Origin of the sequence: Streptomyces exfoliatus, assembly GCF_000725545.1 — a bacterium.
Lineage (GTDB): Bacteria > Actinomycetota > Actinomycetes > Streptomycetales > Streptomycetaceae > Streptomyces > Streptomyces exfoliatus.
Genome location: NZ_JNZP01000020.1, coordinates 56710 through 111578, shown reverse-complemented (window position 1 = coordinate 111578; position 54869 = coordinate 56710). Strand labels below are relative to the sequence as shown.

Annotated in this window: 54 protein-coding genes, 1 tRNA gene, 3 pseudogenes and 1 riboswitch (2 of these 59 only partly in view); of the genes and pseudogenes, 36 read left to right on the top strand and 22 right to left on the bottom strand. The window is 72.2% G+C overall.

Annotated elements, in window-relative coordinates; genetic code table 11:
* Positions 1 to 276: the 3' end of a Yip1 family protein gene (locus IO20_RS0124320; RefSeq protein ID WP_030553194.1), read on the top strand. It extends 600 nt beyond the left edge of the window; 276 of the gene's 876 nt are visible here — the last part of the coding sequence; its start codon lies beyond the left edge, outside the window; it ends in the stop codon at positions 274 to 276.
* A 102-nt stretch (positions 277 to 378) separates the two neighbouring features.
* Here IO20_RS0124320 and IO20_RS0124315 read toward each other — a convergent pair whose 3' ends face one another.
* From IO20_RS0124315 to IO20_RS37715, 3 genes are all read right to left on the bottom strand, one after another.
* The gene (locus tag IO20_RS0124315; RefSeq protein ID WP_030553196.1) at positions 379 to 1104 is read right to left on the bottom strand and encodes a LuxR C-terminal-related transcriptional regulator; all 726 of its coding nucleotides are present in this window, start codon (positions 1102 to 1104) and stop codon (positions 379 to 381) included.
* The gene (locus IO20_RS0124310; protein ID WP_211270413.1) at positions 1101 to 2420 is read right to left on the bottom strand and encodes a sensor histidine kinase; all 1320 of its coding nucleotides are present in this window, start codon (positions 2418 to 2420) and stop codon (positions 1101 to 1103) included. The genes IO20_RS0124315 and IO20_RS0124310 overlap by 4 nt, the downstream gene beginning before the upstream one ends.
* Positions 2421 to 2540: 120 nt before the next feature.
* Positions 2541 to 3674 carry a M23 family metallopeptidase gene (locus IO20_RS37715; RefSeq protein WP_051874621.1) on the bottom strand — a complete coding sequence of 378 codons (1134 nt, stop codon included), beginning with the start codon at positions 3672 to 3674 and terminating at the stop codon, positions 2541 to 2543.
* A 309-nt stretch (positions 3675 to 3983) separates the two neighbouring features.
* Between IO20_RS37715 and IO20_RS0124300 the strand changes: the two genes are divergently transcribed.
* On the top strand, positions 3984 to 4400 hold the full coding sequence (locus tag IO20_RS0124300; protein ID WP_030553202.1) for a hypothetical protein: 417 nt from the start codon (positions 3984 to 3986) through the stop codon (positions 4398 to 4400).
* Positions 4401 to 4441: 41 nt separating this feature from the next.
* On the opposite strand, the gene IO20_RS0124295 is transcribed toward IO20_RS0124300, so the two are convergent.
* On the bottom strand, positions 4442 to 4939 hold the full coding sequence (locus IO20_RS0124295; RefSeq protein ID WP_024755952.1) for a phosphoribosyltransferase: 498 nt from the start codon (positions 4937 to 4939) through the stop codon (positions 4442 to 4444).
* Between the two features lie 13 nt (positions 4940 to 4952).
* Positions 4953 to 5528 carry a dCTP deaminase gene (gene dcd / locus IO20_RS0124290; protein WP_030209939.1) on the bottom strand — a complete coding sequence of 192 codons (576 nt, stop codon included), beginning with the start codon at positions 5526 to 5528 and terminating at the stop codon, positions 4953 to 4955.
* A gap of 405 nt (positions 5529 to 5933) precedes the next feature.
* Here dcd and IO20_RS0124280 point away from each other — a divergent pair.
* The 5 genes and pseudogenes from IO20_RS0124280 to IO20_RS36850 all read left to right on the top strand — a co-directional run bounded on the left by IO20_RS0124280 (position 5934) and on the right by IO20_RS36850 (position 8209).
* Positions 5934 to 6007 (top strand) — tRNA-Gly (locus IO20_RS0124280).
* A gap of 120 nt (positions 6008 to 6127) precedes the next feature.
* Complete coding sequence (locus IO20_RS0124275; protein ID WP_030553204.1) at positions 6128 to 6349, top strand: hypothetical protein; 222 nt, start codon at positions 6128 to 6130, stop codon at positions 6347 to 6349.
* A gap of 384 nt (positions 6350 to 6733) precedes the next feature.
* Complete coding sequence (locus IO20_RS42040; protein WP_281181674.1) at positions 6734 to 6859, top strand: hypothetical protein; 126 nt, start codon at positions 6734 to 6736, stop codon at positions 6857 to 6859.
* 433 nt (positions 6860 to 7292) lie between these two features.
* Positions 7293 to 7619 (top strand): hypothetical protein, encoded by a 327-nt coding sequence (locus IO20_RS0124260; RefSeq protein ID WP_030553206.1) that lies wholly within the window; start codon positions 7293 to 7295, stop codon positions 7617 to 7619.
* Positions 7616 to 8209: pseudogene (locus tag IO20_RS36850) on the top strand (nucleotidyl transferase AbiEii/AbiGii toxin family protein). Before IO20_RS0124260 ends, IO20_RS36850 begins: the two are co-directional and overlap by 4 nt.
* 124 nt (positions 8210 to 8333) lie before the next feature.
* Here the strand turns inward: IO20_RS36850 and IO20_RS0124250 are convergent.
* Together IO20_RS0124250 and IO20_RS40380 are read right to left on the bottom strand one after the other, a co-directional pair.
* On the bottom strand, positions 8334 to 9836 hold the full coding sequence (locus tag IO20_RS0124250) for a UDP-N-acetylmuramoyl-L-alanyl-D-glutamate--2,6-diaminopimelate ligase (RefSeq protein WP_030553208.1): 1503 nt from the start codon (positions 9834 to 9836) through the stop codon (positions 8334 to 8336).
* 119 nt (positions 9837 to 9955) lie between these two features.
* On the bottom strand, positions 9956 to 10108 hold the full coding sequence (locus tag IO20_RS40380) for a hypothetical protein (RefSeq protein ID WP_157850800.1): 153 nt from the start codon (positions 10106 to 10108) through the stop codon (positions 9956 to 9958).
* A 369-nt stretch (positions 10109 to 10477) separates the two neighbouring features.
* Here IO20_RS40380 and IO20_RS0124240 point away from each other — a divergent pair, with 369 nt between their 5' ends.
* The 4 genes from IO20_RS0124240 to IO20_RS41020 are packed head-to-tail and all read left to right on the top strand — an operon-like array spanning position 10478 to position 16844.
* Complete coding sequence (locus IO20_RS0124240; protein WP_030553209.1) at positions 10478 to 10912, top strand: hypothetical protein; 435 nt, start codon at positions 10478 to 10480, stop codon at positions 10910 to 10912.
* On the top strand, positions 10912 to 11556 hold the full coding sequence (locus IO20_RS0124235; RefSeq protein ID WP_030553211.1) for a hypothetical protein: 645 nt from the start codon (positions 10912 to 10914) through the stop codon (positions 11554 to 11556). Before IO20_RS0124240 ends, IO20_RS0124235 begins: the two co-directional genes overlap by 1 nt.
* Before the next feature lie 3 nt (positions 11557 to 11559).
* Positions 11560 to 16320 (top strand): putative T7SS-secreted protein, encoded by a 4761-nt coding sequence (locus IO20_RS42035; protein ID WP_030553212.1) that lies wholly within the window; start codon positions 11560 to 11562, stop codon positions 16318 to 16320.
* Between the two features lie 2 nt (positions 16321 to 16322).
* Entirely contained in the window at positions 16323 to 16844 is a 522-nt protein-coding gene (locus tag IO20_RS41020; RefSeq protein WP_245685019.1) for a hypothetical protein, read from the top strand.
* A gap of 112 nt (positions 16845 to 16956) precedes the next feature.
* On the opposite strand, the gene IO20_RS0124220 is transcribed toward IO20_RS41020, so the two are convergent.
* Positions 16957 to 17148 (bottom strand): hypothetical protein, encoded by a 192-nt coding sequence (locus IO20_RS0124220; RefSeq protein WP_031127641.1) that lies wholly within the window; start codon positions 17146 to 17148, stop codon positions 16957 to 16959.
* A 362-nt stretch (positions 17149 to 17510) separates the two neighbouring features.
* The gene (locus tag IO20_RS0124215; RefSeq protein ID WP_030553215.1) at positions 17511 to 18164 is read right to left on the bottom strand and encodes a DUF4386 domain-containing protein; all 654 of its coding nucleotides are present in this window, start codon (positions 18162 to 18164) and stop codon (positions 17511 to 17513) included.
* A 116-nt stretch (positions 18165 to 18280) separates the two neighbouring features.
* On the opposite strand from IO20_RS0124215, the gene IO20_RS0124210 reads away from it, so the two are divergent.
* From IO20_RS0124210 to IO20_RS41015, 3 genes and pseudogenes are all read left to right on the top strand, one after another.
* The gene (locus IO20_RS0124210; protein ID WP_030553216.1) at positions 18281 to 18964 is read left to right on the top strand and encodes a TetR/AcrR family transcriptional regulator C-terminal domain-containing protein; all 684 of its coding nucleotides are present in this window, start codon (positions 18281 to 18283) and stop codon (positions 18962 to 18964) included.
* A gap of 601 nt (positions 18965 to 19565) precedes the next feature.
* Positions 19566 to 20333: pseudogene (locus tag IO20_RS38800) on the top strand (heparin lyase I family protein); the annotation flags it as partial.
* A complete protein-coding gene (locus IO20_RS41015; RefSeq protein WP_211270418.1) occupies positions 20316 to 20795 on the top strand; it encodes a discoidin domain-containing protein in 480 nt (159 codons plus the stop codon). The pseudogene IO20_RS38800 and the gene IO20_RS41015, both read left to right, overlap by 18 nt.
* Before the next feature lie 58 nt (positions 20796 to 20853).
* Here the strand turns inward: IO20_RS41015 and IO20_RS0124200 are convergent, their stop codons facing one another.
* Positions 20854 to 21648 (bottom strand): GNAT family N-acetyltransferase, encoded by a 795-nt coding sequence (locus IO20_RS0124200; RefSeq protein ID WP_031127640.1) that lies wholly within the window; start codon positions 21646 to 21648, stop codon positions 20854 to 20856.
* 300 nt (positions 21649 to 21948) lie between these two features.
* Here IO20_RS0124200 and IO20_RS0124195 point away from each other — a divergent pair, with 300 nt between their 5' ends.
* From IO20_RS0124195 to IO20_RS0124185, 3 genes are all read left to right on the top strand, one after another.
* Complete coding sequence (locus tag IO20_RS0124195) at positions 21949 to 23538, top strand: sigma-70 family RNA polymerase sigma factor (RefSeq protein WP_106978638.1); 1590 nt, start codon at positions 21949 to 21951, stop codon at positions 23536 to 23538.
* A 288-nt stretch (positions 23539 to 23826) separates the two neighbouring features.
* Positions 23827 to 26217: a non-reducing end alpha-L-arabinofuranosidase family hydrolase gene (locus tag IO20_RS0124190; RefSeq protein WP_030553220.1), complete on the top strand. Its 2391-nt coding sequence runs from the start codon at positions 23827 to 23829 to the stop codon at positions 26215 to 26217.
* A gap of 84 nt (positions 26218 to 26301) precedes the next feature.
* Positions 26302 to 28926, top strand: coding sequence for an RICIN domain-containing protein (locus IO20_RS0124185; RefSeq protein ID WP_030553221.1), 2625 nt, complete (start codon positions 26302 to 26304; stop codon positions 28924 to 28926).
* A 62-nt stretch (positions 28927 to 28988) separates the two neighbouring features.
* On the opposite strand, the gene IO20_RS0124180 is transcribed toward IO20_RS0124185, so the two are convergent.
* Complete coding sequence (locus tag IO20_RS0124180) at positions 28989 to 29330, bottom strand: hypothetical protein (protein WP_030553223.1); 342 nt, start codon at positions 29328 to 29330, stop codon at positions 28989 to 28991.
* Positions 29331 to 29703: 373 nt separating this feature from the next.
* Here IO20_RS0124180 and IO20_RS0124175 point away from each other — a divergent pair, with 373 nt between their 5' ends.
* Positions 29704 to 30702: a sigma-70 family RNA polymerase sigma factor gene (locus IO20_RS0124175; protein ID WP_037636163.1), complete on the top strand. Its 999-nt coding sequence runs from the start codon at positions 29704 to 29706 to the stop codon at positions 30700 to 30702.
* Here IO20_RS0124175 and IO20_RS0124170 read toward each other — a convergent pair whose 3' ends face one another.
* The 3 genes from IO20_RS0124170 to IO20_RS36835 all read right to left on the bottom strand — a co-directional run bounded on the left by IO20_RS0124170 (position 30703) and on the right by IO20_RS36835 (position 32405).
* Positions 30703 to 31374: a DUF998 domain-containing protein gene (locus tag IO20_RS0124170; protein WP_030553227.1), complete on the bottom strand. Its 672-nt coding sequence runs from the start codon at positions 31372 to 31374 to the stop codon at positions 30703 to 30705.
* Positions 31375 to 31485: 111 nt separating this feature from the next.
* Positions 31486 to 31914: an alkyl sulfatase C-terminal domain-containing protein gene (locus tag IO20_RS0124165; RefSeq protein ID WP_030553229.1), complete on the bottom strand. Its 429-nt coding sequence runs from the start codon at positions 31912 to 31914 to the stop codon at positions 31486 to 31488.
* A gap of 116 nt (positions 31915 to 32030) precedes the next feature.
* A complete protein-coding gene (locus IO20_RS36835) occupies positions 32031 to 32405 on the bottom strand; it encodes a DUF6223 family protein (protein ID WP_037636162.1) in 375 nt (124 codons plus the stop codon).
* Positions 32406 to 32601: 196 nt separating this feature from the next.
* On the opposite strand from IO20_RS36835, the gene IO20_RS0124155 reads away from it, so the two are divergent.
* Together IO20_RS0124155 and IO20_RS0124150 are read left to right on the top strand one after the other, a co-directional pair.
* Complete coding sequence (locus IO20_RS0124155) at positions 32602 to 33843, top strand: sensor histidine kinase (protein WP_078946121.1); 1242 nt, start codon at positions 32602 to 32604, stop codon at positions 33841 to 33843.
* On the top strand, positions 33840 to 34505 hold the full coding sequence (locus tag IO20_RS0124150; RefSeq protein WP_030553235.1) for a response regulator: 666 nt from the start codon (positions 33840 to 33842) through the stop codon (positions 34503 to 34505). Before IO20_RS0124155 ends, IO20_RS0124150 begins: the two co-directional genes overlap by 4 nt.
* 8 nt (positions 34506 to 34513) lie before the next feature.
* On the opposite strand, the gene IO20_RS0124145 is transcribed toward IO20_RS0124150, so the two are convergent.
* Positions 34514 to 34843, bottom strand: a complete 330-nt coding sequence (locus IO20_RS0124145; RefSeq protein ID WP_051874626.1) for a hypothetical protein — start codon at positions 34841 to 34843, stop codon at positions 34514 to 34516.
* 254 nt (positions 34844 to 35097) lie between these two features.
* Between IO20_RS0124145 and IO20_RS0124140 the strand changes: the two genes are divergently transcribed.
* The 9 genes and pseudogenes from IO20_RS0124140 to IO20_RS0124105 all read left to right on the top strand — a co-directional run bounded on the left by IO20_RS0124140 (position 35098) and on the right by IO20_RS0124105 (position 39979).
* Complete coding sequence (locus IO20_RS0124140; protein WP_030553239.1) at positions 35098 to 36087, top strand: sigma-70 family RNA polymerase sigma factor; 990 nt, start codon at positions 35098 to 35100, stop codon at positions 36085 to 36087.
* Between the two features lie 50 nt (positions 36088 to 36137).
* Positions 36138 to 36458, top strand: a complete 321-nt coding sequence (locus IO20_RS0124135) for a hypothetical protein (RefSeq protein ID WP_157850799.1) — start codon at positions 36138 to 36140, stop codon at positions 36456 to 36458.
* Positions 36448 to 36711, top strand: a pseudogene (locus IO20_RS38795) (amidinotransferase); the annotation flags it as partial. The gene IO20_RS0124135 and the pseudogene IO20_RS38795, both read left to right, overlap by 11 nt.
* A 36-nt stretch (positions 36712 to 36747) precedes the next feature.
* On the top strand, positions 36748 to 37119 hold the full coding sequence (locus IO20_RS0124130; protein ID WP_030553243.1) for a DUF952 domain-containing protein: 372 nt from the start codon (positions 36748 to 36750) through the stop codon (positions 37117 to 37119).
* A 245-nt stretch (positions 37120 to 37364) separates the two neighbouring features.
* Positions 37365 to 37781, top strand: coding sequence for a VOC family protein (locus IO20_RS0124125; protein ID WP_030553245.1), 417 nt, complete (start codon positions 37365 to 37367; stop codon positions 37779 to 37781).
* Positions 37782 to 37935: 154 nt separating this feature from the next.
* A complete protein-coding gene (locus IO20_RS0124120) occupies positions 37936 to 38382 on the top strand; it encodes a helix-turn-helix transcriptional regulator (RefSeq protein WP_030553246.1) in 447 nt (148 codons plus the stop codon).
* A 5-nt stretch (positions 38383 to 38387) separates the two neighbouring features.
* On the top strand, positions 38388 to 39014 hold the full coding sequence (locus IO20_RS0124115; RefSeq protein ID WP_030553248.1) for a VOC family protein: 627 nt from the start codon (positions 38388 to 38390) through the stop codon (positions 39012 to 39014).
* Between the two features lie 352 nt (positions 39015 to 39366).
* Positions 39367 to 39570 (top strand): cold-shock protein, encoded by a 204-nt coding sequence (locus IO20_RS0124110; protein ID WP_030210008.1) that lies wholly within the window; start codon positions 39367 to 39369, stop codon positions 39568 to 39570.
* A gap of 145 nt (positions 39571 to 39715) precedes the next feature.
* Complete coding sequence (locus tag IO20_RS0124105) at positions 39716 to 39979, top strand: SCO5918 family protein (protein WP_030210011.1); 264 nt, start codon at positions 39716 to 39718, stop codon at positions 39977 to 39979.
* Positions 39980 to 40050: 71 nt separating this feature from the next.
* Here the strand turns inward: IO20_RS0124105 and IO20_RS0124100 are convergent, their stop codons facing one another.
* Positions 40051 to 40407 carry a hypothetical protein gene (locus tag IO20_RS0124100; RefSeq protein ID WP_030553251.1) on the bottom strand — a complete coding sequence of 119 codons (357 nt, stop codon included), beginning with the start codon at positions 40405 to 40407 and terminating at the stop codon, positions 40051 to 40053.
* A 57-nt stretch (positions 40408 to 40464) separates the two neighbouring features.
* The gene (locus IO20_RS0124095; protein WP_030553253.1) at positions 40465 to 41067 is read right to left on the bottom strand and encodes an MBL fold metallo-hydrolase; all 603 of its coding nucleotides are present in this window, start codon (positions 41065 to 41067) and stop codon (positions 40465 to 40467) included.
* A 115-nt stretch (positions 41068 to 41182) separates the two neighbouring features.
* Between IO20_RS0124095 and IO20_RS0124090 the strand changes: the two genes are divergently transcribed.
* Together IO20_RS0124090 and IO20_RS0124085 are read left to right on the top strand one after the other, a co-directional pair.
* A complete protein-coding gene (locus tag IO20_RS0124090; RefSeq protein WP_030553254.1) occupies positions 41183 to 42148 on the top strand; it encodes a GlxA family transcriptional regulator in 966 nt (321 codons plus the stop codon).
* Positions 42149 to 42201: 53 nt separating this feature from the next.
* Positions 42202 to 43161, top strand: a complete 960-nt coding sequence (locus IO20_RS0124085; protein WP_030553257.1) for a D-2-hydroxyacid dehydrogenase family protein — start codon at positions 42202 to 42204, stop codon at positions 43159 to 43161.
* A gap of 67 nt (positions 43162 to 43228) precedes the next feature.
* Here the strand turns inward: IO20_RS0124085 and IO20_RS0124080 are convergent, their stop codons facing one another.
* From IO20_RS0124080 to IO20_RS0124065, 4 genes are all read right to left on the bottom strand, one after another.
* A complete protein-coding gene (locus tag IO20_RS0124080) occupies positions 43229 to 43585 on the bottom strand; it encodes a GntR family transcriptional regulator (protein WP_030210029.1) in 357 nt (118 codons plus the stop codon).
* Between the two features lie 2 nt (positions 43586 to 43587).
* Entirely contained in the window at positions 43588 to 44574 is a 987-nt protein-coding gene (locus IO20_RS0124075) for a hypothetical protein (RefSeq protein WP_030553259.1), read from the bottom strand.
* A 470-nt stretch (positions 44575 to 45044) separates the two neighbouring features.
* Positions 45045 to 45965 carry an alpha/beta hydrolase gene (locus IO20_RS0124070; protein ID WP_030553261.1) on the bottom strand — a complete coding sequence of 307 codons (921 nt, stop codon included), beginning with the start codon at positions 45963 to 45965 and terminating at the stop codon, positions 45045 to 45047.
* A gap of 82 nt (positions 45966 to 46047) precedes the next feature.
* The gene (locus IO20_RS0124065) at positions 46048 to 46494 is read right to left on the bottom strand and encodes a MarR family winged helix-turn-helix transcriptional regulator (RefSeq protein ID WP_030553263.1); all 447 of its coding nucleotides are present in this window, start codon (positions 46492 to 46494) and stop codon (positions 46048 to 46050) included.
* 82 nt (positions 46495 to 46576) lie between these two features.
* Between IO20_RS0124065 and IO20_RS0124060 the strand changes: the two genes are divergently transcribed.
* Positions 46577 to 46933 (top strand): DoxX family protein, encoded by a 357-nt coding sequence (locus IO20_RS0124060; protein WP_425423746.1) that lies wholly within the window; start codon positions 46577 to 46579, stop codon positions 46931 to 46933.
* 59 nt (positions 46934 to 46992) lie between these two features.
* Here IO20_RS0124060 and cobN read toward each other — a convergent pair whose 3' ends face one another.
* Positions 46993 to 50616 (bottom strand): cobaltochelatase subunit CobN, encoded by a 3624-nt coding sequence (gene cobN / locus IO20_RS0124055; RefSeq protein ID WP_030553267.1) that lies wholly within the window; start codon positions 50614 to 50616, stop codon positions 46993 to 46995.
* Positions 50617 to 50652: 36 nt separating this feature from the next.
* A riboswitch (cobalamin riboswitch) is annotated at positions 50653 to 50793 on the bottom strand.
* A gap of 72 nt (positions 50794 to 50865) precedes the next feature.
* Here cobN and IO20_RS0124050 point away from each other — a divergent pair.
* From IO20_RS0124050 to IO20_RS0124035, 4 genes are all read left to right on the top strand, one after another.
* Complete coding sequence (locus tag IO20_RS0124050; protein ID WP_031127634.1) at positions 50866 to 52143, top strand: cobalamin biosynthesis protein CobG; 1278 nt, start codon at positions 50866 to 50868, stop codon at positions 52141 to 52143.
* Positions 52140 to 52793 carry a precorrin-8X methylmutase gene (locus IO20_RS0124045; protein ID WP_030553271.1) on the top strand — a complete coding sequence of 218 codons (654 nt, stop codon included), beginning with the start codon at positions 52140 to 52142 and terminating at the stop codon, positions 52791 to 52793. Before IO20_RS0124050 ends, IO20_RS0124045 begins: the two co-directional genes overlap by 4 nt.
* A 53-nt stretch (positions 52794 to 52846) precedes the next feature.
* The gene (cobJ, locus tag IO20_RS0124040; RefSeq protein WP_245685025.1) at positions 52847 to 54280 is read left to right on the top strand and encodes a precorrin-3B C(17)-methyltransferase; all 1434 of its coding nucleotides are present in this window, start codon (positions 52847 to 52849) and stop codon (positions 54278 to 54280) included.
* Between the two features lie 155 nt (positions 54281 to 54435).
* Positions 54436 to 54869, top strand: the 5' end (the start) of a protein-coding gene (locus IO20_RS0124035) for a hypothetical protein (RefSeq protein WP_030553274.1). It continues 838 nt past the right edge of the window; only the first 434 of its 1272 coding nucleotides appear in the window; it begins with the start codon at positions 54436 to 54438; the stop codon falls past the right edge of the window.

Genomic DNA, 54869 nt, shown 5'->3' with positions numbered 1-54869 from the left:
CGCCAGCTCGGCGGCGACGGGGCCTGGCAGCCGACCGTGGGCCTCTCCATGCTGATCATGTCGATCACGGACGCGCCCCGGCTGGTCTTCGCGCTCTTCCTCGGCGGCGAGAACGGTCTCGTCCAGGTGGTCGGCTGGCTGACCTGGCTGGCGGCGGGTGCGCTGTTCACCGTGATGGTGAGCCGCTCGCACGACCTGCCGTGGCCGAAGGCGCTGGGCGCGTCGGCGATCCAGCTCGTGGCCCTGCTGAGCCTGATCAAGCTGGGCACGCTGTAGCCGTGACAGGACGGCCGGGCGACCGGCCGCCCCGCACGGACCGGACCGGCCGCCGCACTGGCGCCGGTCCGGTCCGTTTTCGTCTCGGCCCGTCCGGCCCGCTCAGCGGGGGCGGCCGATGCGCCACCAGTCCCTGCGGACCGCCGGGTCCGCCGGGTCCGCCGGGTCCGCCGACCCGTCGGCCCAGAACTCCATGAGGTCGCCCGGCGCGAGCCCGAGGGCGTGCTCGATCTCGCCGGGGGTCAGCCCGCGCAGGGAGTCCGAGAGCGACCTGGTCAGGTCGTACCAGTAGCCGCGCAGCGTCGACTCGCTCACGAACAGCTCCCTCGCCACCTGGGCGTAGCTCAGCCCGCGGGCGCGGCCGTACAGGATCTGGCGCTGGCGCTCGCTCAGCACGGTGATGCAGTCGCGCCGTACGAGCACTTCGAGGATGCCGACGACCGCCTGCGGCACGACGGTGCCGCCCGCGGCGACCTCGAGGAACAGTTCCTCGGTCCGGTCGCGCGGCAGCGCCTTGGAGACGACGCCGCTCGCACCCGCCGCGACGCAGGCGGCGAGCACGAAGCGGCGCTCCTCCTGGCTGTACACGCAGACGCGGTAGCCGCGGCCGGTCAGCACGCGAAGGGCGGCGATGCCCTGGCGGACGTCGGGCTGCCGTTCGAGGTTGGCCAGGTGCAGGTCGAGCACGACGAGGTCCACGGCGGGGCCGAGCCGCTCCAGCTCCTCGACCGTGGCGACGGCGGCGACGACGTCGAGACCGGGCATGAGCAGGCCGATCGACTCGCGGATCAGCGAGGCGTCGTCGACGACCGCCACGGCGGGTCTCATGAGGCGTCCGAGAAGGCGGCGTCCGAAGAGGCCGGGTGCGAAGAAGCCGGGTGCGAAGAGGCCGGGTCGGAGAAGGCGGCGGACACCGTGGCGGCCAGGGGATCCCCCGGACCGGCTCCGGTTCCCGGGCGCGACGGGCGCGACCGTACCGTCACGGTCGTCCCCTCGCCCGCGGCGGACACGATCGCGACGCCGAGGCCCCGTCTGCGGAGTTCGCCGACGACCACCTCGCGCAGCCCGACGCCGGCGGTCACCGACGCGGGGTCGAAGCCGACCCCGTCGTCGTGCACGGTCAGCGTCCAGCCCCCGCGTTCGTCCTCCCGCTCGTCGAGGTGGACGACGACCTCGTGCGCGCGGGCGTGCACGCGGACGTTCAGGAGGAGGCTCCCGAGCGCGCGCTCCAGCGCCTCCGCCTGCGCGGCGGGGATCCGCAGGCCGGTGCCGAGGTCGAGGGAGGCGACGACGTCCAGGTCGGCGAAACGGTCGCACACCCGCTTGACCAGCGGGACGAGCCCGACCGAGGGACCTTCGCCGTCGGCGGCGCACGCGTCCCTGCCCCGCAGATAGGAACGCATCCGCCGCATCTCCACCTCGGCCTCGCCGACGAGCCGGGCCCGCGCGTCGTCGTCGCCCTGCTCTGTCAGCAGGCGCATGACGGCGATGCCGTTGTGCATCATCACCTGGGCCCGCCGCTCCTCCTCGCGCCTGGCCAATTCGGCGGCACGCGCGCGTGAGGCGTCGGCGTCGCGCGCGATGCGGCGGGTGTAGCCGAAGAACATGCGGGCGACCAGCGCGTACACCACATAGGTCAGGACGTTGCCGACGGCGGTCGACGTCATCTCGCTCCCGACCTCGCCGCCGAGGTAGACCACGTAACAGACGGAGACCGCGAGCAGGCTGACCGCCCAGACGGCGAGGACGCGCACACCGCCGGCGGTGATGATCACGGACAGCGCGTACCCCGGCTGGAACGCGGTCCAGGTCCCGAAGCGGTCCCAGGGCGCGAGCACCAGGGGGGCGAGAACGAGGAGGGTGCAGGCCAGCCCGAAGTCGAGCACGGAGACGACGGTGCCCGGCGGCCGGCGGCGCACGAGCGTCACGACGCTCACCGCGACCGCCGCGAGGGCGGCGGCGCCCCAGCACGCGAGGTAGCCGGCCTCGTGCGGCGACCGCGCCGCCCCGAGCTGCACGGCGGGCACCATCTGCGCGACGGTCCCGAGACGGACCCCGGCGGTGAAGTACGAGAAGGCCCGCTCGACGCCGGCCCTGGTCGTGGGCAGTTCCGCGACCCGCCACAGCCCGCTGCGACTCCTCATCGTCCTCCTCGGCTCCGGACAGCCTTCTGGCACGCACGATGAAGATAGTTGAGCGGCATGACTATGGGCAGGGCCTCTTGCGGAGGCCCTGCCCTTGGGGAGTTCCGGCGGAGGGACGGGTCAGACGAGCTTGGCGAGCGCCGCCCAGGTGTAGTCCCCGGGGGCGCCGTCGATCGGGCCGCCGTAGCCGCCGAGCACCGCCATGCGCTGGAGCCCCTTGTACGTGTTCGTGCCGGGCGCCCCGTCGATCGGACCGGTGTACTGGAAACCGGTGAACAGCCTCTGCAGGCCCCTCCACGAGTTGGCGCCCAGGACGCCGTCGGCCGGGCCGGTGTAGCCGCCGAGCTTGGCCACCCGCTGCATCGCCGCGTACGTGTTCGTCCCCGGGTCACCGTCGACGGGGCCGCCGTAGCCGAAGCGCGAGCAGATGGTCTGCACGCCCTTCCACGAGTTGACGCCCATCGCGCCGTCGATCAGGCCGCCGTAGCCGCCCTTCGCGGCCATCCGCTGGAGCGCCATGTACGTGTACGTGCCCGGCGCGCCGTCGATCGCACCGGTGTAGGCGTAGCCCGTGACGACCTGCTGCACGCCCTTCCAGGTGTTGGTGCCCGGCGCGCCGTCCAGGGCTCCGGTGTAGCCGCCCGCGCCGGCGATCTTCTGCAGCGTCAGCCCCTCGCCGCCGGCGGAGGGCGGGGGCGTCCCGCCACCGGTGACGGAGAGCGGGTTGACCCGGACGCCACTGGAGTTGATGACGTGCCAGTGCAGGTGCGGGCCGGTCGAGTTGCCGGACCCGTCGGCCCCGGCCGCCCCTCCGGAGCGCCCGACGATCGTCCCGGCGGCCACGGTGGCGCCGTTGGCGAGCAGGAACCGGGACAGGTGCATGTACTGGCTGCGGTATCCCTCGGCGTGGTGGATGGTGACGGTGTGGCCGCCGGTGCCGTTGTAGGCGATGTTCTCGATGGTGCCGGCGCCGCAGGCCGGGAGCGACGTTCCCACGGCCATGCCGAAGTCGACGCCGTTGTGGTACGGCGGGTTCCACCCGCCGGTGATGGCGTACGCGCCGAACGGGTTGTAGAGCGCGGGGACGGCGTACGCGCTGGTGGGCAGCACGAGTCCGCCGGCGGTCAGCGCTCCACCGCCCACCACCGCGCCGCGCAGCAGCGTGCGGCGGCTGACGCCCGTCGGGACGCGGTGGTCGCGGTCGTGGTCGTCCTGGCTGCCGCCACAACGGTGCCGTGCCTCGTTCTCGGTCAACGCTTCTCCCTGAGCTGTCTCGACTGGCGGGGGTCCGAAAGGGGGTCCGAGCGGGTCTTCGAGCAGGGTCTTCGAGCGGGCTGTACGAGCGAGATGTACGAACAGGCTGTTCCGGAAGATCACGGGCCCGCTCATCCCATCGGGCCGCCCCGCCACCGACAACCCAACGAACGCGCGGAATCGGGGGCGGGCCCCGGGGACCGGGGCGCACAACTCCGCGCTTTCGTTGGGTTGTCGGCGTACCGGTCGTGGGGTGGTCTTGTCCGGTCCGTGGTCCGACCGGCGGTCCAGGGGATTCCAGGAGGTCAGGTGCCCGAGTGGCCCGAGTGGGTTGATGGCGAAGGGCGGGGGCCGTCCCGGCGGTCCGTCCCGCGGACGGCCGGCGCGCTGCTGCCGGGACCGGTCCTGGGGGTGGGCGCGCGCGGCACGGCCTCGGCGGCGAGCGGGCCAAGCGGCTCCACCGCGGACGACCAGCGGGTCCCGCGGACGTTCGCCCAGCGTGGCGGCTACACGGGACCGGTCGAGGGCGCGGTCGACGTCAACGGCTGGCAGGTGTGCAGCTCGCGGTCCGCGGCCACGGCTCCACGGACCCGGCGGACGGCGTGCTCGGCCACGTACAGCCGGGCTGTCGTCCAGGGCTGCCCGCGTGGCTCGGGCTACTCGGGCCTGATCGGCGAAGTGCCCGACACGCACGCGTGTCGGGCACTGGGCGATCTGGTCAGCTGAGGAGGCCGGTCAGGTCTCCGGCTCCTCCTCTCCTGAACCACTCAGGCGTCGAGGACCTGGCCCTCACGCTTCACGACGGGCGGCTCGACCGACCAGGGGAAATTGATCCACTCGTCGGTCTTCTTCCACACGTACTCGCACTTCACGAGGGAGTGCGACTTCTCGTAGATGACGGCCGAACGGACCTCGGCGACGTGGTCGACGCAGAAGTCGTGGACGAGCTTGAGCGTCTTGCCAGTGTCGGCGACGTCGTCCGTGATCAGGACCTTCTTGTCGGAGAAGTCGATCGCGTCGGGCACGGGCGCCAGCATGACCGGCATCTCCAGGGTGGTCCCGACGCCGGTGTAGAACTCCACGTTCACGAGGTGGATGTTCTTGCAGTCGAGCGCGTAGGCCAGGCCGCCGGCGACGAAGACACCGCCACGGGCGATGGAGAGCACGATGTCGGGCTCGTAACCGTCGTCGGCGATGGTCTGCGCCAGCTCGCGGACTGCCGTGCCGAAACCCTCGTACGTCAGGTTCTCGCGTACTTCACTCATGCCTGCGACCGCCTCACACCTGGGTCCGATGGAAGTTCATGAACGAACGGGAGGCCGTCGGCCCCCGCTGGCCCTGGTACCGGGAGCCGTACCGCTCGCTCCCGTAGGGGAACTCGGCGGGCGAGCTCAGCCGGAACATGCAGAGCTGGCCGATCTTCATGCCCGGCCACAGCTTGATCGGCAGGGTGGCGAGGTTCGACAGCTCCAGGGTCACGTGCCCGGAGAACCCGGGGTCGATGAACCCGGCGGTCGAGTGCGTGACCAGCCCGAGCCGCCCCAGAGAGCTCTTCCCCTCGAGGCGCGACGCGATGTCGTCCGGGAGGGTGATGACCTCGTAGGTCGAGGCGAGCACGAACTCGCCGGGGTGCAGGATGAACGCCTCGTCGCCCTCCGGCTCGACCTCACGGGTCAGGTCGAGCTGCTCGACGGCGGGGTCGATGTGGGGGTGGCGGTGGTTCTCGAACACCCGGAAGAAGCGGTCAAGCCTCACGTCGATGCTCGAGGGCTGCACCATGGATTCGTCGTACGGGTCGATGCGCACCCGTCCGGCATCGATCTCGGCCCGGATGTCCTTGTCTGAGAGAAGCACGCCCCCACGATACGCAGAGGGCGCGGACCTGCCCCAATCGGCGGCCGCCCGCGCCCGACCTCGTACGCCTCAGCGCCGCCCGGCCTCCACCGGCACCGCGTGCCGCAGCCGCGCACACCGCGGACACCGGATGAGCCGCCCTGGCCCGATCCGCCCGGCCCCGAGCTGCTGAAGCGGGAACGAGGCGGTACTGAACACATGCCCTTCGGCACAACGGACGACGGTGCGCTCCATCGGACCCATCAAGTCCCTTCCCCTACACATGTGGTGGACGAGCAGCCACATTAGGGGATGAAGGGGACACCCTCCAGACGGCACTCCGCACACGGAGAGGCGTGAGCTTCGCCTCACGTGGCACATGGGGTACAGTGTGCAACGATGCGGCAAAGGTCATCCGGCCGCTGTGCGGATGTAGTTTAATGGTAGAACATGAGCTTCCCAAGCTTATAGCGCGGGTTCGATTCCCGTCATCCGCTCCACAGTAACGCCCCAGGTCAGCGACCTGGGGCTTTATGCTTTTCGGCGAGACCCTTCTCAGCCACCGTGCGCTGCGGACGTGAACGGCCGTAGCGGATGTGCGTGGGCGCATACTGGCAGCAATGACAAAGCCAAGTGCACCGAAGCGCTTTTTGCCCACCAGCCCCTTCAAAGCCCCGGTCACGCTGCCTCCTAAGCAGTTCGCCGTAGGCGACCAGGTCACACACGACGTGCACGGCCTCGGCCGGGTCATCGGCATAGAGGTTGGGATCGCGGCGGTCGTGGATTTCAGCTCGACGCAAGAGCGGATCTTGAGTCCGTACGCCAAGATGAGCAGGCTGTAGGACCGCCGTGCCCGGTCACGGCACACGAGATCCGTTCATGGCCCCGCACCTGACCTCGCCGTTCTCCGCTCCGGAAGGGGTGCCCCCCTGTGCCGCTGCGACATCACCGCATCCCACCACAAATCCCTTCCAGGCGCCCGACTTCGGGGAGATCGAAACCTTCCTGCTCGACGAGGATGCGCAAACATCCACCTCTGGCACGAGTGCGGCTCGACGCGAGGCAGGCTAGCTCCCACTCGTGACGATGGCTTCGGCATCGAGCCACGAGGCGTATCCGTTTCCGTCTCCATCCACGGCGTGCGCCGACCAGCTCCGTGCGGGTGTGACGGGCTCTGATCCGTCACCAGACGAGGCGGCGGTGAGCGGGCGCATGCGCATGGCGGCATGGATGAGGTCGGCCACGAACAGCACGATGCCGATGAAGAGCAGGAAGAGGAGCCCGTCGGCGACGGCGCCGATGATGCCGAGCGCGATCGCGACGATGATCAGGGCCAGGAAAAGGCGACATGAGGGGCACCTCCCCGGTCGGACGGGAAGCTCAGCGGCGGGCTAGCTGGCCCGGTCCCACCGTCGCACCGTCCAGGCGAACGAATACCAGACGGGGCGCGTGGGCAGGCCGACCCGGATCGCGGCCATGGCCGGCTCGTCGGTGCTGGTGTCGACGTAGATCGCTTCCAGGCTCTGCCAGCGTGCCCCAGCCGTGCCCTTCAGGGCTGTGAACAGCGGTCACCGTGGGGTCGCCAGGACCAGCCGACACAAACCGACTTGGAGTGTTTCCGCAGGTCAGAGCCCACCGGCGGGCCCAGTGCCGGTGATTCCCAAGCTCATAGCGCGGGTTCGATCCCCGTCATCCGCTCCATGACAAAGCCCCAGGTCAGCGACCTGGGGCTTGTCTGTTGGCATATCATCCAGCCGCCTCCCCCTCCTGCGGAATAATCAAGGCATGGCAGCCACGCCCAGCGTCCCCGAGGTCCGCCGCACCAGATTCGCCAGGCGGCTTCCCGCCGAGCTCTCGGAGCTCGGCGGCCCCGACCACGGTCACGCGTGGTCCGGCCTGTCCCGGTTCGACCTCGATCAGCCCCGATTGCGGATGAGCTGCTATCGGATCGTCCTGGCCGAGGGACAGCACGATGACCTGGTCCGTTACCTGAACCGGGAACTGCTCGTCGCCATGTGGCCCGTCCTGCGCACGCTGATCAGCCGGGACATCCGCGACGTCTGGGAGAACGCCTTCCACGAGTTGGCTCCCCATACCCGGGCCGCTGCGTGAACCTCACGGAACTACACCGGCGCCTGCTCGCCGATGTCCTGGCCAGGATCTCGATGTCGCCACCGAGAACCCGGAGCCGATGGAGGAGATCGCCGCCACTGTGCGCGTCGGGCTAGAACAACGCGGCTGGCAGGTGGAGGCGTTGGAAGCTGATCCGCTCTCGGCCCAACTGATCGTCACCGACACGGCAACCGGCGAGGAGTGCGAGGTCGACATCCTCAAGGAAGCACTCTGGCGTCCGCCGGTGATGACCCGGCATGGCTTGGTGCTTTCGCTGGAGGACGTAGTCGGCACAAAGGTCCGCGCGCTGGCAGACCGGGGCCTGGCGCGTGACCTGATCGACGTCCGAGCGGCAGCCGACCGCTGGAGTCACACCGAACTCGAAGAACTCGGCGGCCGCCACGCCCGTGACACCTTCGACCTCCGATCTCCAGGCCCGGCTCGCCGGCACGGATTGGATCGATGACACCGAGTTCGCCGCGTACGGGCTCAACGACCACCAGACCTTCGAGCTCCGGCAGTGGGCTCAGGAATGGGCCGACGACATCGCCGAGAGACTCCAGGAAGCGGAAGGCCCACCCGACGACTGATCACTGGGAACCGCGCACGGCCAAGAAGCGCCGCATATCCGAGGAGGCGGGCCGTGCCCCGACCGTGCCCTTCGGAGCGGCGAACAGCGGTCAACACGGGTGCCCGCGAGCCTGCGGGACAGCACTAGCCGGTGGGATACAGGCCCTGGGTCTGGGCCAGTTCGCGCACCGTGGCCATGTCGCTGAAGGGGAGCAGCTTCTCTCCGATGATCTGGTGGGGTTCGCTGCCCTTGCCGGCGATCAGGACCGTGTCGTCGGGGCCCGCCGCGGACAGGGCGAAGGCGATCGCCTGGCGGCGGTCGGTGTAGCGGCGGAAAGGGGTGCCGGTCGCCGTGAGGCCGGGGGCGACCTGGTCCAGGATGGCCTCGGGGTCCTCGTCGCGGGGGTTGTCCGAGGTCAGGACACAGAGGTCGGAATGGGTCCCGGCGATCTGGCCCATCTCGGCCCGTTTGGTGGTGTCGCGGTCTCCTCCGCAGCCGAAGACCGTGATCACCCGGCCGCGGGCGAAGCCCCGGATGGTGGCCAGGACCTTGTCCAGGGAGTCCGGCGAGTGGGCGTAGTCCACGAGCACCGACGTGCCCAGCGGGGTCCGGAAGGGTTCCATCCGGCCCGGGACGGGCGGCATCCGGTCGAGCGCGTCGACCAGCGGGCCCAGCTCGTGCCCCAGCACGTGGCAGGCTGCCACCGCCGCCAGCGCGTTGGCCACCGAGAACCGGCCGGGGACGGGGATCGAGGCCGGGTAGGCACGTCCGTCGTGGTGGAGGGTGAACCGCGTACCCGAGGCACTCACCACGAGGTCGGTGGCCCGGTAGTCGGCCGGGCGGTCCAGGGCGTACGTGGTCACGGCACCCGGCATCATCGACACGACGGACGCGCCCACCGGGTCGTCGACGTTCACCACCGCGCGCCGGCACAGGCCCTGGAAGAGCCGCAGTTTGGCGTCCCGGTAGTCCGCCATCGTTCCGTGGTCGTCCAGATGGTCCTGCGTCAGGTTGGTGAAGACCCCGACGTCGATGAACGTACGGTTCACCCGGTGTGTCAGCAGCGCCATCGAGGTGGCCTCCAGCACCACGCCGGCCGCCCCACGGTCGCGCATGCACCCCAGGAGGTACTGCAGGTCGGGGGATTCCGGCGTGGTCAGCGCTGATGGCGGCATGGGGATCGGCTCGTCGCCGATCCTGCTTCCGGCGGTTCCGATCACCCCCACCCTGGACCCCTCGGCGACCCGCAGGACGGACTCGACCATGTACGAGACGGAGGTCTTCCCGTTGGTGCCGGTGATCGCCACCATCTCCATCTGCCGCCCGGGCTCGCCGAAGTAGCGGGAGGTGACCACCGCGGCGGCCGTCCGCGTGTCGGGCACCCGGACAACACAGGTGCCCGCGGGCCATGCTCCGGCCGGCAGGGCGGGTTCGCTGCCGTCGACGAGAACGGCGGCGGCGCCCCGCGCCAGGGCGGGCGAGACGGAGCCGGGGCCGCCCTCCCGGTGTCCGGGCACGGCGATGAAGAGCGAGCCCGGTGTCACCCGGTCGACGTCGAAGGTGGTTCCCGCGGTGATCAACGTCGTGTCCGGATCACCCTGGAGAACGTGGTGCTCCTGCCCGGCCAGCAATGCGCTCAGCTTCACAATGATCCCTTCGAGGGGGCTCGGGCCCGGGCGTGCGGCCGTAGCCAGGCGGCAGCGCCGGCGGCATGCCGGGAAGCTGCTGTGGTGATGTGGAGCGGAGGAGCCGGAGGCGCGATGCGCTAGCCGTGGCCGTGCAGGGCGGTACGGCGCGTCTTGGGCGCTGCGGCGACGGTCGCGCCGGTCGGGTCGACGACGGTCGGAACCCCGGCGGCCGGGCGCATCCCGGAGGCGGCCTGTTGCAGGCACTGCCTCGAGGAACATGTGCGACCCATGGGCCGAGTGTACGGCCCACCCAGCGGCCCGAGGACCGCCTCCGCCGGCGCTTCCGGCGCATGAAGGCCACCGGTCCGTTACGGCGGCGACCAGCCGAAATCCTCCCCAGCCACGCCGGCCAGGCACTGTCGGCCGCCGCGACCCGCTGGTGGCGCCGAGCGTGACGACCACGCCGTCGGGGGTGTCGACGGTCAGCTTCACATTGCACGAAGCCCCAGGTCAGCGACCTGGGGCTTCGTGCTTTGTCCGTACCGACCCGATCCCACCGCCGTCGAGGCCGGCCCGCTCGCGGAACCGTTCCCCTGTGTGGGTCGTATTTCTCTCCGACAGCGGGAAGGTTGGGTCCGAAACAGCGGGGAGGGCAGCTGGTGAGCGACGGAGCGGCACTTGCGGAGCGGATCGCCGAGCGGCGGGCGGGACAGGGCGATCCCCTGGACATGATCGGCGAGCTGCGGCGGTCCGTGGTCCTCGTCCCCGTCGACTCCGGCGGTCTGTGGACGGCCGAGCTCGGCGGGATCCGGTGGATCTGTGCCTTCACCGGCGAGGCGTCCCTCGCCCGGTTCGCCCGCGCCCGTTCCCTCGCCCCCGGCGCGCAGGCGGACGATGCCACCCGCCCCTGGGACTACGCGGCACTGCGCGGCGCGCGCCTCCTCGACGAGGTCGTGCCCGCCCTGGGCGTGCCCGCCGGGGTGGCCGTCGACATCGCCGACGCGGACCGGTCGATGTTCTTCCCGCCGGTTCGCGGCATCGTCCCCGACTCCGCCGCCGTGGACGACGAAGCCGACGCCGGAGGTGACGTCTGATGGGCAGCGGACCCGAGGACCTGAAGTTCGACCAGGAGAGCATCAAGCGGATCACCGAGGGGATCCGGGCGGCCACCGCCGAACTCCGCGACATCGGCACGGGCACCGGCGCCGTGCTCGGCAAGGGATTCTTCGAGCTCTCGATGACCGGCATGGAGGCCGGGCACCACGGTCTGTCGGCCGACTTCGAGGACTACTGCGAGCGCTGGGAATGGGGCGTGCGGGCGCAGATCCAGGACGCCAACACCCTCGCGGCGACGCTGGGACTGGCCGCCGGACTCGTCTGGGAGGAGGACCAGTACCTCCAGGGCACCTTCAAGATCGCCGTGAACTCCGCCGTGGGCAACCCGCACGCCTCGGAGGCGGACATCGTCAAACAGAACTGGGGCGACGTGTTCACGCCCGACTACCTCAACCCCGACTGGAGCGCCGAATCCTTCGAACGCGCCGGCGACGACGCCGCGCAGACCTGGAAGGACACCGGACGGGCGCTCATGACGGAGGGCCAGGGCGGGAGCCGGGCGCGGATCCTCAACGAGCTTCTCGGGGTGGATCAGGGCGACTTCGACCGTGCGGTGGACGAGACGTTCGGCCCGTCTCCCGAGCAGCGGGCCGCCCAGCAGCAGAACACCGGGGGGAACTGAGCCGTGGGCATCGGGGACTTCATCAGCGACATCACACCGGATGCCGTCGAGGACGTGGTCGAGGACGGGGTCGAGTGGGCCGGCAACCGGGTCGAGGACGCCGGCAACTGGACCGCGGACCGGTTGGACGACGTCGGCTGGGAGTCCGGCGCGGACTGGGTACGCGAACAGTCGCGTTCGGTGGCGAACCGGATGGGCGCCGAGGTCGACGAGATGGACCTCGGTCAGACCGAGGACAAGACCAAGCTGATCTACGGCAGCCCGTCCAAGCTCCGTTCGACCGCCTCCCATCTGCGGGACCTGCAGGCCTCGTTCGACAAGGTGGGTCAGGGCCTCAAGGGCCTCGACGCGTCGGCCGTGAAGGGCGAGGCCGCGGACGCCTTCCGGGAGAAGGTGGCGGTCGAGCCGCCGAAGTGGTTCAAGGGCGCGGACGCCTTCGGCAAGGCCTCCGACGCGCTGACCGGTTTCGCCTCGACCGTGGAATGGGCCCAAGGACAGGCCCAGACAGCCATCGACAAGTGGAAGCAGGGCACCAAGGCGTCCGAGGACGCGGCGAACGCCCACCAGAAGAGCGTCGACGACTACAACAAGGCCGTCGACCGGTACAACGCCGAACCCGCCGACAAGCGGAACCCGGCCTCTCTGCCGCCCAGGCCCGGCGCCTTCAGCGACCCCGGCAAGGTCCTGATGGAGGAGGCGCAGGAGATCCTCGCCGAGGCCCGTAAACAACGCAACACGGCAGCCGAGACCGCCCGCACGGCAGTCCGGGCGGCACGGGACGCGGCCCCGCCCAAACCCTCGTACGCCGAGCAGGCCAAGGACGGCCTCGACGAACTGCAGCTGATGCAGACGCACTTCGGCGGCGGCATCATCAAGGGCACGGCCGGTCTGCTCAGTTTCGTCCGAAGCGTCAACCCCACCGACCCGTACAACCTCACCCACCCCGCCGAGTACTTCACCCAGCTCAACAGCCTCGCCGCCGGGCTCGTACAGGTCGCCAACGACCCCATGGGCGCGGGCAAGCAGATGCTCGACAACTTCATGAAGGACCCGGCGGAGGGCCTCGGCAGGCTCGTCCCCGACCTGTTGCTCACCGCCGCCACCGGCGGCGGTGGCGCGGCGGTCAAGGGCGCACGGGTCGCCGCGGAGGCGGCGGACCTCGCCAAGGACGCCAACCGTGCCCGCACACTGCTCGACGACGCTCCCCCCGGCACCCACAACCGGCCCGACGCCGAGCGCCCGGTCGGCGAGACCGACCCGGTGGACCTGGCCTCCGGCCGGATGTTCCTGCCACAGACCGACCTGGTGCTGCCCGGCGCGCTGCCGCTGACCTTCACCCGGCGCGCCGAGTCCGGGTACACGCTGGGCCGGTTCTTCGGCCCGTCCTGGTCCTCGACCGTGGACGAGCGACTGACGGTCGACGCGCGCGGCGTCGTCCACGTCACCGACGACGGCCTCCTGCTCCCCTATCCGCACCCGGTGCCCGGCGTCCCCACCCTTCCCGAGTCGGGCACCGCGCGCCGGCTCCTGGCCCGCCACGACAACGGCGACTACACGCTCACCGATCCGGTGACCGGCCTGATCCGCCGGTACACCGCACCGGCCGGTGCCGAGCCGGGCGGGGACGGAGTGGCCTGGCTCACCGGCATCGACGACCGCAACGGGCACGCCATCACGGTGGACCGCGCCGAGGACGGCACCCCCCTCGCCCTCGTCCACTCGGCGGGTCATCACGTGGGCCTCGACACCGAGGACGGTCGGGTGACCCGCCTCGCCGTGCGGCTCCCGGGCGGCGCCGCTCAGGACGTCGTCCGCTACGGCTACACCGACGGCGACCTGACCACCGTCACCAAGCCCTCCGGGGCCACCCTCGCCTTCGCCTACGACGACCGGCACCGGGTCATCACCTGGACCGACTCCAACGACAGCCGCTACGACTACGTCTACGACGAGGAGGACCGGGTCGTCGGAGAGGGCGGCGGAGCCGGCCACCTCCAACTCACCCTCGCGTACGGCTCCCCCGACCCGGTCACCGGGCACCGCACCACCACCCTGACCACGGCCGACGGCCGTGTCGTCCGCCATCTCGTCGACGGCGCCTCCCGCGTCGTGGCCACCACCGACCCGCTCGGAAACACCACCCGTTTCACCCATGACCGGCACGGCAACGTACTCACCCGCACCGACCCGCTCGGCCGGACCACCACCTTCACCTACGACGCCGACGGCCGGCTGCTCGTCGTCGTCCGCCCCGACGGCGGCCGCGTCGCCGTCCGGCGCGATGCGCGCGGGCTCCCGGTCGAGTTCACGGACGCGGACGGCACGCGCATCCGTCAGGAGTACGACGAGCGCGGCAACCTGACGGCGGTCACCGACGCCGCGGGCCACACCACGCGATACGCCTATGACGAGCAGGGCCACCCGCTGTCCCGTACGACCGGGACCGGGGCCGTCATCACGTACCGCAGCGACGCGGCCGGACTGCCCCTGGCGGTGACCGACCCGCTCGGGGCCACCACCCAATACGAACGCGACGCCTTCGGCCGGCTCGTCCGCGTCACGAACCCGCTCGGCGGCGTCACCACTCTGGAGTGGGACGCCGACGGCGGACTGGCCCGGCGCACCCATCCGGACGGCTCCGCCGAGACCTGGACGTACGACGGCGAAGGCAACTGCACCTCCCACACCGACCGGGCGGGCCTCACCAGCCGCTTCGAGTACACACACTTCGACCTCCTGGCCGCTCGTACCGGCCCGGACGGGGCCCGCCACACCTTCGAGCACGACGCCGCCCTGCGACTCACCAAGGTCACCGACCCGCGCGGCCTGACCTGGTCGTACACCTACGACCGGGCCGGACGGACCGTTGCCGAGACCGACTTCGACGGACGGACCGTCTCCTACGTCCGCGACGCGGCCGGGCAGGTGACCGCGCGGACCAACGCGGCCGGCGAGACGGTGAGCTATGAGCGCGACGCGCTCGGCCAGGTCGTCCGGAAGGAGGCATCCGGCGCCGTCACCACCTACTCCTACGACCGCGCCGGGCGCATCGTCCACGCGGCCGGGCCGGACGGCGAACTCGTCCGGCAGTACGACCGCCGTGGCGACCTGAAGGCGGAGATCGTCGACGGCCGGCTGCTCTCCTTCGCCTACGACACGGCCGGGCGCCGCGCCCGCCGCACCACGCCCACGGGGCACGTGACCTCCTACGAGTACGACGCGGCGGGCCGCCTCACGACGCTGACCAGCGGCACCCGCCGGATCGGCTTCGCCCACGACCCGGTCGGACGCGAGGTGTGCCGGTCCATCGGCGGCGCGGCCGGCCCGGACACCTCGCTGACGCTGGCCTCCGTCTGGGACGAGGCCGGCCGGCTGACCGAACAGCAGCTGACCGCCGGCGCCCGCACCGTCAACCGGCGCGCCTACACCTACCGCGTCGACGGTCACCTCACCGCACTGGACGACGCCCTGCGCGGCTCCTTCCGCTACGACCTCGACACCGCGGGCCGGGTCACCACGGTGACGGGCACCGACTGGACCGAGACGTACGCCTATGACGCGGCCGGAGCCCAGACCTCCGCCTCCTGGCCCGCGGAGCACGCCGGCCACGAGGCGACCGGCTCCCGCACCTACGAGGGCACCGCCGTCACCCGCGCCGGAGCCGTGCGCTACGAGCACGACGCCGCCGGCCGGATCACCGTGCGCCGCAGGACGCGGCTCTCCCGGAAGGCCGACACCTGGCACTACACCTGGGACGCCGAGGACCGGCTCACCGCCCTCACCACCCCCGACGGGACCCGCTGGCGCTACCGGTACGACCCGCTGGGCCGCCGCACCGCGAAGCAGCGACTGGCGGCGGACGGCACGACGGTCGTCGAGGACGTGCGGTTCACCTGGGACGGCTGGACCTTGTGCGAACAGACCGCCGCCGCCCCCGGAATCACTCGGCCCGTCGCCCTCACCTGGGACCACCGTGGCGTACGACCGCTGTCCCAGACGGAACGCGTGCTCGCGGCGGACGCCTCCCAGGAGGTGTTCGACGAGCGCTTCTTCGCCATCGCCACCGACCTCGTCGGGACCCCCACCGAACTCGTCTCCGAGTCCGGCGACATCGCGTGGCTCACCCGCGCCACGCTGTGGGGCACCACCACCTGGTCCAAGAACGGAACCACGTACTCCCCGCTGCGCTTCCCCGGGCAGTACTTCGACTCCGAGTCCGGCCTGCACTACAACCTGCACCGGCATTACGACCCCGCGACCGCCCGCTATCTGACGCAGGACCCGCTCGGACTCGCGCCCGGTCCCAACCCCTCGGCCTACGTGCACAACCCGCACACCTGGGCCGACCCACTGGGCCTCGCCCCCTACGACCCCCTGCGCGAGGGATACACCTCGCAGCCGGGCTTCGAGAAGGACCCCTACCACCCCGACATCGTCGAGCAGCGCATCAAGGAGAACCGCGAGCTCTACGGCATCAAGGACCCCGCCGACAAGGGCATGATCGGGGCGAACGGACCCCAGATCACCAGCAAGACGCTGTGGAACCATGGGCCGTACCGGATCGACGTGGAGAATCCCAACCCGGGCCAGCGGCCCGGACAGCTGCACTTCCAGGATCAGAGCAACAAGGGCGCGAAGTACCAGTTCGACTTCGACTCCGGGAAGTTCGAGGGTCTACCTCGAAGCATCGAGAAGGCCGTGGGCGGCAATCCCGGCTTCATCGCCGGCATCAGGAAGGGTCTCGCCGCACTCGGCGAAGGGTAGACGTGCGCACCAACCAGTGGATGAGGAAGCTCCTCGCGGACGCGGATCTGGCCGGTCTGTCCTCGTCGGACGTCCCCCCGATGTTCCAGGAGGTCGTCGAGCGGGGCTGGTCGGTGACAGGGAGCGGCGCGCGGGTGCTCACCGATCTCTGTCCCGACGTGGCGGGGTCCTACTTCGACCGCCTGACGGAGGAGACCACGATCAACGGCCGTGGGATGACGGACTACGACCTCTCCACCGAGCCCGCCGCCACGGACGAACGCGCGAGCGTGCTGCTGCGCCGATGCCTCGCGTACGCCGCCGGCTGCCTGCGGTCGGCACAGGATCACTTCGGCGACGACAAGGTGCGGGCGTACGTCTCGCTGTCCCTGGGCGGGCTCGACGACGACCTCCTGACCGCCCAGGTCACCTTCTGCACACCACTGCCGGACACCGCGCCCTACATCACCGGCCTCGAACAGGTACAGGATGCCGCCGTGGCGGAGCTCTCCGTAGGTGATTGCCCGGACGGAGGGACTGCCTGACGAGGCGACCGTGCCCTTACGTGCCGGTAGCGGCGGTGAACAGCGGCCACCCCACGGTCACGACCTCTACCAACCCACTGGGGGATACGGGATGGCCACAGCACAGGGCTCCCTACGAGACACCCGTCACCGCCGCCTCGGCCTCGTGGCTGTCTGCGCCGTCACCGCGCTGGCCGCCGTCGGGGTCTCCGGCTGCTCGCAGGACGCCGCCGACGAACAGCCATCCCAAGGGTTCGTGATGAACCTTGGCGGCGAGATCGCCGTCCTCGAGGGCATGGACGGCAAGCCCGAGATCGTGGGCCAACGGCCGGATGGCACCGAGACGTTGGACACGTATCGACTCACCGCTCCACGCCAATTGGACACCGGTGACATCGTCGGCATCCGCGACGGTGAGGTCGTGGCCATCTCACCCGATGATCCCGTCAAGGCACCCTCGCTCGGACAGGCGACCGCGTGGTTTCCCAGCGTCGACAAGGGGAAGGTGTGGGCGGTCACCGAGCAGACCGCTGCGGACTGCGAGGGCCGGGGACTGCCCACCACGGTGCGCGCGAAGTACACCGTCGCCGACACGTGTAGCTGTGTCCGGGCCGGACCGTCCAGTCATCCGCTCTTCCACGAAGCCCCACGTCAGCTGACCTGGGGCTTGTTTGTTGTCCGGATCTCTCAGTCTGAGCGGGGCCCGAACCCCCTGACGATCAGCCACCCGGCCAGCGCCAGCTCCCAGGCGAACACCGGGAGCGCGGCGGCCGCCCCCGCCGCGGAGAGCTGGGTGTAGGCCCCGAACATCACGGCGACGGCCGAGGCGCAGATCAGCGGTCCGCCGACCAGTCCGAGCACGGCGATGAAGCGCGGTACGAGGCGTGCGCGGTACGCCAGGTACGCGAGCAGGACGGTGTTCAGGCCGAGGGCGATGTTGGGCCCGAGCAGGAACGTCCAGTCGTGCACGGCCACCAGCGCGGCATCGGCGCCGTCCGTCGCCCCCGCGTCCCGTCGCAGGGTGACCAACGCCAGGACGGCGACGATACCGACGGCGATGACGGCCGCCTCAAGGAGCCGCCCGAAGGCGTACCCGAGCGCGAGCCCCTCGCCGTGGCGCCGCAGGACGGGGAACAGTGCCGCCCCGGTACCCGTCACCGCCACCACCAGCACGATCTCGCAAAGCACCCCCAGCAGCGCCCGCGTGTCGGCGCCCTGCGCGAGCCGGCCGTCCGCCGCGCCCAGCAGGGGGCGGTAGAGAACCGCCCCGGCTATCGCGGCGGCCTCGGTCAGCAGGAACAGCGACCCGGCGGCCACCGCGGTTCTCCGGTCCGGACTCATCTTTCTGTACCCCTCGCTCGATGGAGGTGTACGCCGTACACCTTTCGGCGATCGTAGGTGTACGGCGTACACTCGTCAAGGAGGAAGTCGTCGAGGAGGGAAGGGGCCGGACCGGAATGACCCGGCAGGAAGCCACGCGCACGCAACGGATCCCCCTGAACAGGGACCGCGTCCTGCGCGCCGCAGTCGCGCTCGCCGACTCCACAGGCATCGACGCGCTCAGCATGCGAAGGCTCGCGCAGGAGCTGGACGTCGTACCGATGGCCCTCTACAAGCACGTGGCCAACAAGGAGGAGCTGCTCGACGGCATGGCCGACGCCGTCGTCGGCGAGATCGACCCGCCGGCCGCGGGCCCCGACTGGCAGCGCGTGGTCCGCGGGCGGATCCTCTCGGCCCGGCAGGTCCTGCTGCGCCACCCCTGGGCGGTCCGGGTCATCGAGTCACGGACCGGCCCCACCCCCGCCGTGCTCGCATACCTGGACTCGATGGCCGGGACCTTCCGCGACGGCGGCCTCTCCGCCGACCTCACGCACCACGTCATGCACGCGATGGGCAGCCGACTCCTCGGCTTCAGCCAGGAACTGTTCGACACCTCGGGCCCCTCGGGCCCACCGGACCCCGGGCTGGCGGCGCGCCACCCGAACATCGCGGAACTGGCCGCGACGGCCGCACATGACGGGGGCTCCACGGTCGGCGGCGGCTGCGACGACCAGTTCGAGTTCGAATTCGCCCTGGACCTCCTCCTGGACGGCTTCGAGAACCTCCGCCGCCAGGGCTGGACTTCCGCGCGGAAGGCGTAGCGGGGGGAGAGAAAACCAGCCGCGACGCGATGCGCCGGGCGATGCGCGGGTCGTGCGACGTGAGCTGACGGGTGCGTGCCGGTCTGGGGTCCGCTCTCGCGACCAGCGAGTGGAGTCCGTCCGCATTGCCGGCGTCTCCGGCCGTGCTGGTCATGGCCTCGCCTGCCGATAGGCGGCTACCGCCGGGGACGCAGTCGGCGGTCGGCGGTCGGCGGCCAGACCCTCTCCAGGGACCGATGCGGTGAAATCTGGAGACCGTCGCGGCGGGCGGGCGCGGATCGGCCGTCCGGCCGCGGCGGGCGCGGCTGGCGACTTCCACCGGTCGCGCTGGGCTTCGAACGCCTCGGTCAGCAGACCGGAAGAGGCGGCCGTCCCGGCTTGCCCTGCTGACGGAGCGAGATCCGGTTTCACAGGTCCCCGGATTCGAGGACCAGCGGACCAGGCGCGCCCCGGCGCATGCGACCACAGGATGACCCGCACCGGGCTGCCGGGGATTATTTGATAGGAACCTTTACTGACCACCTCTACTCAGGCAGCATGGCGTGTACCTGGCAACCTCGTCGAGGGGTGACACATGACGCACCGCCGCACGTACCACCGCATGCCGTCGATCCTGCTGGCCGCGCTCCTTCTGGCCCTGCTCGGGCCGCTGCTCTCCTCCGCGCCCGCCGGAGCCGCTCCCGTCTGGACGCTCCGCTGGTCCCCCGATCCGAGTGCCGAGGGCCTGGGCGCCTTCGAGACCATCGAGGACGACCGGGCCGATTCGCATCCCGAGGCCGGACCCCACATCAAGGTCGCGAACGGCGCCTATCGATTTGACATGCACATGATTGATCGCGATACGGCCACCGACCGGCAGCGCCACGAGGTCACCGGCAACCGGACCTCATCCTCCGGCTACCTCCAGTGGAAGCTCGGCGAGACCTGGAGGGTGACGTACTCGATGTACATCCCCAGCTCGCTGATGGCCACGACGAGCTTCACCCACATCATGCAGACCAAGCAGCCCGGCCCCGGCACCTCGCCGATCACGGTCACCTCACTGCGCCGGGTGAACGGCGTGCAGACCATCGAGCACAAGGTCTTCGCCGGGGACGTCCTGGTCGGCCGGACCAACCTGGAGCCCCTCCAGAACAAGTGGATCGACATCGAGTACGAGATCAAGATCGGCGACGGCACGGCGGGCTCGGTGCGCTGGGTGGTCAGGAACGGCACCACCACGGTCGTCGACGCGACCAAGACCGGCGTCGACACCTTCCTCGCCGACCGGGTCCGGCCCAAGTGGGGCATCTACCGCTCCCTCGGCGACACCTCCGGCTCCCTGCGCGACACCTACCTCCTGCTCCGCAACATGCGCGCCTACCAGCTCACCGGCGGCACCACCCCCGCACCGGGCACGGAGGCACTCCTCTCGCAGGGGCGGCCGGCCTCGGCCTCCTCCACGGAGGGCGCGGGCTTCGAACCCGGCCTGGCCTTCGACGGCCAGAGCGGCACGCGCTGGGCTTCCGCCGAAGGGGCCGACCCCCAATGGCTCCGCGTCGACCTCGGCACCACCGCCGCGCTGACGCGGGTCCGCCTGGACTGGGAGGCCGCGTACGCCTCCGCCTACCGGATCCAGTCGTCCACGGACGGCACCACCTGGACCGACCGCGCCACCGTCACGGGAGGCGACGGCGGCACCGACGACATCACGGTGACGGGCAACGCACGCTACGTCCGCGTATACGGCACCCAGCGGGCCACCCCGTACGGCTACTCGCTCTACGAGCTCAAGGTCTACGGCACCACCGGCGGCTCCCCGACCCCGGCGCAGGCCCCGAACCCAGCCTAGGCGCACACCTGTCCGACGCGGGCCAGGACCCCGCCGGGGTCCTGGCAGACGGCGGGCTTCACCGCGACGGTGTCGCAGGAGCAGAGGCCCACCAGGTCGAGGGCGCCGCGACGGTGTAGCCGAGGGACTCGTACAGCGGCCTGCCCAGCTTCGAAGCGGTGAGCGTGACCGGCAGGTCGGCCAGGTGGGCGAGGGAACCGAGCATGACGGCCCGCCCCACGCCACTCGACCGGAAGGCCGGCGACGTACCGACCCAGTAGTGGCTTCCGATGCCGTCGTCCACGACGCTGACGCAGGCTCCCGCGGCCACGCCGTCGCGCAGGGCGACGAACACGTCCACGCCCGGCTGCTCGATCAGCGCCGTCGGGAACAGCTCGCCGGGACGGTAGGGCTCGAATCCGGCCAGCTCGAAGCCCTCGATCACGATCCGCTCAGCCGCCTGGAGGTCCTCGGCCCGCCGTACGCGGATCACGTCCAACTCCGGTTCGCCGACGGGCCCCGGCCCGCGCAGCATGACCGGCATCCGCCAGCTGCGCATGCCCAGGTGGCTCAGGTCGGTCGAGCTGAACGGATCCTCGGCGTTCACCGGCCTCGCGGCCCGGCGAGCCCGCTCGCTCAACCCGCTCAACTCGGCCAGCTCGCCCGGGTCGAGGTCGGACTCCTGGATCAGGATCCGCAGGCCGGCACGCTCGTCACCGTCGACCGCGACGAATCCGCGGCGCCGGATGACCTCGTGCCCCCGGGCTCGGCCGGTCGCGATCCAGAAGGCGGCGGAGTTACGGGCCTGACGCATCGGCGCCTCGGCCAGGGGCACGGACGTGGGCCGGTCGGCCGAAGTGGATCCTGTTGTCATGTCGCTTACGGTAGTGCGCAGTTGACCCCCCACACGGGCCAATTCCATGCGCGCCGACTGGGCCACTCTTGGGCCGGGCCATCTGGCGATCACAAGCGGCTCCAGGTGAGGCGACCACGCCCTGGCCGGTCGCGCGGCCCTGGGCCGACGGCTACCGACGCACCCGCGGCGCCGGCCCTCCGCGTCGGCACGGGGCGGACCGGTGGTTCGCGGTGCGGCCTTTGGTCGCTTCTCCCGCCGGCGCTAAGGTGAGGCGCCTTACTCGGCGGATCTCCCCTGGGGGAGGTGGGGATGGGGCTCATGGACGCGGACCACGCGGGGCTGGTCGTCGCGGCGCAGGCCGGTGACGATCGGGCGCGCGAGGAGCTGATCGCCGCGTACCTGCCCTTGGTCTACAACATCGTCGGGCGAGCGCTGAGCGGACATGCCGACGTCGACGACGTCGTCCAGGAGACCCTGCTGCGCGTGGTGCGCGACCTGCCCGCCCTGCGGGCACCGGAGAGCTTCCGGTCCTGGTTGGTGTCGATCACACTGCGCCAGATCAACACCCACTGGCACCGGCAGCGCGCCTTCGCCGACCGGACCACGGTCCTCGACCAGGCACGTGAGATACCGGACGCGGGCGCCGAGCACGAGGACGTGACGATCCTGCGTCTGCACGTGTCGGACGAACGTCGCCAGGTGGCCGAAGCCGGCCGGTGGCTCGACCCGGACCACCGGATGCTGCTGTCGCTGTGGTGGCAGGAGTCCGCCGGCCTGCTGAGCCGTGACGACATCGCCGCCGCGACGGGGCTCTCCGTCGCCCATGTCGGAGTACGCCTGCAGCGCATGCGCGAGCAGCTGGACCTGAGCCGGACGATCGTCGCAGCCCTGGAGGCCGACCCGCGCTGTCCGCAGCTGGACGAGACCGTCGCCGGCTGGGACGGTGTCCGTGCGTCGGTGTGGCGCAAGCGGATCGCGCGACACACCCGCGGCTGCCCGGTCTGCACGGCGCCGACGACGCAGCGGGTTCCCGCCGAACTCCTGCTCCTCGGCATCGCGCCGCTGGCCGTCCCCGCCGGGCTCCTCGCCGCGCTGGCCGCCAAGGGGCTGCTGTCGGGCACGACCGCGAGCGCCGCCGGGCTGGTCACGGCACACGCCGCCGGCACGGCGACAGCGACGGCCACGGCGACGGGGGCGGGGGCGGGGGCGACGGCGGGAGGCGGTCTGCACAGCGGGCTGACCGGCGCGGTCCACGCGGTGACCGCTCATCCGCTGGTCAGCCTCGCCGCCGGCGCCGTGCTCGTCGCCGGGACCGCCACCTACGCGGCCTGGCCCGAACCGGCTCCTCGGGAGCCCGGCGTCCTCGCCGCGCCCACGGTCGGCACTCCCACGCCGAGCCCGTCGCGCACCGTCCCGTCGGCCGGACCGTCCCCGGTGAGTCCGTCCGCCGTCCCGTCCGCCGTCGCGGGCACCGTCCCGTTGGGCGCCCAGTCGCTGGAGTCCGTGGACCAGCCCGCCCTGTACGTCACGTACGACGGCGACTTCGCGACGCTCGGCCGGGTCTCCGCGTCCAGCAGCACGCGGACACGGCAGCGGGTCACCTTCACGGTCGTCGTGGGGCTGGCCGACACGCGGTGCGTCACCTTCCGGGCCGCAGACGGCCGGTATCTTCGCCACCACTACCTGCGGCTGCGGCTGAGCACCGACGACGGCAGCGCACTGTTCCGTGAAGACGCCACCTTCTGTCCCCGTCCCGGGGCGGTCGCCGGGTCCGTGACCCTGCACGCGCACAACTATCCCGGGTCGGTCCTCCGCCACCGCGACGGTGGCGTCTGGCTCGACGGCTCCGACGGCACCCGGGCCTTCGCCGGTCAGGCCTCCTTCATCGTGCGCCGGGCCGGGGTCTGAGAACCGCTCCCCGAGCCACGACCGGACGGCGGGGTCCGGCGTAACGCTTTCCGCCCGCGAGATGCGTCACGGAGCAATCGTCCGGACGGGGCGACTTTTCTGTTACGACGCCGCGAGCCCGGAGGCCTCCCTTGTGTGGGGTTCACTTCCCGCCGCTCACCATGACGTGCCGGCGTGGCAGGTTCCCCGACTTCCCGTTGACGCATCCCGGAAGAAGGTCCCTCCCATGACGCGACATGCCCGCACGATCACGGCACCCAGGGTGTCCCGCCGCCCCCGAGGAAACTCATGAAGGGCCTGCACCGGCTCAGCCGACGTCGCCGGACGGTGACGGCAGGACTCGCGGCCGCGGCGGTCGTGGCCGGTGTCGTGACGCTCCTGCCCAGCTCCGCCGGAGCCGCGAACCTCGGCACGCAGGCGGCCCCCTCGGGCAGGTACTTCGGCACCGCCGTGGCCGCCGGCCGGCTCGGCGACTCGGCATACACCGCGATCGCCGACCGCGAGTTCAACATGATCACCCCGGAGAACGAGATGAAGTGGGACGCCGTCGAGCCGTCCCGCGGCACCTTCACCTTCGGCCCCGCCGACCGGATCGTCGACCGTGCGAAGGCGAACGGCCAGCGGGTGCGCGGCCACACCGCGGTCTGGCACTCGCAGCTGCCCGCCTGGGTCGGCTCGATCGGCGACGCGAACACGCTGCGCGGTGTGATGAACCGTCACATCACGACCACGATGACCCACTTCAAGGGCAAGGTCTACGCCTGGGACGTGGTCAACGAGGCGTTCGAGGACGGCCCCGGCGGCCGGCTGCGCGGCTCGGTGTTCCAGAAGGTCCTGGGCGACGGCTTCATCGCGGAGGCGTTCCGCACCGCCCGTGCGGCCGACCCCTCGGCCAAGCTCTGTTACAACGACTACAACATCGAGAACTGGTCGGACGCCAAGACCCAGGGCGTCTACAGGATGGTCAAGGACTTCAGGTCCCACGGCGTTCCCCTCGACTGCGTCGGGCTCCAGAGCCACTTCGGAGCGGACGGCCCGCCGGCGAGCTTCAGGACCACCCTGGCCAACTTCGCCGCCCTGGGCGTGGACGTCCAGATCACCGAGCTGGACATCGCCCAGGCATCGCCCGCCCACTACGCCGAAGCGGTCAAGGCCTGCCTGTCCGTGACCCGTTGCACCGGCATCACGGTGTGGGGCGTACGGGACAGCGACTCCTGGCGCAGCGGCGAGACCCCGCTGCTGTTCGACAGGAACGGCAGGCCCAAGCCCGCGTACACCGCCGTCATGAACGCCCTCGGCTCCGGCCCGGGTACCACCCCGAGCAAGCCGACCGACGGTAGCGGTAGCGGTTCCGGTACCAGTGCCGGTACGGGGCAGATCAAGGGCGTGGCCTCCGGCCGCTGTCTCGACATCCCCGCCTCGACCACCGCCAACGGCACCCGGGCGCAGCTGTGGAGCTGCAGCGGGCAGGCCAACCAGCGTTGGACCCGTACCGCCGGCAAGCAGCTGAAGATCCACGGCGACAAGTGCCTGGACGCCAAGGGCAAGGGCACCGCCAACGGCACCGCGGTGGTCGTCTGGGACTGCAACGGCGGCACCAACCAACAGTGGAACGTCAACACCGACGGCACGATCGCCGGTGTCCAGTCCGGGCTGTGCCTCGACGCCGTCGGCGCGGGCACCGCCGACGGCACCAGGATCCAGTTGCACTCCTGCTGGTCCGGCGGCAACCAGAAGTGGACCGCCCCGTCCGGGTCGGGCGCCGGTACGTGCGCTCTTCCGTCGACGTACCGGTGGAGTTCGACGGGTGCCCTGGCGCAGCCGGCGAACGGGTGGGCCGCGGTGAAGGACTTCACCAGCGTGGTGCACAACGGCAAGCACCTGGTCTACGCGTCGAGCGCGTCGGGAACGTCGTACGGCTCGATGACGTTCAGTCCCTTCACCCACTGGACGGACATGGCGTCCGCCGGACAGAAGGCGATGAGCCGGCCCGCCGTCGCGCCCACGCTGTTCTACTTCGCACCCAAGAAGATCTGGGTCCTCGCGTACCAGTGGGGCCAGTGGCCCTTCATCTACCGCACGTCGAGCGACCCCACCGACCCCGAGGGCTGGTCCGCGCCGCAGCCGCTGTTCACCGGCAGCATCCCCCGCACCGACTCCCCCACCGGCCCGATCGACCAGACGCTGATCGCCGACGACCGCAACATGTACCTGTTCTTCGCCGGTGACAACGGCAGGATCTACCGGGCGAGCATGCCGATCGGGAACTTCCCCGGCAACTTCGGCTCGTCGTACACGACGGTCATGAGCGACACGGAAGCCAAGCTGTTCGAGGCGCCCCAGGTCTACAAGGTCCAGGGCCGGCAGCAGTACCTCATGATCGTCGAGGCCAAGGGCGCGAACGGGCGCTACTTCCGCTCGTTCACGGCCTCCGGTCTGGATGGCTCGTGGACCCCGCAGGCCGCCACCGAGAGCAACCCCTTCGCGGGCAAGGCCAACAGCGGTGCCACCTGGACCGACGACATCAGCCACGGCGACCTGGTCCGTGCCAATCCCGACCAGACCATGACGATCGACCCCTGCGACCTGCAGTTCCTCTACCAGGGCAAGTCCCCCACCGCGGGCGGTCCCTACGACCGGCTGCCGTACCGGCCGGGTGTCCTCACGCTGCGGCGCTGACCGCTCCTCGCCGCCGCCCGCTGTTCCGGGTCCAGGCGGCTGAACTGCCGTTCCACGGTGACACGCAAGGAGAAACAACCCCCCATGAAGAACCCCACGAACGGTGGGCGCCGCGGGCGTCACCGCCGTCGCTGGACCGCGACAGGACTGCTGCTCGGAGCGCCCGCGCTCGTCGTGCCGTACCTCCTGTTCGTGCAGGACGACTCGCAGGCCGCGACGGTCGACACCGACGCCTATTACCGGCTGATCTCCGTACGCAGCGGCAAGGCCCTCGACGTCAACGCCTTCTCCACCGCCGACGGCACCCGCATCCAGCAGTGGACCGACCAGAACACCGCCAACCAGCAGTGGAAGCTGCGACCCGCCGGGAACGGCCACTACGAGCTGGTGAACCGCAACAGCGGCAAGGTGCTCGGCATAGCCGGCGGTTCGTCCGCCCCGGCGGCCTCCGCCGAGCAGCAGACCGACAGCTCCTCCCCCTCCCAGGAGTGGCGGATCGACGGTGTGAGCGGTTCCGACGCCGTCACCCTCACCTCGCGCGGGAGCGGCCAGGTCCTGGACGTCTCCGGCGGCTCCACCGCCGAGGGCGCGGGAGTCATCCAGTACCCCGGCAAGGGCAGCACCAACCAGCAGTGGAAGCTGGTGAGGACGGCCGAGTCCCAGACGGCCGGAACCGGACCGTACGCATGGAAGAACGCCCAGGTGGTGGGCGGCGGTTATGTCACAGGGCTGGTGTTCAACCCGCGCGCGAAGGGCCTGCTGTACGCCCGCACCGACATGGGCGGCGCCTACCGCTGGGACGTCGCGGCCGAGCAGTGGATCCCGCTGACCGACTGGGTCGGCGAGAAGGACTGGAACCTGCTGGGCATCGACGCGCTGGCCACCGACCCCGTCGACCCCGACCGGCTCTACCTCGCGGCGGGCACCTACACCAACAGCTGGGCGGGCAACGGCGCGCTCCTGCGCTCCACCGACCGCGGCCGCACCTTCCAGCGCACCGACCTGCCCTTCAAGCTGGGCGCCAACGAGGACGGCCGCGGGGCGGGCGAGCGGCTCGTGATCGACCCCGCGAACAACGGCACCCTGCTCCTCGGCACCCGTAAGAACGGGCTGTGGCGCAGCACGGACAGCGGTGCGACGTGGCGGCAGGTGTCCTCGTTCCCCGTCAAGGACGGTGCGGGCAGTGGTGCGGGCATCTCCTTCGTGACGTACGGCCCGGCCGGCAGCAGGACGATCTACGTCGGCGTCGCCGACAGGTCCACCTCCCTCTACCGCTCCACCGACGGCGGCAGCACCTGGCAGGCCGTCCCCGGCCAGCCCACGGGCCAGTTGCCGCAGCACGGCGTGCTCTCCGGTGACGGCTCGCTGTACCTGACGTACACAAACGCCCTCGGACCCAACGGCGTGACCGCGGGCTCGGTCTGGAAGCACACGCCGGCCGGCGGGACGTGGAAGGACATCACCCCGTCCCGCGGCTCGTACGGGTTCTCCGGCCTGGCCGTCGACCCGCGCAAGCCGTCCACGGTGATGGTGACCACCCTCGACCGCTGGTGGCCCGAGGACGAGATCTACCGCACCACCGACGGCGGCACGACCTGGAAGGCACTGGCGGACAAGTCGGTGCGGAACGCCTCCGCCGCTCCCTACGTCGGCACCCACACCGGGCACTGGATGACCGCCCTGGCCATCGACCCGTTCGACTCCGGGCACGTGCTGTACGGCACCGGCAACGGCATCTGGCGCAGCAAGGACGCCCACGCCACCGACGGCGGCGGCACCAGCCACTGGACCGCGGGGGCGCGGGGCCTTGAGGAGACCGCGCTGATGGACGCCATCGCCCCGCCCGGCGGTGCCACCGTCATCACCGCCATGGGCGACCAAGGCGGTTTCCGCCACGACGACCTGACCAAGGTCCCGGCCGGGCGGCTGGGCAATCCGATGATGACCAACAGCACGGACATCGATTTCGCCCAGTCCAACCCGTCGATGATGGTCCGCGTCGGCCGCGGCGGCGCGCAGGACGGCGCCTACTCCACCGACGGCGGCAGCAACTGGAGCGGCTTCCCGTCGGAGCCGGTGGGCGGCGCCGACAGCGGGCAGGTCGCGCTCTCCGCGGACGGCTCCGCCATCGTCTGGACCGAGGAGGGGCAGGCCCCGTACCGCTCGACCGACAAGGGGGCGAGCTGGTCGAGGGTCGGCGGACTGGGCACCGGCGCCGTGGTCGTCGCCGACCGCTCCTCGGCCAGGACCTTCTACTCCCTGGCCGGCGGCACGCTCCACGCCAGCACCGACGGCGGCGCGACCTTCACCGCACGCGCCACCGGCCTGCCCGCCGGCCGGCTCACGGCCGTCCCCGGCATCGCAGGGGACCTGTGGATCGCCGGCGGCGACAAGGGAGTGCTGCACTCCACGGACGGCGGCCGCACCTTCACCACGCTCACCACGGTGCGGTCCGCCTCCGCCCTCGGCTTCGGCAAGGCCGCGCCGGGCGCCTCCTACCAGGCCCTGTACCTGATCGGCACCGTCAAGGACGTCACGGGCGTCTTCCGCTCGACCGACAAGGGCGCCACCTGGATCCGCGTCAACGACGACGCCCACCAGTGGGGCAGCATCGGCGGCAGCGGCGTCGTCACCGGCGACCCCGACACCTACGGGCGCGTCTACATCGGCACCAACGGACGCGGCCTCCAGTACGGCGACCCGTCCTGACACCGACGCCCGAGCGGGGCCGCGGGCCGTTGTGCCCGCGGCCCCGCCACGGCCCGTGAGCATCACATGGCGTGGCAGATCCACCGCCGCAGCGCGACATGGGTGGTGTCGCCCAGTCGGCACAGGGCCTCGATGGCATCCATGTCGCCCGGCAGGGGTGCGATACCCGCGGTGGTGAGAGCGGCGTGCAGCTCCAGACGGCGCCGGTCGGCCGGCTCCAGACGATCGGCGGACGGACGGCCCGTCGGCTCCGGCGCGGTCAGCAGGTCGTCGCCGGGCTCCAGGACGCCCCAGACCGTCGACGTCCGCTCCGGCAGATCGTCGACGAGCGCGGCGGGAAAGCGGTACGGGTCGAGATCCCTCAGCGCCGCGGTGCCGGTGGTGAAAGCCTGAAAACCAGTCACGAATGCCTCCTCGGTCGTCGTGCCACTGCGCACAACGACTGCGGTCGGGGCATCGGCAGTTGCGGCACACGCCGCACTCCACCCGAATGTCCCCTACGGCATCTCGTCACAAGAGCGATCAACCAACCGGCAGGGCCCGCTGCGCGAGCGACCCGGGCCGCGGTGTGACTCAGGCGGTCCGCAGTGCTGGGCCGCGTCCTGTCGGCTCGGAGTGCCCCTGCGGGCCCGCGAGATCCTCGGCCGCCGCTCGGGGGTCTGAGGGCACTTACCGGGGCCGGACCGGCTCGCAGCTCGTGAGCTGGGCTTATCGTGGCGCCAGTCGGACCGGCGGGGTACCTGTGCGCCGAGGTGGGCGATCCGGGAGGGGTGGGGGATGACGGACGCGGGAGCGGCTGGGGCGGTGCGGGAACTGGAGGCGTATCGGGCAGAGTTGCTCCGGTACTGCTACCGGATGCTGGGGTCGCACGCCGAGGCCGAGGACGCCGTGCAGCAGGCCGTCGTCCGGGCCTGGCAGAACATCGAGCGGTTCGAGGGCCGGTCGTCCCTGCGGTCGTGGGTGTACCGGATCGCCACCAACGTGTGCCTGGACGCCCTCGCCGCCGGGAAGCGGCGGGCGCTGCCGATGGACCTGTCCGGGCCCGCGGACGGTGCCACGCCACCGGGCGCGCCGGCGGACGGCGTGCTGTGGATCGATCCCCTGCCCGGCGGTGATCCGGGGGCCGCGGTGACGGCCGCCGAGTCGGTGCGGCTGGCGTTCGTCGCCGCGCTCCAGCACCTGCCGCCCAAGCAACGGGCCACGCTGATCCTGCGGGACGTCCTGGGCTTCTCCGCCCGCGAGGTCGCCGACCTGCACGGCTCCACCGTCGCCTCCGTCAACAGCGCCCTGCAGCGGGCCCGCGCCACCCTGGCCGATCGCCGTGCGAGCATCGGCGGGCTCGGCTCCCCGGCGCCCGAGGGCGTCCGGCGGGTCCTCGCCGAGCGTTACGCCACGGCGTTCTCCCGGTACGACGTGGAGGAGCTGAACATGCTGCTCCACGTCGACGCCACCTTGTCCCTGCCGCCGTACGCGAAGTGGATGCGCGGGGTCGCCGACATCCGGTCGTGGCTGGCGGGACCGGCCGTCGGCTGCCGCGGATCGCGGCTCGTCCCGACCGTGGCGAACGGTTCGCCCGCCTTCGGCCAGTACCGGCCCTGTGCGGACGGGGCGGGTTACGAGCCCTGGGCTCTCCAGGTCGTCGAGTTCTCGGGTGACCGCATCGCGAGCGTCACCGCCTTCCGCGACACCGCGCGCCTCTTCCCGCTGTTCGACCTGCCGGACCGGCTGGGTTCGGATCGGCCGGGCGAGGGAGGCGAACCCGGCTTTCACGACTGATCACTTGTCGGATCCCGCGCCGGCCGACAGCCGGGCCGTCACCGCGCTCAGCCACAGCAGCCCGAGGCCGGCGCCGGCGGTGAACGCCAGGACCGAGGCGGCCGAGGCCATGAACCCGGCGAGTACGGCCACGGGTACGGCGCGGGACGCGACGGCCCAGCCCCGGAGGCCCCGGGCGGCGAGCGGACGGGCCAGGACGACGAGCGCGGCGCACAGGGCGAGGTAGCCGATCATGCCGCCGAACATGTGGACGGCGCCGTGCCCGCTCATCACGGTCTCCTCCGGCGCCCCGACGGGAAAGCCCGCACCGGCGTCGGCGGGGAAGGCCGCCGCGACCCAGAAGGAGACGCCGAACACGCCCACCAGGGCCGCCCCCCACGTCGCACCGGGGCCACCGCGCAGCACCCGCCGCAGCCCGGTCGCGCCGGCGATCAGCAGCGCACCGGTGAGCACGAAGCTCGCGGTCTGGATCCATCCCGCCGGACCGAGGGCGAGTTGGCTGATCGCGTTCCGGGTGAAGTCGAAGCCGTCGCGCGCGAAGCCCTGGGCGATTCCGACCGCCAGGAACAGCGGCCCCGCCACCACACCACCGGCGGCGGCCCACCGCGCCGCGGGGCGGGACGTCGGCGCGGTGGGGAGAGCGTTGTGGGGCGCGGAGAGCATGTCGGTCATGGCGGGCCTTCCTCGATGCGACGGTGTCACCCGTATGACCGACGGCGACCGGCGGAGTCATCGACCCCGCCGGTGTGCGCTGGACCACATGCCCTCTGGGGGTTCAGCGGGTCAGGGCGTCACGATCGGGAAGGCGGGATCGGGCTTCGTCACGTACGAGAACAGGCGGGTGAGGACCGCCGGGTCCCCCGTCGTGGCGATGCCGTCGAGGCCCTTGCCCGCGAGGACGCCCAGGAGCTGCGGCTTGGTGAGGGTGACGGTCACCCCGGCCGGGGTGCGCGGGTCCGTGACGACGCGGTGGGTGAGGGCCCCGTTGTGGAGGGTCAGGCGGTAGTGGCGCTGTTCGTCGGTGAGAACGAGGTCGACGGTGAGGTCCTCGTCCCAGGCCCGGGGGCCGCCGATCCGGATGGCAACGGAGTCGAGGAGCATGCCGGTCGTCAGCGCCACCGCCATCTCGGGGTTGGCACTGTCGAGGAGGGCGGCGTTCTCGCCGTGGCGCAGCTCCATGGCGGACGTCAGATAGAAGTTGCGCTGGCTCATCTCAACATCGCACCCACTTGGGCGCATTTCGGGATGATCGGCCCCCGCGAGCCGGGGCCGTTCCTCCCCCGCCGTCGGCGCGGCGTCCGGCCCCGGCGCCTCGTGAGCCCACGGGATCAGGCGGCCGGGCTCCGGTCGGTCGCGCGACCGGAGCGGCGGGCGGCCGCGGGGCGGGTGAGGGCCCGTCCGCCGAGGGCCGTCGCGAGCAGCCCCACCAGCAGACCGACGTAGGCGCCGCCCAGGCCGTTGCCGGTGCCGAGGCCACCGGACGCGGTGGCGGCGACGAGGCCGCCGAGGGCGACGGCGAGCAGCCCCGCCGCGAGCGCCGCGACGGCCCCGGTCCGCCAGGAGCGGCGCAGGGCCCGCCAGGCGAGGCCCACGCCGATCAGGCCGAGCACCGCGGCGATGCTCGCGCCCAGCCGCCCGGCGCTCACGTGGAGGACATCGGCGGCGAGCGGCTGGACCTCGGCGAGCGAGTAACGGTCGTGCATGACGTGCTCCTTCTCCTCCTGCGACGGAATGTCCCCCGAGCATGTCCGCCGCACCCCCCGCCGGTCGTCCGACGGACGCGGACTCTTCCGGCTGCCACGGCTGCGGCAGTCGCCGCGGAACTACCACGGACGCGGTAGTCGGCCCTCGTCCACGGGAGGGACTTGCCGGGGGCGGCCGCTTGGGTAGGTTGCGCCCATGAGCAGCACAGCGTCGCGGGGGTACGGAGTCGGGGGCGGGCTCAGGGCCGGGCTCAAGGCCGGTCTCAGGGGTGGGGTCAGGGGTGAGGCGCGCGCCGTCGTCACCGACGGGGTCATCGCCCTCGGGGTGGCCTCGGCGCTGCTGCTCACCGGCCTCTCCGGGGAGCACTCCCCCGCCGGCCTCCTCCCGCTCGGCCTGCTCGGTTACGTGCTCCTCGTCGCCGGCGGCCTCGTCCTCTTCGCGCGCCGCCGCGCCCCGGTCGCCGTCCTCGCCGTCACCGGCCTCTGCGGCGCGGGATACCAGGCGGCCGGCTTCGACGTCCCCGCCGTCGCGTTCCTGTTCGCGGTGTACGCGGCCGTACGGGCGGGCCACCGCACCCTCACGATCGCGGTCGGCGTCGCCATGCTCGCCGCGCTTCCCGTCGCCGCCCTGGTCTCGGGCCCGCACGACACGGCCGCGGCGTTCGCGCAGGCCAGGGGAGCCCTGGAGATCGCCTGGCTGATCGCCGCCGGTTCCGCGGGCGAGGCGCTGCGGCAGGCCGAGCGGCGGGCGGACGAGGCCGAGCGCACCCGGGAGGAGACCGCGCGGCGCCGCGCCGACGAGGAGCGGCTGCGCATCGCACGCGAGCTGCACGATTCGCTCACCCACCAGATCTCGGTGATCAAGGTGCAGGCCGAGGTCGCCGTGCACGTGGCCCGCAAGAGGGGTGAGGAGGTGCCGGAGGCGCTGCTCGCGATCCAGGCGGCGGGCCGCGAGGCGAGCCGGGAGCTGCGCGCGACCCTGGAGGCGCTGCGCGACGACGACACGGCCCCGCCGCGCGGGCTCGCCCACGTGCCGGAACTGGTGGAACGGGCCCGCGCCGGCGGCCTGGACGCGACCCTGTCGATCGAGGGCGGGCGGGACGACGTACCGGCGGCGGTCGACAGGACCGTCTACCGGATCGTCCAGGAGTCGCTCACCAACGTCGCCCGGCACGCGCACGCCGCGACGGCGTCCGTCACGATCGACCGGCGTGCGGACGCCCTCGCGATCCGCGTAGACGACGACGGCGGCGGCTCCGCCGGCTCGGCGTCCTCACCCGGCTCGGGGTCCTCTCCCGGCTCCGGGTCCTCGCCCGGCTTCGGCCTGCTCGGCATGCGCGAACGCGTCACCGCCCTCGGCGGCCGGCTGCGCGCCGAACCCCGCCCGGACGGCGGCTTCACGGTCGAGGCCGTGCTCCCCGTGGACCGTACGCCGTGATCCGCGTCGTACTGGTCGACGACCAGCCGCTGATCCGCAGCGGATTCCGCGTCCTCCTCGACCTGGAGGACGACATCGAGGTGGTGGCCGAGGCCGGTGACGGACAGGAGGGCATGGCCCTGATCCGGACCCACCTGCCCGACATCGCGCTCATCGACGTCCAGATGCCGGTGATGGACGGCATCGAGACGACCCGGCGCATCGCCGCGGACCCGGCCCTGGCCGGAGTGCACGTCGTGATCCTCACCAACTACGGCTTCGACGAGTACGTCTTCGACGCGCTGCGCGCCGGCGCGACCGGATTCCTCGTCAAGGACATCGTCCCGGAGGACTTCCTCCACGCGGTCCGGGTCGCCGCGCGCGGCGACGCCCTGCTCGCCCCCTCGATCACCCGCAAGCTGATCAGCCGGTACGTCGCCCAGCCGCCCCTCGACGCCCGCCCCCGCGACGGGCTCGAGGAGCTGACCAACCGGGAACGCGAGGCCGTGGCCCTCGTGGCGCAGGGCCTGTCCAACGACCAGATCGCCGACCGGATGGTGATCAGCCCGACGACCGCGAAGACCCACGTCAACCGGGCCATGACCAAACTCGACGCCCGGGACCGGGCCCAACTCGTGATCCTGGCCTACGAGTCGGGCCTGGTGGTCCCGCGTACCTCCTGAGCCCGGGGTCAGGACTTCGTCCCTCGGCCGGTCACCGCCATGCCGAGGGCCAGCAGGCTCAGGCCGAACATCACCACGCCCAGCGGGACATGGAGCGACGGTACGTGGGCGATGCCGAGCACCACCTGCACCGAGGCCAGTACGAGGAAGCCGGACGCGTACAGGATGGGGCGGGGCGACCCGCCCCCCGGCCGCCACGCCAGGACCGCGGCGAGCACGTACAGCATCGAGGCCCCGTACATCACGCGCGATCCGACGTCGTGCAGCATCGCGCCGAGCGACGAGGACAGCAGCATCCCGGCCGTGGCCGCCTGGAAGAGGAGGGACAGGGTCTGCAGGGCGAGCGCGACCCGGAGGAACGTCCAGCTTCCCCGGACTCCGGTCGTCGCCGCGGAGGTCGCTCCGGTCGTCGCTGTGTTCGTCGTGGTGTTCGTCGTGGTGGTCGTCGTGGTGTTCCTCGGTATGGCCACGGTGTGGTCCCCCTCTTCTGCCTCTCGGCGGTGGGTCGGTACTGTCTCGGTGATCCGACGACGCAGGGCCTCGAAACGTCAGGCGCGGCACGGACGAGGCGAACCAGGAGGCGGTCGCGACCATGGGCAGCGGGCCCGACCTGAGCGCGGTCCTCGACGAGCGGCGCCGGCTGATCAACGTCGCCTACCGGCTGCTCGGTTCGCTGGCCGAGGCCGAGGACGCCGTCCAGGAGACGTACGCCCGGTGGTTCGCGCTGTCGCGGCGGCAGCAGGAGGCCATCGCGTCGCCGGGCGCCTGGCTGACGACGGTCGCAGGCCGCATCTGCCTCGACGTGCTCGGTTCGGCGCGCGTGCGGCGCGAGCGCTACGTGGGCTCGTGGCTGCCCGAGCCGCTGCCCGACCGCGACGAGTGGCTCGGCGGGCGCGCGGACGGCGGCAGGGCCGGGTCGACCGACCCCGCCGACCAGGTCACCCTGGACGAGTCGGTGAACATGGCCTTCCTGGTCGTCCTGGAGTCGATGACGCCGGCCGAGCGCGTGGCGTTCGTCCTGCACGACGTCTTCCGGTACCCCTTCGCGGAGATCGCGGAGATCGTCGGCCGCACTCCCGCCGCCTGCCGTCAGCTGGCGTCCTCGGCCCGCCGGCGCGGGGGTGCGGGGGCCGCGCGGGTTCCCGCGGTCCGGACGACCGGACAAGCGGCCGGACAGTCGGCAGGGCAGGCGGGGCACGCGGGGCAGGCCGTGCTCGTGCGGCGGTTCAAGGAGGCGTGGGAGGCCAGGGACATCAAGGCCCTCGTCGGGCTCCTCGACCCCGACGCCACGATGGTCTCCGACGGCGGCGGCATGGTCGGCACCGTCCTCCGCCCGGTCGAGGGCGGCGCGGACATCGCCCAGTACCTGATCCACATCGCCGACAAGGCCCCCGGCCTCAGGCTGCTCGAGCGGACGGTCAACGGCGTGCCCGGCCTGGTCGCCCAGTACCGCGGCGTCACGGTGACCGTGGCGGCGTTCGGCCTCGCCGCCGACCGCGACGGCCGTGCCGACCGCGTCGACCGCATCTGGGCCGTCCGCAACCCGGAGAAGCTCGGCCCGTGGACGTGGACCGAGGACTGACCCGGGCGGCGCACCTCCGCTTCCCGCGCTCTTCCTCCTACCCTCGGCACATGACCGACGACAACGAGATCCAGCTCAAGGCCATCGCCGCCCTCACGGCTCTGCGCGGGGGCGTCGGGACGGACTACGTCTCCGAACTGCTCGGCGAGGTCATCCCCACCCGCTTCCTCGTTCCCGACAGCGACGACCCGACGGAGGTCGGCCTGGCCGTGCTGAGCCAGCTGTCCGAACCGCTCAGCGCCCTGATCAACGGCTTCGTACTGGCCTTCGAGACGGTCTCGGAGGCGTACGACCGGACGGAGCCCGACACGCCCACCGACGCGATCCTGCAGGCGCTCGCCCTCGGCATCGCACGGGACGACTCCGAGTGATCCGGCCGGAACAGGGAGCATCGACTGGCTCCGCCGCCATCTCGGCCCCGGCCACCGCGTCCACGAGATCGAGAGCCGGTGCCGCACGCCGATGCACATCGACACGACGTTCCTGCCGCTCGCGCCCGCCAAGGTGCTGGTCAATCCCGAGCCGATCCCGTGCGACCTGCGGCACTACGCCCCGTTCGGCGGCTCCTTCCACTGCGCGACGCTCGACGTCCGGCGCCGGGGCACGCTCCAGTCGTACGTCGACCGGCTTCTCCGCGGGGTACCGGTGGGAAAATGCTCCATGATCTACCACGTCGTGACCTCCGCCGAGTGGGCCGGATGGGACGCCCGCCCCGACGCGCCGTACGCGCCCGCCTCCCTGGCGGAGGACGGCTTCGTCCACTGCTCCCCCGACGAGAAGACCACCCTGGCCGTCGTCAACGCCTACCTCCGGAGCGCGCCGAGGCCCCTCCTCGTCCTGCTCCTCGCCGAGGAGCGGCTGACGTCACGGCTCGCGTTCGAGTCGGCGGCTCCGACACCACCGCCCGGGGTCGACGAGGACGTCCTGTTCCCGCACCTGTACGGTCCGGTCGACCGTGAGGCCGTCGACCGGACCCTGGAGGTCGTATGGGACGAGGACGGCCGCGCGACGGGCCTGAAGAACCGGAGCTGAAGCGACCGGAGACGAAGCGACCGGAGACGAAGCGACAGAGCCGGTGACGGAGCCGGTGACGGAGCGGCGTTGACGGCGCGCCAGCCGCCCTGCGTCCTCCGTCGTCGGCGGCTCGTCCACCGGAGATCTGACCGCGTCGTGGGGACCTGCGCGGAGCGGCCTCCCTGGACCACGGGGGCCACACACCCCGCGCCGATGTCAGGAATCGAGAAGCGGGGGTACCGGGGCCCAACTAACTTGTCGACATGGACATCACCATTCACACCACCGTTCTGCCGCACGACGACCCGGACGCCTCCCTCGCCTTCTACCGCGACGCCCTCGGCTTCGAGGTGCGCGGCGACGTCGGGCAGGGCAGGACCCGGTGGATCACCGTCGGACCCGTCGGACAGCCCGGTACGTCGATCCTGCTCGCGCCGCCCGGTGCCGACCCGGGGATCACCGAGGCCGAGCGGCGCACCATCGCCGAGATGATGGCCAAGGGCACCTACGGCTGGATCCTGCTCGCCACCCCTGACCTCGACGGGACCTTCGAGAAGGTGCAGGCGGCGGACGTCGAGGTCGTACAGGAGCCGACGGAGCAGCCGTACGGCGTCCGCGACTGCGCCTTCCGGGACCCGGCGGGCAACCTCGTCCGCATCCAGGAGCTGCGCACCCCGTAGCTGCCGTCCCCGGTAGCCACGTACCCGGTAGCTCCGTACCCGGTAGCCGCGTACCCGGTAGCTCCGTACCCCCAGCTCCGTACTCCCGCAGCTCCGTACCCCCGCGTCCAGCAGCTCTGCTGAAAGGGTTCTGCTCATGTGTCATCCTGCGTGGATGAGCGCACTGAACGAGGCGCAGCGCCTCGGTGATCTCGCCCGGTTGCGCCGGGTCCGTGACCGGATGGACCGGGAGTACGCGCAGCCGCTGGACGTCGAGGCGCTCGCCCGCGGCGTCCACATGTCGGCCGGGCACCTCAGCCGCCAGTTCCGGCAGGCCTACGGCGAATCGCCGTACTCCTACCTCATGACGCGGCGCATCGAGCGCGCGATGGCCCTGCTGCACCGCGAGGAGCTCAGCGTCACGGACGTCTGCTTCATGGTGGGCTGTTCCTCCCTCGGCACCTTCAGCACCCGGTTCGCCGAGCTCGTCGGCGTGCCGCCCAGCGTCTACCGGCGGCAGGCCGCGGACGGCGAGGCCGGCCTGCCGTCGTGCGTGGCGAAGCAGGTGACGCGGCCCGTCAGGAATCGAGAAGCACCCGTGCGGGCCCCCCGCATAGCGTGAATCCCATGAACGCCATCGCATCCGTCACCCTCGAGGTGGCCGACCTCCCGGCCGCCGACCGCTTCTACACCGCCTCCGGCCTCGGCGCCCATGTGCGCCTGCGGGCCTCGGACGCGCCGAGCACCGGTTTCCGCGGGTTCACGCTGTCGCTCACGGTGTCCCAGCCGGCCGACGTCCGGCAGATCACCGAAGCCGCCGTCGCCGCCGGGGCCACGGTCCTCAAGCCCGCGACCAAGTCCTTCTGGGGTTACGGCGGCGTCCTCCGGGCCCCGGACGGGACCATCTGGAAGGTCGCCACCTCGGCGAAGAAGGACACCGGCCCGGCCACCGGCCACGTCGACCAGTTCGTCCTGCTCCTGGGGGCCACGGACGTCGCCGAGACGAAGGCGTTCTACGTCGCGCACGGCCTCACCGTCGGGAAGAGCTTCGGGCGCAAGTACGTCGAGTTCACCGCCGGTGACAGCCCCGTCAAGCTCGCCCTGTACGGGCGGCGCGCCCTCGCCAAGGACGCCGGCGTCCCCGTCGACGGCGACGGGTCCCACCGGATCGTGCTCGGCGGCGTCGGCACCGGTGCCTTCACCGACCCGGACGGGTTCGCCTGGGAAGCCGCTCCGGTGTCCGCCACCGCCTGACCCGGGGCGCGCCGCCTGACCCCCGGCGGCACGGCACCTTCGAGGAGGGCCGCCCCGCTCGAGGGAATACCCGTGTCGCCCCGTGTGAATTCGGGGCGACACGGGTGAAAATTTGTCATGTAAACACACGGGATGCGGACGGGCGAAATCCTGTACCCGGCAGACCCCGCGACACCGTGCTACTGTCGATATCAGTTGCAGTTGTGGGTCCCGAACGACGAGTGCCCCTTCCGGTTTTCCGGCGCTGGGCACCCTTTTTCATTTCCGGGCTTTTTCCGGGCGGGGCGATCATCGCAGCGACACGGAGCGCGCACGGCGTGCGCTCCGAGCACTGCCCCGAAGGAGAAAAAAGATGGCTACTGGCACCGTGAAGTGGTTCAACTCGGAAAAGGGCTTCGGCTTCATCGAGCAGGACGGTGGCGGCCCCGACGTCTTCGCCCACTACTCGAACATCGCCGCCCAGGGCTTCCGTGAGCTGCAGGAAGGCCAGAAGGTGAGCTTCGACATCGCCCAGGGCCAGAAGGGCCCGACGGCCGAGAACATCGTCCCCGCCTGACACCCCGGCGGCGCTGACGCGTAGCACGAGCTGACGAGCTGAGGCCCGCACCTTTGGGGTGCGGGTCTCAGTTCTTTGTACCCCCATCGGTTGCGGGAATTTCCTGCCCGGCCCCCTTCTGGACCACTTCTCCGCAGGAGTCACCATGCGCTGTGTCATCGCCCGCTTCCCGTTCGAGCTGACCAAAGCCGGCGTGCTCGAATCGATGAAGGGCGTCAAGCCGGAGCCGGCCGTCGGTGACGTCGTCGTCATCGGACGCCGCCAGTTCCCCGTGAAGCAGGTGGGCGAGGTCGTCACCCGCCAGGACCGCCGCGACTTCAGCGCCGGCGAGGTCGTGCGCGCGATGACGAAGCTCGGCTTCACCTGCCTCACCGTCCCCGCCGAGCAGCCCTCCGACACCACCTTCTGAGGGCACGGCCTTCCGAGGCTCGGCCCTCCGAGGGTTGGGCGTCCGAGGGCCGGCCCGGCTCCTCGGACACCTCAGTCGGAGTAGCGGAAGTCGCCCACCGTCCAGGCGCTGACGTCCGAGAGGGCGACCCGGTACATGCCGCCGGTCTCCGGGATGCCCACCGTCCCCTGCAGGATGCGGGCGAGGTGGAAGTGCAGGTGGGTGGGTGGTCCCTCCTTGCGTCCGGAGGGGCTGAAGATTCCGGAGAACTCGCCCAGTCGGGACGAATCCGTCAGGACTTCCGACACGCGCTGTCTCCACAGGGCTTCCGGGGCCAGCCGTCCGGTGAGGACCGCACCCCCCACGACCACTGTCAGGGACATCTGATTGCTCTGCCCGGACTCCACCGTGGCGGCAATGTCAACGAGCAGCTCGTCAGGCTTCGACATGGAAGCCGATTCTAGGCGCCACGCCGACCGGCGGCCGAAACGCGTCCTTCGTGCGCGCTAGAGCGGTGCCGATTCGTCCGCAGGGAACGCCGGGCCGTGGCCGGGGACGATCACGTCGGCCGTGCCGAGGACGCGCAGGCGGGACTCCTTCAGGACCGTGTGGTCCGGGGCCACCGGGTCCTCCACCGGGCCGTTCGGCCGCCACCAGAGGTCCCCGACGAAGGCGACGACGCCGCCCTCCGTACCCGCGAGGAGCGTGATGTCCTCAGGGCTGTGGCCGGGGGTGCGGATCAGCCGCAGGGACGGGGCCAGCTCGTGGCCCTCGGCGTCGCGGTCGGTCCACTGGTCGTTCTCGTAGATCGCCTTGTGGTCGTGGACCCGGGCCCGTCCGAAGAGGCCGACGTTCATGGTGTTGTCCGGGTGGTGGTGACTGAGCACCACGTCGGTGATGTCGTCGGGGCCGAGACCGAGCGCGGCGAGCGGGCCGAGGATCCGGTCCCGGCTCGCCACCATGCCGGGGTCGACGATCACGTGCCGGTCGCCGTCCCGCACGTAGGAGACGGTGGCGGCGACCCCGGGACCGGTGGAGAGCGTGTAGCCGGTGGTCAGGATCGTGTACGTGGCGGTGCGGCCGCCCGGTGCGTCGTCGTGGTGTGTCATGCCCCCAAGTCTTCTGCGCGGCACGGCCCTTCACGAGTGGCCGTCCTGCCATTGATCGCGGGAATCGTGCCACGGGGCCCGCACCGCGTCGGCCCCGCGTGCCAGACTCGCCCCCATGCCGCCGCCCTTCGTGACCGTCGCCGCCTACGCCCCGCACGGGGTCGGCATGCTCGGCGCCGGCATCGTCTCCGAGGTGTTCGACGCGCGCGGCGGGGACCTGCCCCGCTTCGACTTCGCGCTCTGCACCGACCGGCCGGGGAACGTCCGCACCGACGTCGGACTGCCGCTGGTCGTCGAGCACGGTCTCGACCGGCTGGCCACGGCCGACCTGGTGATCGCCCTGCCCTGGGCGGAGTTCCGCACGCCCCCGGGGCCCGCCGTCCTCGACGCGCTGACCGCCGCGCACGCGCGCGGTGCCCTGGTCGCCGCCCACTGCGTCGGCGCGTTCGCGCTCGCCGCGGCCGGACTCCTCGACGGGCGGCGCGCCACCACGCACTGGCGGTTCGCCGGGCTCCTCGCCGAACGCCACCCGGACGTCACCGTCGAACCCGACGCCCTCTACGTCGACCAGGGCCCCATCGTCACGGGCGCGGGCGCCGCCGCCGGCTTCGACCTGTGCCTGCACCTGCTGCGCCGGGAGTACGGGGCCACCACGGCCAACGCCATCGCGCGAGACCTGGTGCTCCCCTCCCACCGCGACGGCGGACAGGCCCAGTACCTGGCCACCCCCGTCCCCGAGGACAGCCGGGACGAGCGCCTCACCGACGTCCTCGCCTGGGCCCGGGAGAACCTCCACGAACCGCTCCCCGTCGCCGAGCTGGCCCGCCGGGCCCTGATGAGCCGGCGCTCCTTCGCCCGCCGGTTCGCCGCCTCCACGGGCACCACCCCGCACGCCTGGCTGCTCTCCCTGCGCCTCGGCCGCGCCGAGGAGCTCCTGGAGACCACGGACCTCCCCGTCGAGGAGGTCGCCCGCGCGGTGGGCTTCGGCAGCGCGGCGGTGCTGCGCGCCCAGTTCGTACGCCGCCGGGGCGTCCCGCCCCGCTCCTACCGCCGCTCCTTCACCCGTACGCCCACCCCCTGAGAGGCCCGCGGACACCCTGGGCAGGACCACCGGGCGTACGCGATCATGCCGACATGAAGCTGCGCTGCGCCGTACTCGACGACTACCAGGGCGTCGCCCTCGCCTCCGGCGACTGGGGCTCGCTGGCGGGGCGTGTGGACGTCCGCGTCCTGCGCGAGCACCTGACCGACCGGGACACGCTGATCGCCGCCGTACAGGACTGCGAGATCCTCGTCGTCATGCGGGAGCGGACCCCCGTCGACGCGGCGCTCCTCGACCGGCTGCCCCGGCTCCGGCTCCTCGTCACCTCCGGGATGCGCAACGCCTCCGTCGACGTCGCCGCCGCACGCGCGCGCGGGGTCACCGTCTGCGGCACCGCCAGCAGCCCCGCGCCGCCCACCGAACTCACCTGGGCGCTCCTCCTCGGCCTCGCCCGGCACGTCCCGGCCGAGGCCCGGGCCCTGCGGGAGGGCGGGCCCTGGCAGTCCACCGTCGGCGCCGACCTGGCCGGCCGGACCCTCGGGCTCGTCGGCCTCGGCAAGATCGGCGCCCGGGTGGCCGCGATCGGCCTCGCCTTCGGCATGCACGTGCGCGCGTGGAGCCCGAATCTGACCGAGGAGCGGGCGGCCGAGCACGGCGTACGGCTCGCGCGCGACAAGCGGGAACTGCTCGCCGGGAGCGACTTCGTCTCGCTCCACATGGTGCTCTCCGACCGCACCCGGGGCCTGCTCGGGGAGCCCGAGCTGCGCGCCATGCGCCCGCACGCGTACCTCGTCAACACCTCACGGGCCGGTCTCGTCGACGGCGACGCGCTCCTTCGCGCCCTGCGGGAGGGGTGGATCGCGGGGGCCGGACTCGACGTCTACGAGACCGAGCCGCTGCCCGCCGACGACCCCTTGCGGTCCCTGCCCAACGTCCTCGCCCTTCCGCACCTCGGGTACGTCACGGAGGGCAACTACGCCCGCTACTTCGGGCAGGCGGTCGAGGACATCGACGCCTTCCTGAAGGGCGCCCCGGTGCGCGAGCTGGGCTGACCAGGCCCTATAGGGCCTGCCTTTCGGATCATGCCGGGCTCGCGGGGCCTGACCCCAAAGACAGGCCCTAGTCCAGGCTCGTACGCGCCAGGGCGAGGAACTCCTCGTCCGTCAGGCCCAGTTCCCGGGCCTCCGTCGCCGCCTCGCGCAGCCGGGAGACGAGGCGGGCGCGGTCGGGGGCGGTGGCGCCGGGGACGATGACGGCGCCGCGGCCCCTGCGGAGTTCGATCAGGCCCTCCTCGCGGAGCCGCTGGTAGCCGCGGAGCACGGTGTGGACGTTGACGCCGAGGGAGTCGGCGAGTTCCCGGGCGGCCGGAAGGCGCTCGCCGGGCGCGGCGGAGCCGTCGGCGAGGGCGCCCCTGACACAGGCGGCGATCTGGTCGCCGAGCGGGACGGCGGAGGCCGGGTCGACACGGAAGAGCACGGTCAGACCCTCCCATGCCGCTCGGCGAGCGTGTTGAGGAGGGCGGCCGCGGTGGCCGCGTCGGGCACGGTGACCGCGAACTCGCGGCCGCTCCCCCGCCGTACGACGAGGGTCTCGCCGGTGTGAAGCACCACGCCGGTCCTGTCGGCCCTGACCCGGTAGCCCCAGCCGCCGAAGTCGCGGAGCACGGCCGCGGTGTCCAGTTCCCTGACCGTCGCGCCCGCGACCTCGTCGAGCGGGACCCGGACGCGGGGCCGGGGGACGAGGGAGGGCCGGACGGTGACGCCGCGCCGGTCCACGGTGACCCGGACGCGGGCGAGGGCCAGGCCCGGCACCGCGATGACCAGGCCGAGCAGGGCGAACAGGGCGCCGGGCCAGGGCGCGAGGAGCAGACCGGCCGGGACCGCGGCGAGGGCGAGCGCCGAGAGGACGGTCAGCGGGCGGGAGGCGGTGGCCCTGGACCAGCCGGCGACCTCGCTCGCCCCGAGTGTGAGCCTCGGGCCTTCGGTGGCGCCGGGCCGGGCGGCGGGCTCGTCCGCGGGAACGAGGGAGGCGAGGGCCCAGCCGACGAGGGCGAACACGGCGGCGGCCGCGGCCGCGAGGGCCAGGCCGGTGAGCGGGGAGACGACCTGGGCGGGGTCGGTGGCGTCGAGGTTGGCCCGGAGGAGGAGGACGAACAGGGCTCCGACGAGACCGGCCGTCGACCACGCGCCCCAGAGGGCGGCACGGCGGACCAGGACCGTCCAGCCGGTGCCGAGGCCGACGAGCAGGCCGACGCCGAGGACGGCGAACGCGGTGCGCCCGGTGAAGCCGTCGGCGCGGCCGCCGTCGCCCACGGCGAAGTGGGTGGCGAGGGTGTCGGGGAGCCGGTCGGACCAGAGGGAGAGCAGCAGCAGGTACGTGGCGAGGGCGAGGACGAAGGGCAGCGCGGCGAGGGCGCGGAGACGGGGTGCGGCGAGGGGGCCGACGGGGTGCGTGGCACGGGTCATGGAAACCTCCGTTGTTCGCACCAGGATAGAACAACTTGTTCGTACTCTGCTAGAACAACTCCATTCCTTCTCGGGATGCGGGCGCTGATCTTCGACGGTTCACTGGTCCACATCCGCACGAATGGGGAGATACGCGCGCGCCGTCGGCCCGCCACCGTCACCGTCACCGCCACCGTCACCGCCTTCGCCGCCTTCACCGCCTTCGCCGCCGTCACCCTCCTCACCGCCGCGCTCACCACCGGCTGCGGCGTCGACCCCGACCACCCCGACCTGTCCGGACGTCGACGGCCTCCCCGTACGTCTCCGCCGTGGCCGCGCTCCTGCACCAGCAGGGCCTGGAACCGGCGGCCGTCATGCGGGCGATCCGCGACTCGGCCTCGAACCCGCAGAACCTCCCCAAGCTGGGCCTCGGGAACGTCGACGCGGCGGCGGCCGTGAAGGCTGCCGCCGAGAAGGACCGGACGCTGTCGCTAGTTGCCGCCGGCGTCCAGGGCGGCCCGCAGCGCCTCCGCGAACTCCGCCGGGGCGCCGTGCTGGCCGAACTCGCCGCCCAGGAAGCCGCCGTGGTGGCTCGGGAAGACGGCGAGCGGGGTGCCGAGTCCCTCGGCGACGGCGGCCGCCGCGCGGGCGGCGAACTCGCCCTCGGACTCCTTCCCCGCGGCGACGACGATACGGGTCGGCGCGGCGCGCAGGGCGGTGAAGTCGGGGCGGTAGGAGGTGCAGCCGCGCATGTTCTGGCCGAGCAGCGGGTCGCCGCGGGAGCCGTCGTCCTCGGCCGGCAGGCCGAACGCGGCCGGGGACGGCGCGGGCTCCTCCGCCCAGTTCGCCGGGAACAGGCCCTTCCGGCTCGTCAGCGCGAGGAACTTGGCCATCGCGGGCCCCCAGCCGTCCCGCAGATAGGTCGCGTGCACGTCCGCGCAGACCCCGAGCACGGCCTCCCGGTCCGGGACGACCTGCGCGGTCGGCGGCTCGTGCGCGACGAGGGTGTGCACCAGGTCGCCGCGCCGGGCCACCAGGGCGAGGGCGTTGACGGCGCCGCCGCTGCTCGCGAAGACGTCCACGGGGCCGGCGCCGAGCGCCTCGATCAGCCGGACCAGGTCGTCGGCGTGTTCCTCGGGGAGCGTCTCCGCCGCGCCGTCGGTGCGCTCGCTGCGGCCCACTCCGCGCGGGTCGTAGGTGACGACGGTCCGGTCGGCGAAGTGGGAGGCGAGCGTGGCGAAGCCGGTCGCGTCCATGGGGGAGCCGATGAGCAACAGGGGGATTCGTGTTGCGGTGCCGGTTCCGGTGCCGGTTTCGGTGCCGGTTTCGGTTCCGGTTTCGGTTCCGGGGCGTACGTCGTAGCGGAGGGTGGCTCCGGCGGTGTCCAGGGTGCGGGTCTCGGTCTCGGCCATGGGTCTCTCCTCGATGGTGGGACGGTCTAGGGGTAGACCTCCGCCACCGCGGGAACTCATCGGTCGCGCACCGGGGGAACGTCTACTCGGCACCGCCGCATTCATGGTCGGCGGCGTCGACCACGACCCGGTCGAGGAGGCTGCGGAGGAGCGCCTGCTCGGCCTCCGTCAGGTCGCCGAAGAGTTCCCGCTCCGCCTCGCCGACGGCGGCGTCGACGCGGCCGAGGACCGCGGCGCCCGCCTCCGTGATCTCCACGATGTGGCGGCGGCGGTCGGCCGGGTCACGGCGCCGCTCGGCAAGCCCCTCGGACTCCAACTCGTTCAGCACGGCGACGAGTTGGCTGGGGTCGATCTCCATGGCGGCAGCCAGTTCCCGCTGGCTCATGGCCCCGGGGGCGAGCCGCATCAGCGTCATCACGTTCCTCGGGTGGAGTCCGGCCACACCCAGGGCCGCACGGATGCGCGCACCGGTGAGTTCCCCGCGGAAGGAGAGGAGGAAGCCGAGGCGGTCGGTCGAGGGAGCTGCCATGCGTCCACCGTAGCAGCGGCCCTATTGTGGAGCGATGACAATCGTTGATACCGTTCAACGATTACAGATCCCGAATCATTGGATGACACTCATGTTCATCGGTCACGTCGTCGTCGCCGCGCTCGTCGCCTTCGCCCTCTCCGCCTCGGCCTTCCTGACCTTCACCCGGAACCCGCAGATCACGGGCAGCATGACCAAACTGGGTGTCCCGGACAGCTGGCTCCCCTGGCTCGCGACCGCGAAGGCCGCCGGCGCGATCGGCCTGCTCGTGGGCCTCGCCGTCCCCTTCATCGGCGTGGCGGCGGCGATCGGCGTGATCCTCTACTTCATCGGCGGGGCGATCACCCACCTGCGCGTGAAGGACTACGAGGTGGCGCCGGTCGTCGTCCTCGCCCTCCTCGCGGTGGCCGCCCTGGTCCTGCGCATAGCGTCCGCCTGACCGGCCCCACCCACCGACCCCCGTACGGCGGGCGAGGCCTCCGGCGAACCCACCGACGACTAGTCGTCGTCCGAGGAGCCTTCGAGGTCGCCCTCGGTCTCCAGGAACACCTGCCGCAGCGCGGCCAGGGTCTCCGGGTCCGGCTTCTCCCACATGCCGCGCGACTCGGCTTCGAGGAGCCGCTCCGCGATGCCGTGCAGGGCCCACGGGTTGGCCTCCTTCAGGAAGGCCTGGTTCGTCGGGTCGAGGACGTACTCCTGCGTCAGCTTGTCGTACATCCAGTCGGCGACCACGCCCGTCGTGGCGTCGTAGCCGAAGAGGTAGTCGACGGTCGCCGCCAGCTCGAACGCGCCCTTGTAGCCGTGGCGGCGCATCGCCTCGATCCAGCGCGGGTTGACCACGCGGGCGCGGAAGACCCGGGAGGTCTCCTCGACGAGCGTGCGGGTGCGGACGGTCTCCGGGCGGGTCGAGTCGCCGATGTACGCCTCAGGGGCCGTGCCCTTCAGCGCGCGGACGGTCGCCACCATGCCGCCGTGGTACTGGAAGTAGTCGTCCGAGTCGGCGATGTCGTGCTCACGGGTGTCCGTGTTCTTCGCCGCGACCGCGATCCGCTTGTACGCCGTCTCCATCTCGGCGCGCGCCGGGCGGCCTTCCAGACCCCGGCCGTAGGCGTAGCCGCCCCAGACCGTGTAGACCTCCGCCAGGTCGGCGTCCGTGCGCCAGTCGCGGGAGTCGATCAGCTGGAGGATGCCCGCGCCGTACGTGCCGGGCCGGGATCCGAAGATGCGGGTGGTGGCGCGCCGTTCGTCGCCGTGCTCGGCGAGGTCGGCCTGCGCGTGCGCCCGCACGTAGTTGTCCTCGGCCGGTTCGTCCAGGGACGCCACCAGCCGAACGGCGTCGTCCAGGAGGCCGATGACGTGCGGGAACGCGTCGCGGAAGAAGCCGGAGATGCGCAGCGTGACGTCGACGCGGGGACGGCCGAGCTCGGCGAGCGGGATCGGCTCCAGGCCGTTGACCCGGCGCGAGGCCTCGTCCCACAGCGGGCGGACGCCGAGCAGGGCGAGCGCCTCGGCGACGTCGTCGCCCGCGGTGCGCATCGCGCTCGTACCCCAGAGGGAGAGTCCGACGGAGGTCGGCCACTCGCCGTTGTCGGTGCGGTAGCGCTCCAGGAGCGAGTCGGCGAGCGCCTGCCCGGTCTCCCAGGCGAGCCGGGACGGCACGGCCTTCGGGTCGACGGAGTAGAAGTTCCGGCCGGTCGGCAGGACGTTGACCAGGCCGCGGAGGGGGGAGCCGGACGGGCCCGCCGGGACGAAGCCGCCGTTCAGGGCGTGCACGGCGTGCGTCAGCTCGTCGGTGGTGCCGGCCAGGCGCGGCACGACCTGCTCGCAGGCGAAGCGGAGGACGGCGTGCACCTCGGGGCCGTACGCGGCGGCCACGGACGCGATCGCGGCCACGGACCAGTCCGCCGCCTCCATCGCCTCGACCAGCTCGCGGGCCTTCGCCTCCGCCTCGTCGGCGGTGGTGCGGGTCGCGGCCGACTCGTCCAGGCCCAGCGCCTCGCGCAGGCCGGGCAGCGCCTGCGTGCCGCCCCAGATCTGGCGGGCGCGCAGGATGGACAGCACCAGGTTGACCCTGGCCTCGCCCTCCGGGGCGCCGCCCAGGACGTGCAGGCCGTCGCGGATCTGGGCGTCCTTGACCTCGCACAGCCAGCCGTCGACGTGCAGCAGGAAGTCGTCGAAGCCGTCGTCCTCCGGGCGCTCCTGGAGGCCCAGGTCGTGGTCGAGCTTCGCCGCCTGGATCAGCGTCCAGATCTGGGCGCGGATCGCGGGCAGCTTCGCCGGGTCCATGGAGGAGATCTGCGCGTACTCGTCGAGCAGCTGCTCCAGGCGGGCGATGTCGCCGTACGAGTCGGCGCGGGCCATCGGCGGCACCAGGTGGTCGACGAGGGTGGCGTGGACGCGCCGCTTGGCCTGCGTGCCCTCGCCCGGGTCGTTGACGAGGAAGGGGTAGATCAGGGGGATGTCGCCGAGCGCCGCGTCCGGGCCGCAGGCGGCGGACAGGCCGGCGTTCTTGCCGGGCAGCCACTCCAGGTTGCCGTGCTTGCCCAGGTGGACCATGGCGTCGGCGCCGAAGCCGCCGTCCTCCGCGCGGGCCGCGATCCAGCGGTAGGCCGCGAGGTAGTGGTGCGACGGCGGCAGATCGGGGTCGTGGTAGATCGCGATCGGGTTCTCGCCGAAGCCGCGCGGCGGCTGGATGAGGATCAGCAGGTTCCCTCGCCGCAGCGCGGCGAGGACGATGTCGCCCTCCGGGTTGCGCGAGCGGTCGAGGAACATCTCGCCGGGCGCCGGGCCCCAGTGCTCCTCGACGTGAGTCCGGAGCTCCTCGGGCAGGGTCGCGTACCAGCGCTTGTAGTCGGCGGCCGGGATGCGGACCGGGTTGCGGGCGAGCTGCTCCTCCGTCAGCCAGTCCTGGTCGTGGCCGCCGGCCTCGATGAGGGCGTAGATCAGCTCGTCGCCGTCGCCGGACACCAGGCCGGGCAGCTCCTCGGCGGGACCGAAGTCGTACCCCTCGGCGATCAGGCGGCGCAGGAGGGAGACGGCGGACGCGGGGGTGTCGAGGCCGACGGCGTTGCCGATGCGGGAGTGCTTCGTCGGGTACGCGGAGAGGACGAGCGCCAGCTTCTTGTCGGCGTTCGGGATGTGCCGGAGGCGGGCGTGGCGTACGGCGATCCCGGCGACGCGGGCGGCGCGCTCGGCGTCGGCCACGTACGCGGGCAGGCCGTCCTCGTCGATCTCCTTGAAGGAGAACGGGACGGTGATGAGCCGGCCGTCGAACTCGGGGACGGCGACCTGGCTGGCGGCGTCCAGCGGGGAGAGGCCCTCGTCGTTCTCCTCCCAGGCGGCGCGCGAGCCGGTCAGGCACAGGGCCTGGAGGATCGGCACGTCGAGCGCGGCGAGCGCGCCCGCGTCCCAGGCCTCCTCGTCGCCGCCCGCCTGCGCCTCCGCGGGCTTGGTGCCGCCGGCGGCGAGGACGGTGGTGACGATCGCGTCCGCGCCGCGGAGGGTGTCCAGCAGCTCCGGCTCGGGGGCACGCAGGGACGCCACGTACAGCGGGAGGGCCTGCGCGCCGGCGTCCTCGATCGCCTCGCAGAGGGCGCCGACGAAGGCGGTGTTCCCGCTCATGTGGTGGGCGCGGTAGTAGAGCACGGCGATCGTGGGGCCGGCGGTCGTCCGGGGGGTGCGCTCAAGGGAGCCCCAGGTGGGGGCGGCGGCCGGGGCCTCGAAGCCGTGGCCGGTGAGCAGGACGGTGTCGGAGAGGAAGCGGGCCAGCTGCTCCAGGTTCCCGGGGCCGCCGTGCGCCAGGTAGGCGTGCGCCTCGGTGGCGACGCCGATGGGGACGGTGGACGTCTCCATCAGCTGCGCGTCGGGGGCCTGTTCGCCGCTGAGGACGACGACCGGCTTTCCGGCGGCGCGGACCGCGTCGAGGCCGTCCTCCCAGGAGCGGAGCCCGCCGAGGAGGCGTACGACGACGAGGTCGACGCCGTCGAGGAGGCCGGGCAGTTCGGCGAGGGGAAGGCGGGCGGGGTTGGCGAAGCGGTACTCCACCGGGACGCCGGCGGAGGCGGCGTTCGCCGCGCGGGCGCTGAGCAGGTCGGTGTCGGAGTGCGACAGCAGCAGAAGCATGGCGAGCGCAGGCCTTCCTCGGGGTTGTCCGCGCCCCGGGTGGTCGTATGGACGGCGGGAGTTCCTGACTCACCCTTCCGTTTCCGGCCGGGCTCACAGTGGCGGGACCGCGCCGGATTCTCACCGGGCTTCCTCCCCGGGGTCCTGGGACCCCATGCCGTCTGCATAGTAGATCGTGCCGTCGGCGGGCCGGGGCGGGCCGGGGAGTCGGCCGGATCACACCCGGTGGCCGGGTGGTTCCCCGTGGGTATGCTCGCCGCCATGCCGCCCACCCCGCACACGACGCCCGAACCGGGCGAAGCTCGCATAAGGGACCGAGGCGACGCCTGCCCGGGGGCACTGCGCCTGCACCCCGCCGAGGACGGCCGCCTGGCCCGACTGCGCCTGCCCGCAGGCCGACTGACGTCCCGTCAGGTCGAGACCCTCGCGACGGCGGCGGAGACCCTCGGCGACGGTCGGATCAGCATCACCTCGCGCGGCAACGCGGAGCTGCGCGGCCTCACGGACGACTGCGGGGCCACGCTCGCGGCGCTCCTCGCCGAGGCGGACCTGCTGCCCTCCCCCACCCACGAACGCGTCCGCAACATCGTCGCCTCGCCCGCCTCGGGACTCGACGGACTCGGCCGCGCGGACGTGCAGTTGTGGGCGCGCGACCTCGACGCCGCACTGTGCGCAGAGCCCCGGGCGGCGGCCCTTTCCGGCCGTTTCCTCTTCGTCCTGGACGACGGGCGCGGGGACGTGGCCGGACTCGGCGGAGATGTGAAGTTGATCGCAGACGGGGACGGCACCGCCGTGCTGTGGCCCGGCGGCCCGCAGGTCTTCCGGCTCGCCGCCGCCGACGCCGTCCGTGCCGCCCTCGCCGCCGCCCTCGCGTTCCTGGACGCCGCCGACGCGGCCGGGACCGGAGCATGGCGGCCCCGGGAACTCGCCGTCACCCATGTCCCCGACTGGGCCGGAGCCCTGGCTGCGGCCGGGATCGCGGCCGAGGCCCTTCCCGTACCGCCGGCACCGTTCTCCGCGCCGCCCGGACCCGGGGCGCTCGGGGACGGCCACCTGTACGTCCTCGCGCCGCTCGGCCGGCTGACAGCCGCCCAGCTGCGGGCCCTGCTGCCCGCCGACGAGGTCCGGTTCACGCCGTGGCGCGGGGCGGTCGTCGTGGGGGCGGGGCCCGAGCGGCTCCGGGACCTGGAGGCGTACGGGCTGATCACCCGCCCCGACGCCCCCGGCGCCGGGGTCACCGCCTGCACCGGACGGCCCGGCTGCGCCAAGTCCCTCGCCGACGTACGGGCCGACGCCCTCGTCGCGCTCCCGGCCGCGCTCCCGGGGCCGCTGCCCGTGCACTTCTCCGGGTGCGAGCGGCGCTGCGGACACCCGCACGGCGCCTGGGTCGACGTCCTCGCCACGGGCACAGAAGGCGACAGCTACTCGGTGGACGGCGTCCCCACCCCCCGTACCTCCCTGTCAGAAGCCGTCGCGGCGGCCCGCGGCCCGGCGACACCCACGCACCCGGCGACACCCACGAGATGAGCGAGAGCGACACGATGTTCGACTACGAGAAGGACGGCGCCGAGATCTACCGCCGGTCCTTCGCCACGATCCGCGCCGAGGCCGACCTGACGGGCCTGCCCGCCGACGTCGCCCAGGTGGCGGTCCGGATGATCCACGCCTGTGGCATGACCGACCTCGTGCAGGACATCGCCTACTCCCCCGGCGTCGTCGCGGACGCCCGCGCCGCCCTCCGCGCCGGCGCCCCGATCCTCTGCGACGCCCAGATGGTCGCCAGCGGCGTCACCCGCAAGCGGCTGCCCGCCGACAACGAGGTGCTCTGCGCGCTCTCCGACCCGTCCGTGCCCGGCCTCGCCGCCGAACTCGGCACCACCCGCTCCGCCGCCGCCCTCGAACTGTGGCGGGACCGCCTCGAAGGCTCCGTCGTCGCCATCGGCAACGCGCCCACCGCCCTCTTCCACCTCCTGGAGATGGTCGCCAAGGGCGCCGGGAAGCCCGCCGCCGTCCTCGGCATACCGGTCGGCTTCATCGGCGCCGCCGAGTCCAAGGACGCCCTCGCCGCCCAGGAACTGGGCCTCGAATACCTCGTCGTACGGGGCCGGCGCGGCGGCAGCGCGATGACCGCGGCGGCCATCAACGCGATAGCGCACGAAGCGGAGATCCAGAAGTGACCGTCACCGGAAAGCTGTACGGGGTCGGCCTCGGCCCCGGCGACCCGAACCTGATGACGGTGGCCGCCGTGAAGGCCATCGCCGCCGCCGACGTCATCGCGTACCACTCGGCCCGGCACGGCCGCTCCATCGCCCGCTCCATCGCCGCCGAACACCTCCGCGAGGACCACATCGAGGAGCGGCTGATGTACCCGCTCACGGTGGAGACCACGGACCACCCCGGCGGCTACCGGGGCGCCCTCGACGACTTCTACGAGGAGGCCGCGGCCCGCCTCGCCGCCCACCTCGACGCGGGCCGCACGGTCGCCGTCCTCGCCGAGGGCGACCCGCTGTTCTACGGCTCGTACCAACACATGCACAAGCGGCTCGCCGACCGCTACGACACGACCGTCATCCCCGGCGTCACCTCGGTCTCCGCCGCCGCGGCCCGGCTCGGCGAGCCGCTGTGCGAGGCGGAGGAGGTCCTCACGATCATCCCCGGCACCCTGCCCGAGGACGAGCTGACGGCCCGCCTCGCCGGCACCGACTCGGCGGTCGTGATGAAGCTCGGCCGCACCTTCCCCACCGTGAAGCGGGCCCTGGAGCGGGCTGGCCGGCTCGACGACGCCCGGTACGTGGAGCGGGCGTTCATGGCGGGCGAGCGGACGGAGAAGCTGAGCGACGTCGACCCGGACACCGTCCCGTACTTCTCGGTCGCCGTCCTCCCCTCCCGTATCGACCAGGAACTCCCCGTACGGGACCGGGGCGAGGTCGTCGTCGTCGGCACCGGCCCGGCCGGCGCGCCCTGGCTCACCCCCGAGTCGCGCGGCGCGCTCGTCAACGCCGACGTCCTCGTCGGCTACACCACCTACCTGGACCGGGTGCCGGTGCTGCGCCCCGGGCAGATCCGGCACGGCTCCGACAACAAGGTCGAGTCCGAACGCGCCGAGTTCGCCCTCGACCTGGCCCGGCGCGGCCACAAGGTCGCGGTCGTCTCCGGCGGCGACCCCGGCGTCTTCGCCATGGCGACCGCCGTCCTGGAGGTCGCCTGCGAACCGGCGTACGCGGACGTTCCCGTACGGGTCCTCCCCGGGGTGACCGCCGCCAACGCGGCCGCCGCCGCCGCGGGCGCCCCCCTCGGCCACGACTACGCGACGATCTCGCTCTCCGACCGGCTCAAGCCCTGGGACGTCATCGCGACGCGCCTGCGGTCGGCGGCGGAGGCGGACCTGGTCCTGGCCCTGTACAACCCCGGCTCCAAGTCCCGCACCCACCAGGTGTCCGCGGCCCGCGACCTGCTCCTCGAACTCCGCTCGCCAGAGACCCCGGTGGTCGTCGCGCGGGACGTCGGCGGCCCGGAGCAGTCGGTCCGGATCCTGACCCTCAAGACCCTGGACCCGTCCGAGGTGGACATGCGGACCCTGCTCCTGATCGGCTCGTCCCAGACCCGAGCGGTCGAACGCGCCGACGGCCGGACGATCACGTGGACACCGCGGCGGTACGGGTAGGAGCGGCAGTACGTACGGGTGGGAGCGGGAGCCCGGAGAACCTCGGGTGGAACGCCGGGCAACCTTTGCCTGACCTCAGGGGTCACACGGGTGTCCGAAAACAAGGGCGTCGCAGTACGCCGCCCTCCCGCTCCACCCGATCTCCTGGGGGATCCGTGGCACGACTCCGTGCAGCCCTGGTCACCGCGACCGCACTCGTCGCCGGCGTCGTCCCGGCCACCGTGGCCGCGGCCGCTCCGGTCACGGCCGGAACGGTGACCGCCGGAGCGACCGAGACCGCCGAAGCCGGCACGGTGGTCCAGGAGGGCGGCCCGCTGGTCGTCCGCACGGGCCAGGCGGCGGTGACCACCCGGATCACGGTCACGCTGCCCGAGACCGTCACGGGCGCGGTCACTCCCCGGCTGGACATCGGTCTGCCCACCCCCTCGGCCGGTGACGAGTACGTGCCCGACACCGCCTGCTCGGTCAACGGCGAGCCGTTCGAGGACTGCAACTGGGGCTGGTGGAACCCGGACGACGTGACACCCCTGCCGGCCACCATGGCGCAGCGGACGATCACCTACGACATCCGGATCAGCGCCCTCGCCCA

What these genes read in the sequence shown, in the direction of transcription:
- IO20_RS0124095 (WP_030553253.1), bottom strand. Translation starts at nt 41,067, where the DNA reads ATGACACACCACGACGACGCACCGGGCGGCCGCACCGCCACGTACACG.
- IO20_RS0124125 (WP_030553245.1), top strand. Translation starts at nt 37,365, where the DNA reads ATGGACATCACCATTCACACCACCGTTCTGCCGCACGACGACCCGGAC.
- IO20_RS0124075 (WP_030553259.1), bottom strand. Translation starts at nt 44,574, where the DNA reads ATGACCCGTGCCACGCACCCCGTCGGCCCCCTCGCCGCACCCCGTCTC.
- IO20_RS0124185 (WP_030553221.1), top strand. Translation starts at nt 26,302, where the DNA reads ATGAAGAACCCCACGAACGGTGGGCGCCGCGGGCGTCACCGCCGTCGC.
- cobN (WP_030553267.1), bottom strand. Translation starts at nt 50,616, where the DNA reads ATGCTTCTGCTGCTGTCGCACTCCGACACCGACCTGCTCAGCGCCCGC.
- IO20_RS0124050 (WP_031127634.1), top strand. Translation starts at nt 50,866, where the DNA reads ATGCTCGCCGCCATGCCGCCCACCCCGCACACGACGCCCGAACCGGGC.
- IO20_RS0124130 (WP_030553243.1), top strand. Translation starts at nt 36,748, where the DNA reads ATGATCTACCACGTCGTGACCTCCGCCGAGTGGGCCGGATGGGACGCC.
- IO20_RS0124140 (WP_030553239.1), top strand. Translation starts at nt 35,098, where the DNA reads ATGGGCAGCGGGCCCGACCTGAGCGCGGTCCTCGACGAGCGGCGCCGG.
- IO20_RS0124190 (WP_030553220.1), top strand. Translation starts at nt 23,827, where the DNA reads ATGAAGGGCCTGCACCGGCTCAGCCGACGTCGCCGGACGGTGACGGCA.
- IO20_RS36835 (WP_037636162.1), bottom strand. Translation starts at nt 32,405, where the DNA reads ATGCACGACCGTTACTCGCTCGCCGAGGTCCAGCCGCTCGCCGCCGAT.
- IO20_RS41015 (WP_211270418.1), top strand. Translation starts at nt 20,316, where the DNA reads ATGCGCGCCTACCAGCTCACCGGCGGCACCACCCCCGCACCGGGCACG.
- IO20_RS0124235 (WP_030553211.1), top strand. Translation starts at nt 10,912, where the DNA reads ATGGGCAGCGGACCCGAGGACCTGAAGTTCGACCAGGAGAGCATCAAG.
- IO20_RS0124275 (WP_030553204.1), top strand. Translation starts at nt 6,128, where the DNA reads ATGACAAAGCCAAGTGCACCGAAGCGCTTTTTGCCCACCAGCCCCTTC.
- IO20_RS0124115 (WP_030553248.1), top strand. Translation starts at nt 38,388, where the DNA reads ATGAACGCCATCGCATCCGTCACCCTCGAGGTGGCCGACCTCCCGGCC.
- IO20_RS42040 (WP_281181674.1), top strand. Translation starts at nt 6,734, where the DNA reads ATGGATGAGGTCGGCCACGAACAGCACGATGCCGATGAAGAGCAGGAA.
- IO20_RS0124065 (WP_030553263.1), bottom strand. Translation starts at nt 46,494, where the DNA reads ATGGCAGCTCCCTCGACCGACCGCCTCGGCTTCCTCCTCTCCTTCCGC.
- IO20_RS0124110 (WP_030210008.1), top strand. Translation starts at nt 39,367, where the DNA reads ATGGCTACTGGCACCGTGAAGTGGTTCAACTCGGAAAAGGGCTTCGGC.
- IO20_RS0124295 (WP_024755952.1), bottom strand. Translation starts at nt 4,939, where the DNA reads ATGAGTGAAGTACGCGAGAACCTGACGTACGAGGGTTTCGGCACGGCA.
- IO20_RS0124100 (WP_030553251.1), bottom strand. Translation starts at nt 40,407, where the DNA reads ATGTCGAAGCCTGACGAGCTGCTCGTTGACATTGCCGCCACGGTGGAG.
- cobJ (WP_245685025.1), top strand. Translation starts at nt 52,847, where the DNA reads ATGACGGTGGCCGCCGTGAAGGCCATCGCCGCCGCCGACGTCATCGCG.
- IO20_RS0124090 (WP_030553254.1), top strand. Translation starts at nt 41,183, where the DNA reads ATGCCGCCGCCCTTCGTGACCGTCGCCGCCTACGCCCCGCACGGGGTC.
- IO20_RS40380 (WP_157850800.1), bottom strand. Translation starts at nt 10,108, where the DNA reads ATGGGTCGCACATGTTCCTCGAGGCAGTGCCTGCAACAGGCCGCCTCC.
- IO20_RS0124210 (WP_030553216.1), top strand. Translation starts at nt 18,281, where the DNA reads ATGACCCGGCAGGAAGCCACGCGCACGCAACGGATCCCCCTGAACAGG.
- IO20_RS0124165 (WP_030553229.1), bottom strand. Translation starts at nt 31,914, where the DNA reads ATGAGCCAGCGCAACTTCTATCTGACGTCCGCCATGGAGCTGCGCCAC.
- IO20_RS0124135 (WP_157850799.1), top strand. Translation starts at nt 36,138, where the DNA reads ATGACCGACGACAACGAGATCCAGCTCAAGGCCATCGCCGCCCTCACG.
- IO20_RS0124175 (WP_037636163.1), top strand. Translation starts at nt 29,704, where the DNA reads ATGACGGACGCGGGAGCGGCTGGGGCGGTGCGGGAACTGGAGGCGTAT.
- IO20_RS0124310 (WP_211270413.1), bottom strand. Translation starts at nt 2,420, where the DNA reads ATGAGGAGTCGCAGCGGGCTGTGGCGGGTCGCGGAACTGCCCACGACC.
- IO20_RS0124260 (WP_030553206.1), top strand. Translation starts at nt 7,293, where the DNA reads ATGGCAGCCACGCCCAGCGTCCCCGAGGTCCGCCGCACCAGATTCGCC.
- IO20_RS0124215 (WP_030553215.1), bottom strand. Translation starts at nt 18,164, where the DNA reads ATGAGTCCGGACCGGAGAACCGCGGTGGCCGCCGGGTCGCTGTTCCTG.
- IO20_RS0124070 (WP_030553261.1), bottom strand. Translation starts at nt 45,965, where the DNA reads ATGGCCGAGACCGAGACCCGCACCCTGGACACCGCCGGAGCCACCCTC.
- IO20_RS0124200 (WP_031127640.1), bottom strand. Translation starts at nt 21,648, where the DNA reads ATGACAACAGGATCCACTTCGGCCGACCGGCCCACGTCCGTGCCCCTG.
- IO20_RS0124120 (WP_030553246.1), top strand. Translation starts at nt 37,936, where the DNA reads ATGAGCGCACTGAACGAGGCGCAGCGCCTCGGTGATCTCGCCCGGTTG.
- IO20_RS0124155 (WP_078946121.1), top strand. Translation starts at nt 32,602, where the DNA reads ATGAGCAGCACAGCGTCGCGGGGGTACGGAGTCGGGGGCGGGCTCAGG.
- IO20_RS0124195 (WP_106978638.1), top strand. Translation starts at nt 21,949, where the DNA reads ATGGACGCGGACCACGCGGGGCTGGTCGTCGCGGCGCAGGCCGGTGAC.
- IO20_RS0124060 (WP_425423746.1), top strand. Translation starts at nt 46,577, where the DNA reads ATGACACTCATGTTCATCGGTCACGTCGTCGTCGCCGCGCTCGTCGCC.
- IO20_RS0124170 (WP_030553227.1), bottom strand. Translation starts at nt 31,374, where the DNA reads ATGACCGACATGCTCTCCGCGCCCCACAACGCTCTCCCCACCGCGCCG.
- IO20_RS0124105 (WP_030210011.1), top strand. Translation starts at nt 39,716, where the DNA reads ATGCGCTGTGTCATCGCCCGCTTCCCGTTCGAGCTGACCAAAGCCGGC.
- IO20_RS0124085 (WP_030553257.1), top strand. Translation starts at nt 42,202, where the DNA reads ATGAAGCTGCGCTGCGCCGTACTCGACGACTACCAGGGCGTCGCCCTC.
- IO20_RS0124045 (WP_030553271.1), top strand. Translation starts at nt 52,140, where the DNA reads ATGAGCGAGAGCGACACGATGTTCGACTACGAGAAGGACGGCGCCGAG.
- IO20_RS0124315 (WP_030553196.1), bottom strand. Translation starts at nt 1,104, where the DNA reads ATGAGACCCGCCGTGGCGGTCGTCGACGACGCCTCGCTGATCCGCGAG.